A 56,727-nucleotide genomic window follows, 5' to 3' on the forward strand; every position below is an offset into this window, starting at 1 on the left:
GACCAGATCGGCACGGCCGACGTGGTCCGCCAGATCCTTGGTGAATCGGTGGGTGACGGTCACGGTGCAGCCGGCCAGCAGCAATTCCATCGCCATCGGACGGCCAACAATGTTGGACGCTCCGACGACCACGGCATTCATCCCGTAAAGGCAAGCACCGGTGCTTTCCAGCAGGGTCATGATGCCTTTCGGGGTGCACGGACGTAGCAGCGGGATGCGCTGGGCCAGGCGACCGACGTTATAAGGGTGGAAACCGTCGACGTCTTTATCCGGACGAATGCGCTCCAGCAATTTGGAGGCATCCAGGTGTTCAGGTAAAGGAAGCTGAAGCAGAACGCCGTCAATTGCCGGATCGTCGTTCAGGCGATCGATCAGATCGGTCAGTGCTTCTTGAGTGGTTTCGGAAGGCAGGTCGTAGGCTTGGGAAATGAAGCCGACCTCTTCACAGTCTTTACGCTTGTGCGAGACATAAACCTGAGAGGCAGGATCGCTGCCGACCAGGATCACCGCGAGGCCCGGCGTGCGCAGGCCTTGCTCGCGACGCTCGTTGACCCGTTTGGCGATCTGCTGGCGCAGGCTGGCGGCGATCGATTTGCCGTCGATTAGTTGTGCAGTCATTGCGCGTGATTAACCATCGAGAGGGGAAAAAAAGAGAACGCATTCTCGCATGTCATGCGGTGAGGGCAAAGGCGCTTGGTCTGCAAATTCCTCTAAGCCCTTTAATTAAATGAATTTTTTATAAAAAGGATTTGACGACCCTCGGGGCGCTCTATACTATTCGTCGCACTTGTCGGGCACAGCCTAGCACTGGATGAGAAGGTCGAGCGGAATTACGGTTCTGCGAGGCTGGAAAGCTCTTAGTTTGTAGTCCTCCAAGAGTACAGATTAATAAGCGCCCGTAGCTCAGCTGGATAGAGCATCCGCCTTCTAAGCGGATGGTCGCAGGTTCGAGTCCTGCCGGGTGCGCCATTAGGCAGCTTTGGCACAAGTAGCGCAATATGGTGGGCGTAGCTCAGTTGGTAGAGCACGGGATTGTGACTCCCGTTGTCGAGGGTTCGATCCCCTTCGTCCACCCCATATTTCGAAAGGCGCCAGATTAACAGTCTGGCGCCTTTGCTTTAACAGCTTCAAACGCGGATGTGGTGGAATTGGTAGACACACTGGATTTAGGTTCCAGCGCCGCAAGGTGTAAGAGTTCGAGTCTCTTCATCCGCACCAAATAAGCTTCACTCAGGCCGGCTGGCTTGATTGGGGCGCAGCAAGGGAGTTGTTTGGCTTCTTTGCAAGGCAATATGGTGGGCGTAGCTCAGTTGGTAGAGCACGGGATTGTGACTCCCGTTGTCGAGGGTTCGATCCCCTTCGTCCACCCCATATTTCGAGAGGCGCCAGATTTAACAGTCTGGCGCCTTTTTTGTTTTAGCGGTTCGAGTATCAAGCGGCTGCATGTTCTGGGTCGCAGGGGTGGGGTGTTTCATCGTATTTATGTTTCTCGATGATGCCGCGCCGCCCGCCGGCCTTGCTCGCAAGACCGGCTGTCAGGGAGATGATTGGCAACTTCTTCTATATATAGAAGGATGGGTGCAGGGCCCTGGCGTGACTGGCTGTATTTGCTAACAGGGCGAGGCACAACCGTTTGTCCCTCGCCTATAAATTGCCTGCTGCTTTTTTACCCGTTTTCAGTAGGGTGACTTCTTGAGTTTGACCCACTAGAATGCATGCCCTTGATTCTGGGGTCGGAAACGGCCGGCTAACGTCTGTGCAACGAGGAATATCCATGCAAGTTTCTGTTGAAAATACTTCTGCTCTTGAGCGCCGCATGAGCATCACCGTGCCGGCTGAGCGCATCGAGACTCAGGTCAACAAGCGTCTGCAGCAGACTGCCCAAAAGGCCAAGATTGCTGGCTTCCGTCCAGGCAAAGTGCCAATGAGCGAAATCAAGCGCCGTTTTGGTGCTGATGCGCGTCAGGAAGCTGTAGGCGATGTGATCCAGTCTTCGTTCTACGAAGCTGTTGTCGAGCAAAAGCTGAACCCGGCTGGCGCCCCTTCGATCGAGCCTAAATCGATGGAAGCCGGCAAAGATCTGGAATACGTTGCCATCTTCGAAGTGTTCCCTGAGTTCACCGTTGCCGGCTTTGAAGGTATCACCGTAGAGCGCCTGAGCGCTGACGTGGCTGATGCCGATCTGGACAAGATGCTGGACGTGCTGCGCAAGCAGAACACCCGTTTCGAAGTGGCCGATCGCGCTGCCCAGAACGAAGACCAACTGAACATCGATTTCGTTGGCAAGGTTGACGGCGAAGTGTTTGCTGGCGGTTCCGCCAAAGGTACTCAGCTGGTTCTGGGTTCCGGCCGCATGATCCCTGGTTTCGAAGACGGTCTGGTTGGCGCTAAAGCCGGCGAAGAGCGCGTTCTGAACCTGACCTTCCCAGAGGACTATCAGAACCTCGACCTGGCGGGCAAAACCGCTGAGTTCACCGTGACTGTGAACACTGTTTCCGAGCCAAAACTGCCAGAGCTGAACGAAGAATTCTTCGCTCAATTCGGCATCAAGGAAACCGGTCTGGAAGGCTTCCGCACCGAAGTTCGCAAGAACATGGAGCGCGAACTGCGTCAGGCGATCAAATCCAAGGTCAAGAATCAGGTAATGGACGGTCTGCTGGCCACCAACCCGATCGAAGTGCCTAAGGCTCTGCTGTCCAACGAAGTTGACCGTCTGCGTGTGCAGGCTGTTCAGCAGTTCGGCGGCAACATCAAGCCTGATCAACTGCCGGCCGAGCTGTTCGAAGAACAGGCCAAGCGCCGCGTTGTGCTGGGTCTGATCGTGGCGGAAGTGGTCAAGCAATTCGACCTCAAGCCTGACGAAGCCCGCGTTCGTGAAATGATTCAGGAAATGGCTTCGGCCTACCAGGAGCCTGAGCAGGTTGTGTCTTGGTACTACAAGAACGACCAGCAACTGAACGAAGTCCGTTCGGTTGTGCTGGAAGAACAAGTTGTGGATACTGTTCTGCAGAAAGCTAGCGTGACCGACAAATCGGTCTCTTACGAAGAAGCAGTCAAGCCGGTAGAAGCTCCACAAGCCGACTGATCGTTTTTGCGATAAGAAGTACACACCATAAGCCAGCCTTCGTGCTGGCTTATGCGTATTCAAGACATAACTATTTGGGAGTGACTGCAGAGCATGTTCCGTAATTCGTATATTCAGCAGAACTCTGATATCCAGGCCGCAGGCGGCCTGGTCCCGATGGTTGTCGAGCAGTCTGCTCGTGGCGAGCGCGCCTATGACATTTACTCGCGCCTTCTCAAGGAGCGAGTGATCTTTCTGGTTGGTCCGGTAGAGGACTACATGGCCAACCTGATCTGTGCGCAACTGCTGTTCCTTGAAGCGGAAAACCCGGACAAGGACATCCATCTCTATATCAACTCCCCGGGCGGTTCGGTGACAGCAGGCATGTCGATCTACGACACCATGCAGTTCATCAAACCCAACGTATCGACCACCTGTATCGGCCAGGCGTGCAGCATGGGCGCGTTTCTGCTGACCGCCGGTGCTGCCGGCAAGCGTTATTGCCTGCCGAATTCGCGCGTGATGATTCACCAGCCGCTGGGCGGTTTCCAGGGGCAGGCGTCGGATATCGAAATCCATGCCAAGGAAATTCTCTTCATTCGTGAGCGTCTCAACACGCTGATGGCCAAGCACAGCGGCCACACTCTTGAAGAAATTGAGCGCGACACCAACCGCGATAACTTCATGAGTGCAGAAGCTGCGCGTGAGTACGGGTTGATCGATGAAGTGATCGCCCAGCGCCCAGCTTAAAAATAAGCAGCTCAAAATAGGCTTGGTCGGCTGGTCTGATCATTAGCGGGCTTGAAAAAGCCCGCAATAGCCTTCATCTTGTGTTGCAAGCCTATCGGATTTGGATCGAACGAATGACTGACACCCGCAACGGCGAGGACAACGGCAAGCTGCTCTATTGCTCCTTCTGTGGCAAAAGCCAGCATGAAGTGCGCAAATTGATTGCCGGCCCCTCGGTCTTTATCTGCGACGAGTGCGTCGACCTGTGCAATGACATCATCCGAGAGGAGGTGCAGGAAGCCCAGGCCGAAAGCAGCGCGCATAAATTGCCTTCGCCTAAAGAAATCAGCGGCATCCTTGATCAGTACGTGATTGGTCAGGAGCGTGCGAAAAAGGTTCTGGCCGTAGCGGTGTACAACCACTACAAGCGTCTGAATCAGCGTGACAAAAAGAATGACGACGTCGAGCTCGGCAAGAGCAACATCTTGCTGATCGGCCCGACAGGCTCGGGTAAAACCCTGCTTGCCGAAACACTGGCCCGTTTGCTGAACGTTCCGTTCACCATCGCTGACGCAACCACCCTCACCGAGGCGGGTTACGTGGGTGAAGATGTCGAGAACATCATTCAGAAGCTGCTGCAGAAGTGCGATTACGACGTAGAAAAAGCCCAGATGGGCATTGTCTACATCGATGAGATCGACAAGATCTCGCGCAAGTCTGACAACCCGTCGATCACCCGGGACGTTTCCGGTGAAGGCGTGCAGCAGGCCCTGCTCAAGTTGATCGAAGGCACGGTCGCTTCCGTTCCGCCGCAAGGTGGTCGCAAGCATCCGCAGCAGGAATTCCTTCAGGTCGACACCCGTAACATTCTGTTCATCTGCGGTGGTGCGTTCTCCGGTCTGGAAAAGGTTATTCAAAACCGTTCGACCAAGGGCGGCATCGGTTTCAACGCGGAAGTTCGTAGCAAGGAAGAAGGCAAGAAAGTCGGTGAATCCCTGCGTGAAGTCGAGCCTGACGATCTGGTCAAGTTCGGTCTGATCCCGGAATTCGTCGGTCGTCTGCCGGTCCTTGCCACGCTGGACGAGCTTGATGAGGCTGCATTGATGCAGATTCTCACCGAGCCGAAAAATGCTCTGACCAAGCAGTATGCCAAGCTGTTCGAGATGGAAGGTGTGGACCTGGAATTCCGGGCCGACGCGCTGAAATCGGTCGCCAAACGTGCCCTGGAACGCAAGACCGGTGCCCGTGGACTGCGCTCGATTCTCGAAGGTGTATTGCTCGACACTATGTATGAAATCCCCTCGCAGTCCGAGGTGAGTAAAGTAGTGATCGACGAAAGCGTGATAGAAGGCAAGTCCAAGCCACTGTATATCTACGAAAACAGTGAGCCGGCTGCCAAGGCTGCGCCAGACGCTTAAGCGTCAGGCAGCTGGAATAAAGAAGGGGCCTTCGGGCCCCTTTTCTTTTAAAGAGTTTTTAACACCCTCATTGCGCTTGTTTTTTTTCAAAGCAGCCCCCATCTTGGTTTCAAGCTTACTTCCATCTGTTTACGGCCTTATGGCCGCCGTAGAGGCGAAATCATGAAGACAACCATCGAATTGCCTCTCCTGCCATTGCGTGATGTTGTGGTTTATCCGCACATGGTTATCCCGCTGTTCGTGGGGCGCGAGAAATCCATCGAAGCCCTCGAGGCTGCGATGACGGGCGACAAGCAGATCCTTCTGCTGGCGCAGAGAAACCCTGCTGACGACGATCCCGGTGAAGATGCACTTTATCGTGTAGGTACAATTGCGACCGTTCTGCAGCTGCTCAAGCTGCCTGACGGCACGGTCAAGGTTTTGGTCGAAGGCGAGCAGCGGGGCGCCGTGGAGCGCTTCAGCGAAGTGGACGGCCACTGTCGTGCCGAAGTCTCGCTGATCGACGAAGTCGACGCGCCAGAGCGCGAGTCGGAAGTATTTGTACGTAGCCTGCTGGCTCAGTTCGAACAATATGTGCAGCTGGGCAAGAAAGTCCCGGCTGAAGTCCTCTCGTCGCTCAATAGCATCGACGAGCCAGGTCGCCTGGTCGACACCATGGCCGCGCACATGGCCCTGAAGATCGAACAGAAACAGGAAATCCTCGAAATCATCGATTTGTCGGCCCGGGTCGAGCACGTCCTGGCGTTACTGGATGCCGAGATCGATCTGCTGCAAGTCGAAAAACGCATTCGCGGTCGCGTCAAGAAACAAATGGAGCGCAGCCAGCGCGAGTACTACCTGAATGAGCAGATGAAGGCCATTCAGAAAGAGCTCGGCGACAGCGACGAAGGCCACAACGAAATCGAAGAGCTGAAAAAGCGCATCGATGCCGCCGGCCTGCCGAAAGATGCCTTGGCCAAAGCCCAGGGTGAACTGAACAAGTTGAAACAAATGTCGCCAATGTCCGCGGAAGCGACCGTGGTGCGTTCGTACATCGACTGGCTTGTTCAGGTGCCGTGGAAGGCCCAGAGCAAAGTGCGCCTGGACCTTGCTCGCGCAGAAGACATTCTCGATGCAGACCACTATGGTCTCGAAGAAGTCAAAGAGCGGATCCTCGAATACCTCGCCGTGCAAAAGCGCGTGAAGAAAATTCGCGGTCCTGTGTTGTGCCTGGTCGGTCCTCCGGGGGTGGGTAAAACCTCTCTGGCGGAGTCGATCGCTCACGCCACCAACCGCAAATTCGTCCGTATGGCCCTTGGTGGCGTGCGTGACGAAGCGGAAATTCGTGGTCATCGCCGGACTTACATCGGTTCGATGCCAGGAAGATTGATTCAAAAAATGACAAAAGTGGGCGTCCGCAACCCGCTGTTCCTGCTCGATGAGATCGACAAAATGGGCAGCGACATGCGTGGCGATCCGGCGTCGGCGTTGCTGGAAGTGCTCGATCCTGAGCAGAACCACAACTTCAACGATCACTATCTGGAGGTCGACTACGACCTGTCCGATGTGATGTTCCTTTGCACCTCCAACTCCATGAACATTCCGCCGGCGCTGCTCGACCGGATGGAAGTGATTCGTCTGCCGGGCTACACCGAAGACGAGAAGATCAACATCGCCGTCAAATACCTTTCGCCAAAGCAGATTACGGCCAACGGCTTGAAGAAAGGCGAGCTGGAATTCGACGCTGAAGCGATCCGCGACATCATCCGCTACTACACCCGCGAAGCCGGTGTACGTGGGCTGGAGCGCCAGATTGCCAAGGTTTGCCGCAAGGCAGTCAAAGAGCATGCAATGGAAAAACGCTTCTCTGTGAAGGTCACTGCCGAGATGCTGGAACACTTCCTGGGCGTGCGCAAATTCCGCTACGGTCTGGCCGAATCGCAGGATCAGATCGGTCAAGTGACCGGGCTGGCATGGACTCAGGTGGGTGGCGAATTGCTGACCATCGAAGCAGCTGTCGTGCCGGGTAAAGGCCAGTTGATCAAGACCGGTTCACTGGGCGATGTGATGGTCGAGTCGATCACCGCCGCGCTGACCGTTGTCCGCAGCCGCGCGAAGAGCCTGGGGATCCCCCTGGACTTCCACGAGAAGCGCGACACGCACATCCACATGCCGGAAGGGGCGACTCCGAAAGACGGCCCTAGCGCCGGTGTAGGTATGTGCACGGCCCTGGTGTCGGCATTGACCGGGATCCCGGTGCGTGCGGATGTCGCCATGACAGGTGAAATCACCCTTCGTGGCCAAGTGTTGGCAATCGGCGGTCTGAAGGAAAAACTGCTGGCGGCTCACCGTGGTGGAATCAAGACCGTGATCATTCCTGAAGAGAACGTACGCGATCTGAAGGAAATTCCTGACAATATCAAGCAAGATCTGCAGATTAAACCGGTTAAATGGATTGACGAGGTCCTGCAAATTGCGCTGCAATACGCGCCGGAGCCGCTGCCTGATGTGGTTCCAGAGATAGTTGCAAAGGATGAAAAACGCGAGTCTGACTCTAAGGAAAGAATTAGCACGCATTAGTACGCATTTGCCTGAGTGGCTTGTTGACAGCTTTTTAGAGCCCTTGTTATAAAGCGGCTCTTAAGTGTCTGTAGGCCATTCAGCACACGTTTTTGCTTTCACCAAAAAACTTAGAATCATACTCAAATAGATATAAGGGGACTTAGAGTGAACAAGTCGGAACTGATTGATGCTATCGCTGCATCCGCTGATATCCCGAAAGCTGCTGCTGGCCGTGCGCTGGACGCTGTAATCGAATCCGTCACTGGCGCTCTCAAGGCTGGCGACTCTGTTGTTCTGGTTGGTTTCGGTACCTTCTCCGTTACCGATCGTCCAGCTCGCATTGGTCGTAACCCACAGACCGGTAAGACGCTGGAAATCGCTGCAGCCAAAAAACCAGGTTTCAAAGCCGGTAAAGCACTGAAAGAAGCTGTCAACTAAGTTCGCTTCAGGTTTTTGCCTATCCGGGTCGGGGTCATGCCTGACCTGGCAGCGGAGCGGTAGTCCAGTCGGCAATTTGCCGGTCCGAGACACCGAGGGTCGCAAGTTCGAACCCTTGGTCCGCTCCGCCAGTTACGAGAAGGCGCATCCTCGGATGCGCCTTTCTTCTATCCGGATTCTACCCACGCTCCACGGTTGCCTAATTTTGAAGTTCAACCGTTTCTGGGGGACGCATGCTGCAGAATATCAGGGACAATTCACAAGGCTGGATTGCCAAGACCATTATCGGGATCATCGTTGTACTGATGGCTTTCACCGGTATCGAGGCCATTTTCCAAGCTACGACCAACAGCCAGGATGCGGCCAAGGTCAATGGCGAAGAAATCAGCCAGAACGAGCTGAGCCAGGCGGTCGATATGCAACGCCGTCAGCTGATGCAACAGCTGGGCAAGGATTTCGACGCTTCCTTGCTCGACGAAAAAATGCTGCGCGAATCGGCCCTCAAAGGCCTGATCGATCGCAAACTGCTGCTGCAAGGCGCAGAAGAATCGAAATTCGCTTTCTCCGAAGCGGCTTTGGACCAAGTGATCCTGCAAACGCCTGAGTTCCAGGTGGATGGCAAGTTCAGTCCCGATCGTTTCGACCAGGTGATCCGTCAGCTCGGCTACAGCCGCATGCAATTTCGCCAGATGCTGGCTCAGGAAATGCTGATCGGTCAGCTGCGTGCTGGTTTGGCGGGTAGCGGTTTCGTCACCGACTCACAGGTTCTGGCGTTCGCCCGTCTGGAAAAACAGACCCGCGATTTCGCTTCCCTGAACGTCAAGGTTGACCCGGCAGCGGTGAAGCTGACCGACGATGAGGTCAAGGCTTACTACGACGAACACGCCAAGGAATTCATGACGCCGGATCAGGTGGTCATCGATTACCTGGAATTGAAGAAGTCTTCCTTCTTTGATCAGGTCGCCGTCAAGGACGAAGACCTGCAAGCGGCATATCAGAAAGAAATCGCGAACCTGTCCGAGCAACGCCGGGCTGCGCACATTCTGATCGAAGTGAACGACAAGGTGACCGAAGCGCAAGCCAAGGCCAAGATCGAAGAAGTTCAGGCGCGTCTGGCCAAAGGCGAGAAATTCGAGGCCCTGGCCAAGGAATTCTCCCAGGATCCAGGTTCGGCGAACAACGGCGGTGATCTGGGCTACGCAGGCCCTGGCGTTTACGATCCAGCATTCGAAACCGCGCTGTATGCGTTGGCCAAGGATCAGGTGTCGGCACCGGTTCGCACTGACTTCGGTTTCCACCTGATCAAACTGTTGGGCGTTGAAGCACCTGAAGTGCCGACGCTGGCCAGCCTGAAAGACAAGCTGACCCGCGAGCTGAAAACCCAGCAGGTCGAGCAGCGTTTCGTCGAGGCGACCAAGCAACTGGAAGACTCCTCGTTTGAATCTTCCGATCTGGCCCAGCCGGCGCAAGACCTCAAGCTGACCGTTCACACCTCCAAGCCGTTCGGCCGCGAGGGTGGCGAAGGTGTTACGGCCAACCGTGCCGTGGTCACCGCTGCGTTCAGCCCTGAAGTGCTGGATGAAGGTGCCAACAGCACCGCCATCGAACTGGACCCGGAAACCGTGATCGTGCTGCGCGCCAAGGAGCACCTGAAGCCTGCGCAACTGCCGCTTGAAAGCGTCAATGCCAGCATTCGTGCGCAATTGGCCAAGGAGCACGCCAGTGCTGCCGCCAAGACCAAGGCTGATGAGCTGATCGCCAGCCTGCGCGACGGCAAGACGCCACTGGACAAGGCGATTGACGGCCAGAGCTGGAAAGTCACCGCAGCAGCGACTCGCGCTCAGGAAGGGATTGACCCAACCGTGCTGCAAGCACTGTTCCGCATGCCTAAACCTGTCGCCAAGGACAAGCCGACCTTCAGCAGCGTGACCCTGGCCGATGGTAGCCTGGTGATCGTGCGCCTGAACGGCGTGAACGAAGCCGCCGCGCCGACCGAAGAAGAGAAGGCTCAGTACCGTCGCTTCCTCGCCTCGCGCATTGGCCAGCAGGACTTTGCGGCTTACCGCAAGCAGCTGGAAAGCGAGGCCGAGATCAAGCGTTTCTGATGCTTGATTGAGTTGCCCGCTACACAAAGACCCCGGCCGAAAGGCCGGGGTTTTTTATGGAAGAAGCAAAAGCATATTGGCGATCCGTCGGCTGCGTATGTACCGCCCGACTTTTTCCTGTAAATGACCGTCAGTAGATTTGTAAACGTTTTAAGACACTAATCGATGCTCCGCTAAGCATCGATCTGTTGCACAATACGCCCCGGATCGTTTTCCTCAGGATGTTCAATGTTTAAATCAATTCCCATGCGTGTTGCCGGGCTGGCGCTGATGCTGGCCACTGCTGCCGGCTGCTCGTCAAAGAAAGCCCCCATCTATGAGCATGAGAACTTCGATGACTCCGGGACGTTTTCGCGCAATTACCCGGTGACGGATGCGCAAACCTGCGAAGCCGCCCGTCGGGCGTTGCTCAGCCAGGGCTACATCATCACCAGCGCCGACCCGAAACTGGTCAGCGGGCACAAAAGCTTCCAGCAGACCGGCGAGACCCACATGGAGATCAGCTTCAGTGTGGTCTGTGCCGATGACGGCAGCGAAGGGCATCATGCGACCATGTTCGCCAACGCCCTGCAGGACCGCTATGCGCTGAAGAAAACCAATAACTCCGCCAGTGTAGGTGTAGGCGTGTTGGGTTCGGTATCGATGCCGATCGGCTCATCCGACGATTCGATGGTCAAGGTCGCCAGCGAAACCGTCTCGTCGGCCAAGTTCTACGAGCGATTTTTTGCGCTGGTCGAGTTGTTCCTGCCGCCGGAAGCAAAGAAGGCTGCGCACATCCCCGAGAAACCCAAGACCGACCTGGGCATGCCTGAGGCCAAGGCTGCTCCGGCGCCTTTGGCCCCAACGCCGGCTCCTGCGGCGGAATCCGCGCCAGCGCCTGCGGCTGAACCAGCTCCAGCTCCTGCTTCTGCTCCAGCACCTGCTGCCTCGGAACCCGTCGCACCGCCGCCTGAAACAGCGCCGATCACCCCGGTTGAAAACCCGGAACCGGCGCCGTCCTCGGAAACCGTTACGCCACCGCCGCAATCCAGCCTGCCGCCACCGAGCGAGCCTATTTCGGCCATGCCTGGCGCTAGTCAGTAATCGATCTACATTTCGGGACCGTGTCAGATGACACCGTTCCCGAAATGGCTTTTTGATTGATCCGCGTCAACCCGGGCTGTAGTCCTACAACCTCTATCGAAAAAATCCTGTGATAAATTCCTGACCGCCTGCTACGTTTTATAAGTAGCCGCTGAGCGGTGCGCCCGCGTCATTTTTCTTTCACGTGGGCACTTTATGCTCAAGGCGTTGGTCATTTATTCAGGCATTTTTTAAACGAGCGGCAGGGGGATTTCACAATGGACGATTATCAAGAAGAGCTGCTCGAGTATCAGGCGTTTGAACTGGACCCATTGGAGCCAGCGGAAGACGCTACAGAGCTGTAAACATCACGCGGATTGGCGATGACTGCGGCGAAACTCGCCGGGGGTCTGGCCGTTCCAGCGTTTGAAGGCCCGTTGAAACGCTTCGGCTGAGGCAAAGCCCAGCAAGTAGGCGATTTCACCGAATGCCAGTTCCGTGTCGCGGATGTAAGTCATGGCCAGGTCGCGGCGGGTGTCGTTGAGAATCGCGCGAAATTGCGTGCCTTCTTCGGCGAGTTTGCGACGCAAAGTCCAGGTAGGCAGCTTCAGGCGTGCCGCCACTTCTTCCAGGTCGGGTTCCCGGCCACCATTGAGCAACGGCCCCAGCAACTGAGTGATCCGTTCACGCAGGCTGCGGGTGCGTGTCAGTTGCTCCAGTTCCCGTTCACAGAGTTGCAGCAAGTGTCGCCACGTGCTCGGGCAGTGCTCCGGATTGCGCTGGGCGAGGCTGGCCAGGCTCAGGCGCAGTTGATTCTGTTCGGCGCCGAACTGAATCGGGCAATCGCCCAGCGCGGTATACGCCTCACGATAATCCGGTTCGGCAAACTCGATCTCGATACGCTCGGCGCGTAGCGGGGCAGGGCTCACGCTGGACAATTGGTGCAGCCAGCCAGCGATGATCGAATCCACCACGAAGCGGTTGTAGGCGTTGTAGGGGCTGATGGAATAGAACCGCAGCCACGCGCCCTGAGCGTCTTCATGAAAGCTCGATTGGCCACGATAGTTGGAGCCATACAAGGCTTCGAAGCGAATCAGGCACCGCGCCGCTTCTCGAACCGTCGGTGCCTGGGCGGCGGTGACCCCGGCCAGACCGGCCTGACTCAGACGACTGAGCTGGCCCATGCGCAAACCCAGCGCCGGGTCGTCGGTCAACTGAATGGCACCGTGGCCCAGGCGCATGTAGCGCGGGATCGACAGCCGGGCGCCTGCCTCGGCCAAACGCGCGGCATCGAGGCCGTATTGCTCAAGCAACGGTTGCGGGTCCACACCGTGGCTGCGCACGGCGTCGGCCAGGCTATGAACAAAGCCCACCGACAGATCCCCAAGGCGCATCGGCAGCGGTTTCATGGTTTACAACCAGAGGTTCAGTAAACGCGCGCCACGGGCATTGCCGTCGGCGAACTGCTGCCCGTTGTTACTGAGAAAACTTTGACCCGCGCTGCCCTTATCCCAGAACTGACCGCGCAGGAACACGCTCATGCCGGCAATGGCCTGGCTGCTGGGCGATTGGCCGGTCAGTGTCAGGCGATGCCAGGCCTGGCCTTCACTGAGTTCACCGGCCTTGAGGCTGACGGAGCCTGGCGTCGACAACCCCTTGTAACCCCGCCACGGTTTGTCCCAGGTGTCGCGGCCGACGACATAGGCGGGGACAGCCACCAGATGGGCGCCCTGGGCGTCGAGTTTGCGGTAGTTGTCCGGGTACCAGCTGTCGCTGCCGATGAGTACGCCCAGGCGTCCTGCCGGGGTGTCGACGACGTTGAGCGTGTGCTCGCCATTGGCTTCGATAACGTCTTTTTCAGCGAAGACCGGATGCATCTGGCGTTGCGGCTGGCCCAGCGGCAGCCCGTCGCGGCCGAACACCACGCTGCTGTTATACAACGCACCGTGGCCGACCTTCAGCGTGCCGTCGATGATGCTCGGCTCGGGCAACACAATCGTGCCGGCCACCAGGGTCACGTTGAACGCCTTCGCCAGCCCGCCGAACAGTGCCTGATAGTCCTTGGCCATGCCTTTGGCCTTCATCCGCAAGTGAGCGTCGTCGAGACGGCTTTCGCCCTTGGCGCTGATCAGCGCACGGACGAACTGCACGGGATTGCTCACCGCCAGCCAGTTCATCGCTTCCTTGAGGGTGGTCGCCTGGTACAGCTCATCTTTCTCGCCACTGACCATCAGCCAGGTGCCGATGTGTTCGGGCAGCACGACGATGGTCTTTTCATTGAGCAGGCCTTGGTCCTGAGCCTGCTGCAAATAGGCGGCGAGCTTACGGTGCAGGCGTTCGGGGCTTTGATAGTCGGTGGGGAATAGCTCGGGCTGAATGCCCAGCAGATTGCCGCGATCGGCAGGGGTGCCTTGATCAACCGCGAGGTGGATGCGCAGGTCCGACAGGTAATGACCCACCGGACGGTCCGCGGCCCACATGGCGTAGGTCGTCAGGGCGGCAATCAATGCCATGGAGAAAGTCAGGTACAGAAGTTTGCGCATGGGGAAACAGTCGACAGCCGTGTGCAGGGTTCGCGACTAGGGTAGGGCGCATGCCGGCGCTTGCCAAGGGGCGCTGCACATTTGGATCAATAAGTTGTCAGTTTCGGTCATTGAGTGACAAGGGCGCGACTCTTAGTCTGTCCTACATGACTGACGGGGGCCGAAGAGCTCCTGCATATTTTCCGTGATCGCTCGATGTGGAGTTACAAATGGCCGCCGCTCATTACCCGCACCTGTTGGCCCCGCTGGACCTGGGTTTCACCACGCTGCGCAACCGCACCCTGATGGGTTCGATGCACACCGGTCTGGAAGAGAAGCCCGGCGGTTTCGAACGCATGGCGGCGTACTTCGCCGAGCGTGCTCGCGGCGGTGTGGGCTTGATGGTCACCGGCGGCATTGGCCCGAACGATGAGGGCGGGGTGTATTCCGGCGCGGCCAAACTGACCACCGAAGAAGAAGCGCTCAAGCACCAGATCGTGACCCGTGCGGTGCACGAGGCGGACGGCAAGATATGCATGCAGATCCTCCACGCCGGCCGTTATGCCTACAGCCCGAAACAGGTCGCGCCGAGTGCCATTCAGGCGCCGATCAACCCGTTCAAGCCTAAAGAGCTGGACGAGGAAGGCATCGAGAAACAGATCAGCGACTTCGTCACCTGTTCGACCCTGGCGCAAAAAGCCGAGTACGACGGCGTCGAGATCATGGGTTCGGAAGGTTATTTCATTAACCAGTTCCTCGCGGCCCACACCAACCACCGCACTGACCGTTGGGGCGGCAGCTACGAAAACCGTATGCGCCTGCCGGTGGAAATCGTCCGCCGTGTACGTGAAGCGGTCGGCCCGAACTTCATCATTATCTTCCGCCTGTCGATGCTCGATCTGGTGGAAGGCGGCAGCAGCTGGGAAGAGATCGTGACCCTGGCCAAAGCCATCGAGCAGGCCGGTGCGACCATCATCAATACCGGCATCGGCTGGCACGAAGCGCGGATTCCGACCATCGCCACCAAGGTGCCGCGTGCAGCGTTCAGCAAGGTCACGGCCAAGCTGCGCGGTTCGGTGAACATTCCGCTGATCACCACCAACCGCATCAACACCCCGGAAGTGGCCGAGCAGATTCTGGCCGAAGGCGACGCCGACATGGTGTCCATGGCGCGGCCGTTCCTCGCCGACCCGGACTTCGTCAACAAGGCGGCCGCAGGCCGTGGCGATGAAATCAACACCTGCATCGGTTGCAACCAGGCGTGCCTGGACCACACCTTCGGCGGCAAGTTGACCAGCTGCCTGGTGAACCCGCGCGCTTGTCATGAAACCGAACTCAACTACCTGCCGGTGCAGCAGATCAAGAAAATCGCCGTGGTCGGAGCCGGTCCTGCGGGCCTGTCCGCTGCCACAGTGGCGGCGGAGCGTGGGCACTCGGTGACGCTGTTCGATTCGGCCAGTGAGATTGGCGGCCAGTTCAACATTGCCAAGCGTGTACCGGGCAAGGAAGAGTTTTTCGAAACCCTGCGCTATTTCAACCGCAAGTTGCAGACCACCAATGTCGAGGTGTGCCTGAACACCCGTGTCGATGTGGCGAAACTGGTGGAGGGCGGTTATGACGAAATCATCCTGGCCACCGGCATTGCCCCAAGAACCCCGGCGATTCCCGGCGTTGAGAACGCCAAGGTGCTGAGCTACCTCGACGTGATCCTGGAGCGTAAACCGGTGGGCAAGCGCGTCGCGGTGATTGGCGCAGGCGGTATCGGTTTCGACGTATCGGAATTCCTCGTTCACCAAGGCGTGGCCACCAGTCAGGACCGCGAGGCGTTCTGGAAAGAGTGGGGCATCGACACGCATCTGGAAGCGCGCGGCGGTGTCGCCGGCATCAAGGCTGAACCCCATGCACCGGCGCGGGAAGTGTTCCTGCTGCAACGCAAGAAATCCAAGGTCGGCGACGGTCTGGGCAAAACCACGGGCTGGATTCACCGGACCGGTCTGAAGAACAAGCAGGTGCAGATGCTCAACAGTGTCGAGTACCTGAAGATCGACGACGAAGGCCTGCACATCCGTATCGGCGAAACCGGTGAGCCGCAGGTGCTGCCGGTGGACAACATTGTGATCTGCGCCGGGCAGGATCCGCTGCGTGAATTGCAGGAGGGTTTGGTCGCAGCGGGGCAGAACGTGCATTTGATTGGTGGTGCGGACGTGGCAGCGGAGCTGGATGCCAAGCGCGCGATCAACCAGGGTTCGCGGTTGGCTGCCGAGTTGTAATCTGCAGGTTTAGCGTGCCAATGGCTTTCGTGGGCAAGCCTCGCTCCTACGGGAATCGTGTTTTTCTGTAGGAGCGAGGCTTGCCCGCGAAGGCATCCTCAAGGCTGCTAAGATGCCGGTTATTTACCGCAGAGCCGGCATCGATGCTTCTCCCTCCCAACGACTGGCTCCCCCAAGCCCCGCTCCAACCCCTTCACCTCGACTGGCTCACCGCAGCCGGAATCGAAGTCGCCATCCTGCGCCTCGACCAGATCGACCCACTGATCAGCGGCAACAAGTGGTTCAAACTCATCGAACACCTCAAAGCCACTGACCAAACTGGCGCCCAAGGCATCATCAGCCTCGGCGGTGCGCATTCCAATCATTTGCATGCACTGGCCGCCGCCGGCAAACGCTTCGGTTTCAAAACGGTCGGCCTGCTGCGCGGTCATCCGCAGGAAACGCCGACGATAAAGGACTTGCAAGCGTTCGGCATGCAGCTGCACTGGTTGGGTTATGGCGGTTATCGAGCACGGCACGAAGCGGGTTTCTGGCAGCCATGGCAGGCGCAATACCCCGATCTGCACCCGGTGCCCGAAGGTGGCGGTGGTTTGCGTGGGGCGCGTGGCTGCATGCAGTTGAAGGCGATGGTCCTTGAGCAACTGGGCAATTTGGGCTGGAGCGATTACGACGGTTGGTGGCTGGCCTGCGGAACTGGCACGACCCTGGCCGGCCTGGCGCTGGCCGAGGCGGGCGAACATCCGGTGTATGGCGCGCTCGCCGTGCCCGACGATCATGGTGTGGCACAGCAGGTTGAATCAATTGTCCGAGAGGCCGGTTTGCAGGAACCGGCTTATGAGCTGTTCGATGCCAGCCGTGGCGGCTTTGCCAAAGTCGATCCGCTGTTACTCGACTTCATCGACCAGACCGAGCAGGTCACGGGTATTTCGTTTGAACCGCTGTACACCGGCAAGGCATTGCTGATGCTCAAGCAGCACGTCGAGGCTGGAAAATTTGAAAAGGGCACGCGCCTGATCTTCATCCACACTGGCGGCTTGCAGGGCCGTCGGGGGTTCAGTTCAACACTATAAAAGACACCGAATGCTTTTGTGGCGAGGGAGCTTGCTCCCGCTCGACTGCGAAGCAGGCGTAAAACTGTTGAACGCGCTGTGCCAGACGGGATGCGGGCGCAGGTATTGGGGCCGCTTCGCAGCCCAGCGGGAGCAAGCTCCCTCGCCACAAGGTTGGTTACCGCTCACCCGCGCTTGGGCATCATCCGCAGCAGCGTGTTATCGCGCACCACATAATGGTGATAAATCCCCGCCGCCGCGTGCAGGCCGATCAGCCAGTAACCGATGGTGCCACCGAGCTCATGCCAGCCCTCGATTTGCTTGGCCAGTACTTTGTCCTCCGAGATCAGCAACGGCAAATCAAAGCCGTAAAACATCACCTGATGCCCCTTGGCACTGGTCACCAGCCAACCGAGGATCGGCATCGCGATCATGAATATGTACAACGCCCAGTGCATCAACCTGGCGAGCACCGTCTGCCACCGGGGCGAGGCCGGGAAGATTTGCGGCGCGGGGCCCAGGCTGCGGGCGAACAGCCGCAGCCAAACCAATACGAACACCGTCAAACCGAGCATGAAGTGCGATTCGGTGATCAGCGTCCGGCCACCGCTGCCTTTGGGGAAGAACCCGCGAAGCTCGATACAGGCGTAAACCAGCGCCAGCAGAACCAGCATCAACCAATGCAGCGTGATCGACACGGTGCTGTAGCGTGAGTCGGAGTTCTTCCACGGCATACGGTGTTCCTCACAGGTCGGCCACCGTTCTTGGTCGACGGTGTTCCTTAACTGTAAGCCTGATTCGACGGGTCTGCCTGATCCTGGTAAAGGTTCAACGTGCTGGTTCAGGCTACAGGCAGAAAAAAGCACCGCTATCCCTTGTAGGAGCGAGGCTTGCCCGCGAAGATGTCTGAACATTCAGCAGGGATCTCGGCTGGTAGGACGTCTTCGCGGGCAAGCCTCGGTCCTACAGGGAACGCGGTGCTTTTGGGTGGATCAGCTGCTTTGCGGCATCTCACCCTTGGCCAGGCGCTTGTTGATGTCAGCGATCACTTCCGGCAAGTCGGTGATGGTGTCGATCATGTAGTGCGGCCGCGAGCCTTCGAACATCCCGTGGATGCGTTTGCGTTCACTGTCGAGTTGGTCACTGCCGAGGGCGCGGAAGCCTTCGTAGTCCAGACCCAGCGCGTTGCCGGAGCAGATCAGCGCCACGGTCCACATGCCGGCGCGACGACCTTCGAGAATGCCCGGCACGGTGTCATCGATCTTCACGCAAGCCGCGACGTCGTCGATGCCCAGCGCAATCACGTTGGCCAGTGCCTGAGCTGGCCATGGGCGGCCGTTCGGCACTTCGTCGGTGGCGACCACGTGGTCGGCAACGTAGCCGTTGGTGGCGGCCAGTTCGACCACCTTGTCCATGACCTGTTTCGGGTAGCCGGAGCAGGAGCCGATCTTGATCCCTTGCTGACGCAGGTTGGCGATGGTGTCGAGTGCACCCGGAATCAGCGCCGAGTGCTCGGCGATTTTCTCGATCTGCAGCGGCATGAAGCGTTTGTAGATGGCGGTGACGTCATCGTCGGTCGGCGTGCGGCCGAACACGGCGCGATAACGCTCGGCGACTTCCGGCTGATCGCACAGGGTGCGGATGTGGTCCCACTTGCCCATGCCCATCGGCCCGCGGGCTTCTTCGATGGAAACCTGGACGTCGAATTCGGCGAAGGCTTCGACAAAAATCTGCGTCGGCGCGAAAGAGCCGAAGTCGACCACGGTGCCGGCCCAGTCGAGGATGGCGGCCTGGAGTTTGGTTGGGTTTGCGTAATTCATGTCTTAAATTCCTTTGTAGGAGCGAGGCTTGCCCGCGAAGAACGATAATTCGGTGTGCCTGAAGGACCGCGTCGTCTGCATTCGCGGGCAAGCCTCGCTCCTACAGGATCAGCGGTGTGTGCTCATTCAGATGTCGAGGACTTCCATCTCGCGCAGCACTTCGGCGACCGCCGCCACGGCCGCGTGCATCTCGGCCTGGTTGACGTGTCCGATGCAGCCGACGCGGAAGGTTTCGACCTGGGTCAATTTGCCGGGGTAGAGGATGAAACCCTTGGCCTTGACGCGTTCGTAGAATTCCTTGAACTGGTAGCGCGGGTCTTTCGGCGCGTGGAACGTGACGATGATCGGCGCCTGGATCTCAGCGGACAGGAAGCTGCGCAAGCCGAGTTTGGCCATGTCATCGAGCAGCACCTGGCAATTGTTGGCGTAGCGCTGATGCCGCGCCGGCAAACCGCCTTCTTCGTTGTATTGCAGCAGGGCTTCGTGCAGCGCGGCGACCACGTGGGTCGGCGGTGTGAAGCGCCATTGGCCGGTCTTGGCCATGTAGGTGTGCTGGTCGTACAAATCCATCGCCAGGGAGTGAGAGTTGCCGGCTGCGTTGGCCAGCGCGTCTTTGCGAGCGAAGACAAAACCCATGCCCGGCACGCCTTCCAGGCATTTGCCCGAGGCGGCGATCAGCGCATCGAAGGGCACCTGTTGTGCGTCGACCGGCAAGGCGCCGAAGGAGCTCATGGCATCGATGATCAGGCGTTTGCCGTGTTGCGCGATGACGTGGGCGATTTCCGGCAGCGGGTTGAGGATGCCGGTGCTGGTTTCGCAGTGAATCAGCGCGACGTGGGTGATGCTGGCGTCGGCGTGCAGCAGACGGTCGACGTCGGCGGCGGTGGTCGGTTCGTCTTCGGCGGTTTCGAAGGTGCTGAACGGGCGACCAAGTACTTCGCAGATTTTTGCCAGGCGTTTGCCGTAGGCGCCGTTGATCAGCACCAGCACTTTGCCGTCGCGGGGCACCAGGGTGCCGATTGCCGCCTCGACGGCAAAGGTGCCGCTGCCTTGCAGGGGCACGCAGTGGTGGCTGTTGCCGCCGTTGATGATTGCCAGCAATTGTTCGCACAGGCTGGCGGTCAGTTGATTGAAGCGATCATCCCATGAACCCCAGTCGACCATCATCGCCTGACGGGTGCGGGCCGATGTGGTCAGTGGGCCGGGGGTGAGCAGGATTGGCTCGGCAGTGCTCATTCTTGTGTCCTCGCAAAAGCTCTCTGTGGGATGAAGCTACGGGACATAAATTGCAATTTCGGGTGCTATCAATCAAATTGTTTGTTGTTATGCCAGCCATCAGTGAGAGTTATCCATGAACCTGTTCCAGCTTCGAGCGTTCGACGCCGTGGCCCGCGAAGGCAGCTTCACCCGCGCGGCCGAGCGGCTGTTCATCAGCCAACCGGCGGTCACCGGACACATCAAGGCTCTGGAAGAGCATTACCAGATCACCTTGTTGCGCCGCACTGCGCGACGCGTGGAGCTGACGGAAGAGGGCACCAAACTGGCGGCGATCACTCGGGCGATGTTCGGCCTGGCCGAAGAAGCGCAAGTGCTGCTGGAGGCGAATCGGCAGTTGCTGACCGGGCGCCTTGAGGTGGCGGCGGACGGGCCGCACATGGTGATGCCGATGCTGGCCAGCCTGCGCGCGCGGTACCCGGGGATCACCGTGAACCTGCGCTTGGGCAATGCTCAGGAAACCTTGTCGGCGTTGTTGTCCGAGCACGCCGACGTGGCGGTGTTGACTGAAGTCGAGCCGCGCAAAGGCCTGCATCTGCAAGCGTTGAGCGAATCACGGATTTGCGCGCTGGTGCCTGACAGTCATCCCTGGGCCAAGGCGTCCAAGGGCGTGAAGCTCAAGGAGCTGGATCAGGTGATCATGGTGTTGCGCGAGCCGAGCTCGATTACCCGACGGACATTCGATGAGGCTTGCGCGATGGCGTCGGTCAATCCTCGGGTGCTGTTAGAGCTGGACAGCCGCGAGGCGGTGACCGAGGCCGTTGCGGCCGAGTTGGGGGTTGGCGTGGTGTCGTCGGTGGAGGTCAGTCACGACCCGCGGGTGGCGGCGGTGCCGATTCTTGGCGAGGGTCTGGTTAACCGGCACATGATCGGGTGCATGGAACGGCGGCGGGATTTGCGTTTGATTCGGGCGTTTTTTGAGTTGGCGCCTACCCGATAGACCGAGGCGCGGCCTTCGCGGGCAAGCCACGCTCCCACAGGGTTTTATGCTGGCCGCAGATCTTGTATACGACGCATAACCTGTGGGAGCGTGGCTTGCCCGCGAAGCGGCCAGACCTGCCTACACCAGACTCTCGCGCACCATCTCCAGAAACGTCGCCACCACCCGCCGCGAACTCTGCTCGCGCAAGCACACCAGCGTCTCTGTCAGGCGCCGTGTGCAATCGGTGATCGGCAACGCACACACCCGCGAATCCGCGCCAAACTCGGCGGCCGACACCACGCCAACCCCTATCCCCACGACCACCGCCTCACGCGCGGCTTCCCGACCTTCCACCTGGATCGCCGGGCGGATGGAAAACCCGGCCTGGGCCATTTCCTCTTCCAGTGTCTGGCGCGTCACCGAACCGATTTCCCGCAGTACCAGTGGTGTGTCGTGCAAATCCGCCAGGCAAATCGATTCGCGATCTGCCCACGGATGATTGCGTGAGACGAAAGCCACCATCGGGTCATTGCGCAGCGGCAGCGAGATCAGCCGCTCGTCACTCACCTCCCGACCCAGCAACGCCAGGTCGGCCTGATAGTTGAACAGGCGAAACAGCGATTCGTCGGTGTTGCCGGTTTCGATTTTCACGCTGATGCCGGGGTAGCGCTCACAGAACCGCGCAATCTGCGGCAACACATGCACCGGCGCATCCACGGCGAGAATCAGGGTGCCGGTTTGCAAGGCCCTGGAGTCGTGCAAGAGCTCCTGCGCCTCGGCCTCGATGACGAACAGCCGTTGGGTAATGGTCAACAAGCGCTCGCCCAGATCAGTGAGGCGCACCGAGCGTTTGTTGCGGTGGAACAGCAGCACACCGAAGCGCTCTTCGAGCTTGCGCACTTGGTCGGAGATCGCCGGTTGCGTGAGAAAAAGCCGCTCGGCGGCTTTGGTAAAGCTTCCGTGGACGGCCACGGCGTGGAAGGCTTTGAGCTGGGCGTGGGAAACCGACATCGAAACCTCCAGTAACAAGCTGAGCTTATATTGGAAATACGATAAATCGATTTCACTTATTAATCAGTAATTGTTTTTATCGACCTCAGCCCCGGTGACTGGTCAGTCGAACAGCATCGGCGGCCATGAGCCTGTGCGTGCAATTGCAGGCCTCATCTGACCGGTATCGCCAAAGGGAAGCCGCGGTATCGAAGTGCTCAACAATAAAAAAACAGGCGTTATTTCTCAATTTCTGCCGGCACACTCACACCCTGAGGTCAGAACCACAATGAACAAGCACATCGGCACTATCAAGCGTTGGCGCGTGCAGATCTTCGCGATCACCTGGCTCGCTTACGCCGCTTTCTACTTCACCCGCAAAGCTTTTTCCGTGGCAAAACTGGGGATCGCCGAAGACCCCACCTTCATGCTCGACAAAATGGCCATGGCCAACCTCGACGCCATCTACCTGACGGCTTACGCCATCGGGCAATTCACCTGGGGCATCCTGGCCGATCGCTTTGGCCCAAGGGTCGTAGTGTTTGGCGGGTTGCTGATTTCAGCGGCAGCAGCCTTGGTGATGGGCAGTTTTGCGACGTTACCAATCTTCGCCACCTGCATGTTGATTCAAGGGTTTGCTCAGTCCACCGGCTGGTCCGGGCTGTGCAAGAACCTCGGTAGCTTCTTTCCCTCTGAACAGCGCGGGCGGGTGCTGGGGTTGTGGAGTTCCTGCTACGCCTTTGGCGGGTTGGTGGCTTCGCCGTTTGCAGGCTGGTGGGCGTATACGCTGATCGGCACCTGGCATGCGGCGTTCTTTTCCAGTGCGGCGGTGGTTGGGCTGGTCGCCGTGCTGTTTTTTATTTTTCAACGCAACAAACCGGAAGACGTTGGCTTGCCGGCGGTGGAACCGGAGCCGCAACTGACGGCGCAAGAGGCCGACGCGCAAAGCAAGATCAGCATGCTGGAACCGTTAAAAGAAATTCTGCGCAACCGCACCGTGCTGGTTCTGGGCCTCGCGTACTTTCTGCTGAAACCGGCGCGCTACGCGATTCTGCTCTGGGGGCCGGTGATCGTCTTCGAGCAGATGCCCTCGGTGGGCAAGGTCGGCGCGGCGATCATTCCCACCGCGTTCGAACTGGCCGGGCTGCTGGGGCCGATCCTGCTCGGGCTGGCCTCAGACAAACTGTTCGGCGCCCGACGCATGCCGGCGTGTGTGCTCAGCCTGTTGGCGCTGACCGTGACCTTGACCTTGTTCATGGGCGCCCTGCATACCGGCAGCGTGATGCTGGTGGTGGCGCTGCTGTTCGTCATGGGCCTGACCCTGTACGGACCGGACTCGATGATCAGCGGCGCGGCCGCGATCGATTTCGGCACCGCCAAGGCGGGTGCCACAGCGGCCGGTTTCGTCAACGGTTGCGGCTCCGTCGGGGCGATTCTCGGCGGATTGCTGCCGGGCTACTTCGACTCGGTCACCGTGTTCATCGTCTTCGCCGGCTGCGCGTTGTTCTCCGCCCTGGTGCTGATCCCCCATTGGAACAGCCGTCCGGCTGGCCTGCTGATCAAAAGCGCTTTCGTGCCTAACCAGGCAATGACCGTAAAACCCCTGCGTACCTGAGGAAAAACCGATGAGACCTTTCTGGCTGGAACAGGCGCTGGAGGCTGAGTCCTGCGTGCCGTGTGAACCTTTGGCTCGTAATACCCGGGCTGACGTGTGCATCGTCGGCGGTGGCTACACCGGGTTGTGGACCGCGATCATGCTCAAGGAGCAGAACCCCGAGCTGGATGTGCTGCTGATCGAAGCGGACATCTGCGGAGCCGGCGCCAGCGGGCGAAACGGTGGCTGTGCGCTGTCGTGGTCGGCCAAGTATTTCACCCTGGAAAGGTTGTTCGGCGTCGAGGAGGCGGTGCGGCTGGTCAAGGAATCCGAGCGCAGCATTTATGCGATCGGCACCTTCTGCGAACAGTACGGCGTGGACGCCGATTACCGCCTCGATGGCACGCTCTACACCGCCACCAACCGCGCGCAATGCGGCTCGACCGATGCGGTGATCGCGGCGCTGGAGCGCAACGGCACCAACTCCTTCACGCAAAGGCCGGTCGCTGACGTGCAACGGATGGCCGGCTCCAGCAAGCACCTGGAAGGCTGGTTCTCGCCGGCCGCCGCGAGTGTGCAGCCGGGCAAACTGGTGCGCGGTTTGCGTCGGGTTGCCTTGCAACTGGGCGTGAGGATTCATGAGAACACGGCGATGACCGGCCTGGAGGAGGGCCGGGCGGCGAGGATTCAAACCCCCAACGCCACCATCCACGCTGACCGGGTGGTGTTGGCCATGAACGCCTGGATGGCCCGCGCGTTCCCGCAATTCGAGCGCAGTGTGGCGATCGTTTCCAGCGACATGCTGATCACCGAGCCCCGGCCCGATCTGCTCAACGAAATCGGTTTGACCAGCGGCGTCACGGTGCTCGATTCGCGGATTTTCGTGCACTACTACCACAACACCCCGGACGGTCGGATCATGCTTGGTAAAGGTGGCAATACCTTTGCCTACGGCGGGCGAATGTTGCCGGTGTTCGATCAACCGTCACCCTATGCCGGTTTGTTGAAACATAGCCTGAGCGAGTTCTTCCCGGCGTTTGCCGAGGTCAAGGTCGATGCCACCTGGAATGGCCCCTCGGACCGCTCGGTGACCGGTTTGCCGTTCTTCGGCCAGATGAGTGCCAGCGGTAACGTGTTTTACGGTTTCGGTTATTCCGGCAGCGGCGTCGGCCCGTGCCATATGGGCGGGCAGATCCTCGCCTCGATGGTTCAGGGGCTGGACAATGCCTGGACTCGCTCGCCCTTGGTCAATGGCCCGTTGGGTTTCTTTCCGCCGGAACCGATTCGTTACCTCGGCTCATTGTTGGTGCGCAACGCCATCCGCCGCAAGGAGCGCGCCGAGGATCACGGACGCCGGCCACGGCATCTGGATGTGCGACTGGCCAAATTCGCGGCGGCTGCGGGCAAGGCTGACAAGGGCTGATCAATCCTGACGGTTGACCAGCCAATCGAGCAGAAGTCGGCCGTCACTGCGGGGCTGGCGAGCGAGTCGAGGCGCGGGCGGGTTGCTCGCCGCGACGCAAAGCACCGGGCGATCCGGGTCGCTGTCGAGAAAACTGATCAGCACCTCGGTGCCCGCGAGCGGCAGCCTCGACGGATCGATCCGACCGTCCGCCGCGGCGAGCGCCACGGGTAGCCACAGGCCGGTGGATTGATCGTCATCGGCCGGCGCTGTGGGCCACAACCGAACCTCAATCCGCCCCTGTGCATCCAGCACCGCCGGTTGACCGGCAGGGCCCAACACTCGCGCCGGTTGATAGCCCGGAATGCTCGGCCTGGCCTGTGTCAACGCGGGGCGGAACACCGTTGACCACGGGATGGCGCTGAATCGGTTGCTGTAACGCCGGGTTGTGTTGAATGTGCCCTCGGCGAGAATCGACGGCTGTTGGCCCTGATGCCGGATTTCGGTGAGCAGCCACTGATCGTTGAAGTTCGCGATGGGATGTTCCGATACTTGCACGATGCAGCCACTGCGCAATTCACTGTGGTTACTTTGCCCCTGTATCTGCCGATGTTGGCAGCGCAGACGTTCGAGTAAGCGACGACTCGATTGCTCACGCTCGAGCTGTTGCGGCGCAGGCGCCACGGTCATTGGGGGCGAGGCATGACGCTGGAACAACTCACTGATCACCGGCGCGTTGGTGCCTTGAGGTGATTCGTCGTAAAACGGCATCAACAGCGGTTCCTGGGGAAAGCTCAGGCTGTCATCCGCCAGCACCAGCACATGGCCGTCGCGCTGATGTTCGAAGTGATAGTGGATGCCTTCCTCTTCGCAGAGCCGTTGCAGGAAGGCCAGGTCGGTCTCGTCAAACTGAATGCAAAACGGTCGCACTGGATAACGCCCGTTCGGTAGTTCAAGACGGTAGCTGTGTTCGGGAATTGCGTTGTCGACGAGCAACTGGTGCAAGATGTCGGGCACGCCGAGTTGATGAAACACCCGACGGCAAGGGCGATGGTCCAGTTGTTGAAGCCAGGGCACCAGCACCAGTTCGTAGCCGACCCGGTGCGGGCCACGGTATTCGCGACTGGCGGTGTGCAAGATGCCGTGAATGCCGGTTTCATCGCCCAGGCTCAGGAACGCCGGTTGCTGCAGCAACTGCGTAAGGTTCATGGCCGGTGCCAGGCCGATCACTTCGATCTCGAAACGATAGGGCTGGTTGAGACGTTCACGGCCACTGAACCGCAACACCTGCAGACTCAATCCACTGTCCAGGAGGGTCAGGGTGTAGGGACTTTCCTTGTCGTTGTGCATCGAACGCGCTTCTGCCATGGAATATGGGCGCAGAGGGTACGAAACCACGGCCCCTTATAGTCACCGCAAATCGACTTTTCAGAATCGCCCTACAAGCACTGGTGAATATGTCGATTGGTCACGCCGGTGGGCCAGGTGGAATTTTTGGTCGATTGCCAACTTTAGGCCGTATAAACTTGGCGCCATGCGTCGGCCAATAGATGTCTCGGCGCCACAGATCAAGAGAGTGAGTAATGGGCGCACAGTGGAAGGTTAAACACAAAGAAGCGGCATCTAACGCCAAGGGCAAGATCTTCGGCAAACTGGTGAAAGAAATCACCATAGCTGCCCGCAACGGTGCCGATACTGCCACCAACGCACACCTGCGCCTGGTGGTCGAGCAGGCCAAGAAAGCCTCGATGCCCAAGGAAACCCTGGATCGCGCGATCAAGAAAGGCGCGGGCCTGTTGGGCGAAACCGTGCAGTACCATCGCGTGACCTACGAAGGTTTCGCCCCGCATCAGGTACCACTGATCGTTGAGTGCGTGACCGACAACATCAACCGCACCGTCGCGGAAATCCGCGTGGCCTTCCGCAAGGGCCAATTGGGCGCGTCCGGTTCGGTGGCGTGGGATTTCAACCATGTGGGCATGATCGAAGCGTCCCCGGACAGCCCTGACGCAGATCCGGAAATGGCCGCGATCGAAGCTGGAGCCCAGGATTTCGAGCCAGGTGAAGAAGAGGGCACCACCCTGTTCCTGACCGAACCTGGTGACCTGGACGCCGTTCAGAAAGCGCTGCCTGAGCAAGGTTTTACCGTGTTGGCGGCCAAGCTGGGTTATCAGCCGAAAAACCCGGTGAGCGGTTTGAGCGACGAGCAGATGGCTGAAGTCGAGGCGTTCCTGGAAGGCCTCGATAACCATGATGATGTGCAGGATATGTTTGTTGGTTTGGCGGGTTAACCCGAACCGGTTGTGATTCTATTTGTGGCGAGGGAGCTTGCTCCCGGTCGGTTGCGCAGCAGCCGTCGCTTTTGGGACGGCTCCGCCGTCCAGCGGGAGCAAGCTCCCTCGCCACAGGTTTTGTATTTGCCTTTAGCTCAGTGGGAGGCAGCTAACTCCAGTCCTATCTCCCTGAACCCCGGCCGCGCCAACACCTGCGCCTGACAGCAACGCCGTTGCAATTCCTCCAGCTGAACACGCCCGTCATCACTCAGCCCCGAGTCGATCCGCGCCAGCAATTCCCCCAGCAACACCCCAAATGCCCGCACTTCAATGCGTTGCAGCGCACGGCTTTCAAGGCTGTCGGATGTCGCATGGAACGACGCCGCGCCAAAGTCCCCCAGCAGACAATCCCCGTGCTCGTTCCACAAGATATTGTGGCCATAGAGATCGCCGTGGGTGATGCCTTGGCGGTGCAAATGCTCCGCCACCGAGGCGATGCCACGGGCTATGCGCAGCGCTACCTCAGCACTGAAACGGGTGTCATCGGCATAGACGTCACGGGTGCAGGACGCCAGGCTCGGCAGCCCTGCGAGATTGCGATAACTCGGATCAATCAGTTGCATCACCAGCCCGGCCTGCTCTTCAGGATGCCCGACGATGCGGCCTTCGACCCGGATCAGATTGGGGTGAATGCCGGCGGTGATGCAGGCGTTCATTTCGTGCAGCGGTGAACCATCGCTGGTCATTTCGCCTTTGTAGAGTTTGACCGCGACTTGCGTGGCCGGTTGGCCCGGTCGTCCCCACGTGGCCCGATGAATCACCCCCGAAGCGCCTTCGCCCAATTGTTGCTCCAGGCGCAGCCCGGACCACGGGATGCTCGTCGTGGCATTGAGGGCCGCCGCATCGGCTTCGGTTTCCAGCGGGTTCCCGGCGTAGGCCAGCCAGGTCAGGCTCGGCAGGGTCAGCAGCCACTCGGGCAGTTCGGTCAGCTGATTGGCAGCGATGCGGATCAGTTCGAGTTGATGGCAGTGGCTCAGGCTTTCGGGCAGGCGTTGCAAGCGGTTGCCGGCAAGCATGAGTTTTTGCAGCTGTGGGCGTTCACCCAACTCGGCGGGCAGTTCACGCAGGCGGTTATCGGTCAGGATCAGCCAGCGCAACAGCGGCGGCAGTGCCGCAGCAGGGACCGTTTCGATGGCGTTGGCCTTGAAGCCGACCATCGTCAGCGCGGCGCATTGGCCGAGGCACGCGGGCAGTTCGGTGAACTGGTTGTCCGAGCAAAACAGCACGCGCAAACGGGTCAGGCGGTGCAGGTCATCCGGCAGGCGGCTCAAGGCGTTGCCGCTGAGGTTGAGCACTTCCAGCGAGTCCGCCAGGTCGAAGATTTCGCGCGGAAATTCGGTCAGGCCGCAAGCCAGGTCCAGACGGGTGATGCCTGTCAGTTGACCGGCGCGCAGTTGGGCGAGGGTATCCATGGGCGGGTTCGCTTTTGATCGAGGGAGGGCGCGGGGGCCTGGAAATGGGCGACATGATAGCGGCAAAGGCAGGTTGCCTGTGAGGCCGCCTTCGCGAGCAAGCCCGCTCCCACATGAGTCCGAGTCCACCCAGGCAACTCGGTCACCAGTGGGAGCGGGCTCGCTCGCGAAGAGGCCGAAACTGCGACACAAAAACTACGGCTCCCTGACCTCCATCAACTGCCCCAACCGACTCCGCGTACGCGCAAAGTCAATCGCATCGCCCCCCAGGCTTTCACGCAACGACTGCTCACCGACCAACGTCAGGTGCTTGTCCTGATCGTACAAAACGTCAATCAGATTGATGAAACGCTGTTGCGCCGCCATCGAGCACGCTGCCAGGTTGGGCAACTGGTCGATGGTCCAGTCATCGAAACGCCGGCACAGCTCCAGGTAATCCATGACTGCCGTGGGGTGTTCGCACAGGTCGTCAAAGGTAAAACCGATGCTGCGGTCTTCGCAGCGTCGCGCTTGAAGATGCCGTGCGCCGACCGGCAGTTGCAGGGCCGGTGCGCCACGTTCCGGCAGTTTCAACGCCTGACGTTGCTCCACGGTGCCCGGCCAGACGTACCGTCCCTGGGTAAACACCTGATGCGCGTGTGTTTTCATCTGACTGCGGTAGTCATGGGGCCCGCCGACTTCCATGACCTGCATGCGCGCGTGGATCAAGTCGATCACCGGTTTGAACCGGGCGTGGTAGAGCGGGTTGGGCAACAAACCTTCCGGCGGATAATTGGAGGTCACCAGCAGCAGGATACCCCGTTGGAACAAAGCCTTGAACAGGCGCGTGATGAGCATCGCATCGCCGATGTCGTGGACGTGGAACTCGTCGAAACACAACACGCGGCAGTCGTTCAGCAACTCATCAAGGGTGACGGCCAGCGCATCGGGCTGATCACGGTGAGTGAACATGCCCTGGTGCAGCCGGGCAAAGAACTGATGAAAGTGCAGGCGCTGTTTTTCCGTGATCGGGATGGCCTGGAAAAACCCGTCGAGCAACCAGCTCTTGCCGCGACCGACCGCACCATGCAAGTAAAGGCCAGGGAGTGTTTTCGCCGATGCACCGAGCAGTGCCGTGGCGTGCTGCGCCATGCAGTCGATCACGCGCTGTTGGCTGTGGCTGAGGGTGTAGCCCTGGGCGTGAGCCTTGTGGCGGAAGTAGTCGTGGATCACTCGACCGGACGCACTGGCTGGCGCAGCCGACACCTTGCCGAACAAACGGCGAAGCGAGGGCCAGCGCGGTGCGAGTCGCGAACGGTTGGGCGGTCGAACAGCCACTGTGAGGTCACCCCGTAATCGTCAGGCAGGCTGCCCGAGCTGCGGCGGCGTAGTGTAACCAAAGGCTGAATTTGCCTGCCAGTGCTGTCGACCGATGACCCGATATCTCAACAGGATTCTTCGGGTTGTAGAGCTTTTTTAAGCCGTTATATCGGTGTTATTCCGCCAAATCCCGGTAGAAAACGCCTGTAGCAGAGGTGCATTGACGATCAGCGGCTGGCGAAATTCGGGTCCATTGCTACCCTGATGTCTAGTAGCCACCCCACACAAGGAAATGGGACCGTGAAAGGAATTAGGGTCGTGGCAATTATAGGTCTGGCGCTCAGCGCGCAAGTGTTTGCCGCCGAACTTCAGGTCGACGTGCGCATCGACGTGCAGCGTGGTTGCCAGGTGATTGGGCAGCAACACCGAGCAGGAATCGAGCAACTGGGCGTGCTCGACTTCGGCAGCACCGCGCGACTGGATGACCCGGCCGGACCGCTGGGCGCGGCGCTGATGAATGAGCGACTGCCACGGCTCGAATGCAACCCCGACACCCCTTATCAATTACGCGTCGACGGCGGCCTGCACGGTGGTGTCGGTGACGTGCGCTACATGGCCGGTTCCGCCGGCAGCAAACCCATCCCTTATCGGCTCTACCAGGACCCGGCGCGACTGATCCCGCTGGCGGTGAATGTCCCGGTGAGTGGTCGTGTACCGGATTCCGGTTCAGTGGATTTGCCCTTGTATGCCCGTATCGAACGGCTCGCGGAGATTCCCCGTGTCAGCCGCTATTCAGACGTGGTGAAAGTGACGGTCACCTGGTAACGAGGAGTGGGTTGGCGCCATGACAAACAGGCACTGGAGGGTGATCGCCACGAGCTTGCTGGTTCTGCTGGCCGAAGACGCGCAAGCCGCGGTCAGCGGGCAGATTCATGCGCGGCTGACCATTACCTCCGGATGTGAAGTCACCAATGGTGCCGAACCTGGCAGTGCGCCCAGCGATTTCGGCACGCTTGATTTTGGCCAGCAAGGCCCGACCTGGAATCGTCCGATCAACGCCAGCCTGGGCGATGACGGTAACGGCAGGCTGAACGTGGTCTGCAATCCGTCGGTCACCGGGTTCACCGTCACCATCGATGGCGGCGCCCATGGCGACGGTACGACTCGTCGCCTGAGCAACGGCAGCGAGACCATCCCTTATCAGTTGTTCCTCGATGCGTCCGGAAACCAGCGTTACAGCATCGGCCAGCAACACAATTTCGCTGTCACCAGCGGGGCCCGGATACCGATTCCGGTATTTGGCTCGGTGGTGGCGAATGCCCGAGCGCTACCGGCCGGTGTCTATACCGACACCCTGACGGTAACGCTGGATTGGTAACCCCGTAGAGGACGGACACCATGCACATGCTCGTATCAAGGATAGGTTTGTCATTGCTCGGCCTGACGCTGGTGTCCAGTGCCCATGCCGCGACCACGGTCACCGGCCAGATCACCTCCAGCCTGATCCTGACCAACAGTTGTCAGGTCAACGGTGCCGGTGGTTCCAGCGGCCTGAACTTCGGTGCTTTGAATTTCGGCACCGAAAACAGCCTGTTCACCACCGCCAATGCGCAAGTGCTGGGCGGCGGTGGCGGGGCGTTGTCGATCCTCTGTTCCAGCGGCACCACGCCGGCGGTGAAGGTCCGGGCGGGTGCCAATGACGGCCTGTCTGCCGGCGGAACCCGGGCGCTGGCAGATGGCAGTGGCAACTACGTGCCGTATGACCTGTACACCGACTCCGGGCATTCTCAGATTCTGGCCATCGACGGGGTGATCAATCTCGCGACCAGCACCGGTGTGGCGCAGACCGTGAACCTCTACGGTAAAGCCGTGGGCAAGGCCGGGCTACCGGCCGGTACTTACACCGACACCGTTGCCGTCGAACTGACGTTCTAGCGCGATGACCCAAAAGCACGGCTATGCGGCGCTGATCCTGCTGTGTGCTGGGAGCGTGCCGTTGCCGCTGGCGGCGGTGACCAGCCAGAGTTTTCAGGTCAGCGCTACGATCACCGCCGGGTGCCTGGTGGTGGGCGGCGTATCGAATTACGGCAGCCTCGACTTCGGCAGTCAGTCAGCCCTGGCCACCGACACGGTGCAGGTGGCGTTGAGCGCTGGTGTGCGTTTGCAATGCACGCCGGGGGTGACGATGAGCATGAGTGTCGATGGTGGCCAGTACAACAACAGCGGGCGGCATATGCAGCTCACCACCGGCAGTAACCGTGTGGCGTATCAGCTGTTTCGCGATGCGGCGTTCAGCCAGAGCCTGGGGATTGGCCAGAGTGTTGCCGTGGCCTACAGCGATGCCAATAACATCAGCCTGCCGATTTATGGACGGGTGCAATTACCGGGCAATCAGCCTGGGGGGACGTACAGCGATGTGTTGCAGGTGCAGCTGTCGTGGTAACGCGTCGTTTTGAATAAGGAGCAGGCCTATGAGTTCACCTTCGCAGCGGCATTCAGTCATGCGTTGTGCGGTATTGGTGATGGTGTTGCTGGGGACGGTCGAGGTGCAAGCCGCCAGTTCGGTGCTGATCTGGCCGATCGACCCGGTGCTGGAGGCTGATCAACAGGCCAGTGCCTTGTGGCTGGAAAACCGCGGCAATGAGACCGCCAACCTGCAGATCCGGGTATTCGCCTGGAGCCAGAGCGGCTTCAACGATCAGTATCAGAATCAGCGCGATGTGATTGGCAGCCCACCGGTGGCGAAGATTGAACCGGGTCAGAAACAACTGGTGCGCCTGACCCGCACCCGGGAGATTCCACCGGGGCAGGAACTGGCTTACCGCATCATCATCGATGAAATTCCCTCGGCTAAAACCCCGGCTTCCGAAAACGGCAAGACCGCTGCGGCGATTCGTTTTCAGATGCGTTATTCCGTCCCGTTGTTCGCCTATGGCGCCGGGCTGTGGAGCAAGGAAGACACCACCCGCCAACGCGATCCCAAAGGCGTCGGCTTGCCCGATCTGAGCTGGCGTACGGTGGCGGTGGACGGTCGGCCCTATGTCGAAGTGCGCAATCAGGGCGCAGTGCATGCTCGGCTGACCGATGTGGCACTCAAGCAAGGCGGCCAGACCCAACCCCTGGTGGAAGGCCTGCTGGGTTACGTGCTGCCCGGCGCAATCATGCGCTGGCCGGCACCGGGACCGATGGCCGCCAATCCGGCGTTGCAGGTGCGGATCAATGGCGCGCCGCAGGTTCAAAGCATCACGCCCGCTCGTTGATCACATCCCTGTAGCAGCTGGCGAAGCCCGCGTTCGGCTGCGAAGCAGTCGCAAAACGGTCTCCGCGATTTACCTGAATAACCCCGGTGCCTGATCAAGCGACTGCTGCGCAGCCGAACGCAGCCTTCGGCAGCTGCTACAGGTCGTGTGTGCTGTGACAAGGAGGGATCTGTCTATAGACGGACCTAATGCGCGAATGAGCCAACGCCTGGCTCGCAGTTTCCAGCGGCCGTTGTGGGCATTGAGCTGCGCGTGCTGGTTGGTGTTCAACTCTCAGGCCCGGGCCGGTGATCTGCCGCCCCCGCCCAGCGGCATGGAGGCTGTGGCGGATGCACAGTTGTTTCTGGAATTGGTGGTCAATCAGATGAATACCGGACGAATCGTGGCGGTGGAGCAGCGGGGCGCAAGCTTCTTTCTACCGGCCAGTGCGTTGCGCGACAGCGGCATCAAATTGCCTGAAAACACCGACACCGAAGTCGACCTCGACAGCCTGCCGGGCCTGCACAGCGAGTACGACAGTGGTGCTCAACGGCTGCTGCTGGAGGTTCCGCCGGACTGGCTGCCGGAGCAGTTCGTCGGCAACCGCCAAGCCTATCCGCGAACGCCAGCGCTGAGCAGTTTCGGGGCCTTGCTCAACTACGACCTGTACCTCAACGACACCGATGACGCCGGCACCTACCTTGCGGCGTGGAACGAAGTAAGGCTGTTCGACAGCTGGGGCACGCTGTCCAACACCGGGCAATACCGCCGCACCTTGTCGGGGAATGCGGTCAGCACACTGAACAACGGTTACCTGCGCTACGACACCACCTGGCGTTACTCCGACGACGAGCGATTGCTCACTTATGAGGCCGGCGACCTGGTCAGCGGCGCCTTGCCCTGGAGCAGTTCGGTGCGCCTGGGCGGCGTGCAGGTCTCCCGCGACTTCGGCGTGCGCCCGGACCTGGTGACCTATCCGTTGCCGCAGTTTGCCGGGGAAGCGGCAGTGCCGTCCTCGGTGGACCTGTTCATCAATGGCTACAAATCCAGTAGCGCCGAACTGCAGCCCGGGCCTTACACACTGACCAATATCCCGTTCATCAACGGCGCCGGCGAAGCGGTCGTGGTGACGACGGATGCACTGGGCCGACAGGTCTCGACCACGGTGCCGTTCTACGTCACCAGCAGCTTGCTGCAAAAAGGCTTGAGTGATTATTCCGTGGCGGCGGGCACCTTGCGCCGGGACTACGGGATCCGCGATTTCAGCTACGGCCCCGGTGTTGCGTCCGGCAGCCTGCGTTACGGCTTGAGCGATAACCTCACCCTGGAAAGCCATGCCGAGGCATCGGATTCCCTGAGTCTCGGTGGCGTGGGCGGTAACCTGCGGCTGGGCAATTTCGGGGTGCTCAATACCGCGCTCAGCCAAAGCCGTTTCGAGGGCGAAAGCGGTCAGCAATTGAGCCTCGGTTATCAGTACAGCAGCCAGCGCTACAGCTTCTCCTGGCAGCGTCTGCAACGTCGCGACCACTACGCCGACCTGACCGTGATCGACAGCCCTTACACCACCCTGAGCACACGCAGCGAACAAGCGACCCTGAGCCTCAACCTCGACACCTGGGGCAGCCTCGGTGTCGGTTATTTCGACGTGCGTGCGGCGGATGATTCGCGCACCCGGCTGCTCAACATGACCTGGAGCAAACCCTTGTGGCGCAACAGTAGTTTCTACCTGTCGGCCAACCGCGAAATCGGTGACAGCAACTGGGCGGTGCAGGCGCAACTGGTGATCCCCTTCGATCTGCGCGGTAGCCTGGCCATCAGCAGCGAGCGCAGCAAGACCGGGCAAAACCAGCAGCGGGTCAACTACAGCCGTGCGGTGCCCACCGAAGGCGGGGTGGGTTTCAACCTCGGTTACGCCCAGGGCGACGGCCCGGATTATCGTCAGGCCGACCTGACCTGGCGCCTGCAATCGGTGCAGTTGCAGGCGGGTGTCTACGGCAACAGCGACGCTGAAACCCGTTGGGCCGATGCCAGCGGTTCGCTGGTCTGGATGGACCGTCAGGTGTTTGCGGCCAACCGGATCGACGATGCGTTCGTGGTGGTCAGCACCGAGGGTTTCGCCGACATTCCCGTGCGCTACGAAAACCAGCAGGTCGGCCAGACGGATCGCAACGGCCACTTGCTGGTGCCGTGGAGCAGCGCCTATTACCGTGGCAAATACGAGATCGATCCGCTGAATTTGCCGGCCAACGTGCGCAGCCCCAATGTCGAGCAGCGGATCGCGGTACGCCGGGGCAGCGGTTATCTGCTGGAGTTTCCACTCACCAAGGTTATTGCCGCGAGCATCGTGCTGGTGGATGCGCAGCAACAGGAGTTGCCCTTGGGCAGCAACGTTGTGCACGAGCAGAGCGGCGTACAAACCGTGGTCGGTTGGGACGGTCTGGTGTACCTGGAAAACCTTCAGAAGCAAAACAGCTTGCAGGTGACCCTGGCGGATGGAAAGACCTGTCAGGTGCATTTCGCCGTGGACTTGAATCAGGATCAGATTCCGTTGATCGGTCCGTTGGTGTGCCAATGAAATGGCTGGTGTTTTTGGCACTGTGGCTGCCGGGTGGCGCCTGGGCGCTGTGCTCTGTGGTCAGCACCACAGCGGCGGGGTTCGGTTCCCAGAGTTCGATTGCGGTGCGCACCACGGCTCAAACCAGTTCCACCCCCAATGCGGGGTTGAGTTGCAGCGGTTCACTGCTGTCTTTGCTGACCAATAATGACCACTTCTACGCAACAGTCTCATCGACTCAATCCGGCTTGCTCGGGCCGACCGGGGACGTCATCGGCTACACGTTGTACGCCGACAACAGCACCAGCTATCCGATCAACCGGGCCGTGGCATTCGATTTCGCCCGCAATGGCATCATCGACGCCCTCGGCCTGCTGGGCAGTGTGATACCGAAAACCGCGCCCGTTTATTTGCGCACGACCATCGGCAGCAACGTGGCAGCGGGCGTCTACAGCGAAACCCTGAGTATTTTCTGGAACTGGAATTATTGCGCGGGCGTCGGTGCCGGCAGCATCTGCCTGGGGCGCGACATCGGCAGTGGCACTGCGACGTTAACCGTTAACATGACCGTGGCCAACGACTGCACCATCACCGCGCCGAACATCAGTTTCGGCAGTGCGCCGGTGGTCAGCGCCTTCACCGCCGTCACCGGCCAGACCATCAACCTGGCCTGCACCAAGGGCAGCGCGTACACCGTGGGGCTGGACGACGGCCAGCATGCGGCCGGTATCGGCGGGCGTCGACAGATGATCTCCGGGGCCAATTACCTGGCCTACGACATCTTCAAGAGCGCCGGCACCACCCGCTGGGGCAATGTCGGCAGTGCGCGCCGGGCCAGTTCCGATGCGGAGGTCAACCCAGGCAATGGCTTGGGCACGGGCAGCCAGGTGTTTAACTACAACGCAAAAATCTACACGGACCAGATCACACCGCCGGCCGGGACCTATCTGGACAACGTGATCCTTGATGTCGGGTTCTAACCAAGCACTCCCACCTGTAGCAGCTGCCGAGCAGCGCGAGGCAGCGTTCGGCTGCGAAGCAGTCGTAAACCCGGGTTACGCGGTTTTCCTGAAAGAACCGGTTGCCTGATTTTACGACTGCTTTGCAGCCGAACGCTGCCTCGCGCTGCTCGGCAGCTGCTACAGGGGTAGCATTCCAGTCGAACAGTAGTGTCAGTGACTACCGCTCAATGCTGCGATTCCACCGCGCATTCCACGCCGGGCGCTGTTCGTTGACCTGATCCCAATCAATCGCAATCGCGGTGGTCAGGTACTGCTTCATCGCCTCGACCTGGCCGCGGGTCTTGTCGGTGGTCGGCGTGTTCGGGTTGGACGGGATCTGGTCGCCATCTTCCAGCGCCGCGGCCTGGGCTTCAGGGGTCAGCAAAAACGCAGCGAGTTTCTGCGCCAGTTCCGGTTGGGTGTTGTTGGCGATGGCGCACTCAGCCACGTTGAGCACCACGGAGCCTTCCTTGGGCTGCGCATATTCCACCGGCATGCCCTTGAGTTTCAGCGCGGTGACCTGGGTCGGGGTCAGCGGGAACAGCGCCGCTTCGTCGGTCTGGAGCATTTCGGAAATCTTCGCCGAACTTGGAATGTACTCCAGCACGTTGCGCCCGACGGTATTCGGCCAAGCCTTGAAGCCCGGTTCGACGTCGGTTTCGCTGCCGCCCTGAATCCGGTTGAACATCAGGAAACCGTGCAGGCCGAAGGTCGAGGAGGCCATCGACTGGAACACCAGTTTGTCCTTGAAGCGCGGGTCGGCCATGTCCATCCACGAGGTCGGCGCAGCCCAGCCTTTCTCCTTGAACAGGCGCGTGTTGTACGCCAGCCCGGTCACGCCGAGGCTGACCGCCACTGCTTGATCCTTGATGCGACCCTTGGCCGGAATCTGCGCCAGCGGTGCGCTGTCTTCGAGCTTGTCGCACAAGCCCATGGCGATGGCGCGGTACATGATGCCGTCGTCGAGGAACATCACGTGCATCTGCGGGTTGCCTTTGCTGGCCTGGACCTTGGCCAGGATATCGGCGGAAGTCCCCGGCACGATCACCACTTTGACGTTGTTCGCCTTCTCGAACACCGGCAGCACCTTGTCGGCATAGAGCCGCTCCATGGTCCCGCCGTTCATGCCGAGATAAAGCGTGGGTTCGGCCTGGGCCTGGGTGACTGTGAACAGGGCAGTCAGACAGGAGAAACCGAGCAGTGCAGTGCGTTTGACGTTATTCATTGGCGCGACCTTCCTCTATCAAGCAACGGAGATGGAGTGAAACCGGGTGATGGAAAACGCATCCAGTGGCGTCTTGGAGGCGCCGCTGCAGATGATCTCGGTGAGCGCCAGGCCCACCGCCGGGCCGATCTGGAAACCCGCGCCGGCAAAGCCGAAAGCGTGCAACAGACCGGGCCGGGTGCTGCTATGCCCGATCACCGGTTGGCGATCAGGCAGATAACCTTCGGTGCCGCTCCAGGTACGAATCGCCTGGGCACCTTCAAGAAACGGGTAGAGCTCGACGGCCTGGCGCAAGATCTCGATCACGGCGTGCTGGCCGGGGCGGGCGCGCGCGTCATCGAGGGCAAAACCCTGGCCGCCGCCGAGCACGCAATTGCCGCGCGCCACCTGGCGGGCGTAGATGCCGCCACCCTCGACGCCGGTGCTGGCATTCATCACCAGCGGCAATGGCTCGGTGACCAGCATCGCCGGGTGGCCGGCGTGCATGGGCACCGCTTCGCCAAACTGTGCGGCCAGGTGTCCGGCCCAGGCCCCGGCGCAGTTCAGCAACCAGCGCGCGTGCAATTCGAGGCCGGTTTGAGTGCTGACACGAAAGCGCTGACCGTCGTGTTCCACCGCCGTTACCGCACATTGTTCGTGGACCTGCGCGCCATGCCGACGAGCCGTTTGCGCGAAGGCGGGGGACACCAGGCGCGGGTTGGCATGGCCGTCGTCCGGGCAAAACGATGCGCCCACTGCGACGTCGCCGACCCACGGAAAACGCGCGCGCAATTCGCGTCGGTCGAGCACCTGCAAATCGAGACCGAAGCCCTGGCTACTGACGGCATAGTGCTGCAAGGCATGCAGATCGCTGAGGCTGCGGGCCAGTTTCAAGTGACCGCTGCGCTGGTATTCGCCGTCGATGCCGATCAGTTGCGGCAACTGTCCCCATAGCTCGTGGGCCCGTTGCGACAATGGCAACTGCGACAGCGGACGGCCCTGTCGTCGCACGCCGCCGTAGTTCACGCCGCTGGAATGCGAGCCGCAAAAGTCGCGCTCCAGCAGCGCGACACGACGGCCGGCCTTGCTCAGAAACAGTGCGGCCGAGGCCCCGACAATGCCGCCGCCAATGATCACCGCATCGACTTCGATCATGGCTCGACCTCCAGGCCAAACGGCAGCGGTTTGATCGGCGCCTGCGCCCGTAATCGACCGATTTCCGACACCGGGCGCCGGCTTTCGCAGGCAATGATTTCCGCTGCTGCGGCGCCGCACATCCGCCCCTGACAGCGGCCCATGCCAATGCGGCAATGCGCCTTGACCCGATTGATTTCCCAGTGACCTTCGCGCACCACCTGGCGGATCTCGCCGGCGCGCACTTCTTCGCAGCGGCAGACGACCACCTCATCGGCGGTTTCGTTGGCCCAGTGCTCGGGAAAGGCGAAGGCGCGCTCCAGTCCGTGGCGGAACTCGCCGATGCGTTGCAGGGAGCGTTCAAGGTTGTCGGGACGTTGCGGTGGAATCAGGTAGCCGATGTCTTCGAGCAATGCCAGGGCTGCCCGTTCACCCGCCATTTCAGCGGCATCGGCGCCCATGATGCCGGCGCCATCACCGGCCAGATAAACCTCGGCGACGCTGCTGCGACCGGTGTGGTCGCGTTGCGGCAACCATGCGCGGTTGAGTGGGTTCCAGGCGAATGCGCAGCCAAGCAAATCGGCGAGTTGGGTTTCGCTGCGCAGGCCATGGGCGAAGGCGACGGCGTCACAATCGATCTGCTGTTCACCTTTGGCGTTGGACCCGTCCAGCGAGTGCACGCGTTGTTCGCCATTGATGCGTTTCAGGGTTGCGCCCTGATGCACCGGGATGCCGTGGGCGGTCAGCCAGCTGCGGTAATAGATGCCTTTGGCCAGCGTCGATGGTTGCGACAGCAGGCCGGGCAGGGCGCGGGCCTGAGCGCTGAAAGGGGAGCTGTCGAGCACGGCCACCACCTTCGCGCCGGCCTTGGCGTATTGATACGCCACCAGGTACAGCAACGGGCCGCTGCCGGCGAACACCACGCGTTCACCGATGGCGCAGCCCTGGAATTTGAGCGCGATCTGCGCGGCGCCGAGGCTGTAGACACCCGGCAACGTCCAACCCGACACCGGCAGGATCCGGTCAGTGGCCCCCGTGGCGACGATCACGCGGGAGAATTCCAGTCGTGCGGCACGGCCTTCATGCAAAGTGTCCAGTGCACCGTCTTCGGCGTTCCAGACCAGCGTCTCGGGGCGGTAGTCGAGGTGTTCGCGCAGCGCGTCGATCGTCTGATGCAACGCACTGGCCTTACTCGCCTCGAAGCCATACAGCTTGACCGCCGAGCGCTTGAAATTCTCCGGCTGGCGCCGATAAATCTGCCCGCCACCGCGCGCCGCTTCGTCCAACAGAACCGGACGAACCCCATGCGCCACCAACGTCTGCGCCGCCCGAATCCCCGCCGGCCCGGCACCGACAATGACCACAGGCTTCATACCCATCCCCCTGTGGGAGCGAGCCTGCTCGCGATGACTGCGGCCCATTCAACATGGGTGGTGACTGACAGACCGCTATCGCGAGCAGGCTCGCTCCCACAGGGGGTCTCGGTTTTGCGGGTAGAAAAGGTGTTCATACGGAGCGCCCCGGTTCGCGGCTGATGTGTTGGCCGGCTTCAAGCAGTGTTGAACAGGCGCGCACGCGGCGGCCATCGCCCAGGCGCACCCAGCAGTCCTGGCAGGCGCCCATCAGACAGAATCCGGCGCGGGGTTCGGCGCTGAAGTCGCTGCCGCGCAGGTGTTCGCTGCAGGTCAGCACGGCGGTCAGCAGCGTGTCGCCGAGCAGGCCGGTCGCCGGTTTCCCGTCGAGGGTAAATTCCACAGCCGGGCGGTCGCCTTCGGCCAGTCGTTTCAACAGTGCCATGGCGCCCTCATTGTTTACCCACCAGCACCCGATCCAGGCCATACACCCGATCGAGCAGAATCATCGTCAGCGCAGTCAGCCCGATCACCAGTGCCGACACCGCCGCCATCATCGGATCGATGGATTCGGTGGCGTACACATACATGCGCACCGGCAGGGTTTGCGTGGCCGGCGAGGTGACGAAAATCGACAGCGTGACCTCGTCAAAACTGTTGATGAACGCCAGCAGCCAACCGCCGGCGACCCCCGGCAGAATCATCGGCAAGGTGATTTCCCGGAACAGCGTGAAACGCCCGGCACCGAGTGATTGCGCCGCGTGTTCGGCGCTGCGATCCAGGCCAATGGCCGAGGCCAACACCAACCGCAACACATACGGCGTAATCACCAGCACATGGGCGAAGATCAGCCAGGCGAAGCTACCGTTGACGCCCATCAGCGCAAACAGACGCAACAGCGCCACACCCAGCACCAGGTGCGGAATGATGATCGGTGACAAAAACAAACCGTTGAGAAAATCCCGGCCCGGAAACTCGAAACGCGTGATCGCCAGCGCCGCCGGCACCGCAATTAACGTCGCGATACTGGCCGCGCAAAATGCCAGAATCAGACTGTTGTAGAACGCATCGACAAAGTCGGCGCGCTCGAACACCGCGCGGAACCAGCGCAGGGAAAACTCCGTGGTGGGCAGGCTCAGGGTGTTTTCCGGGGTGAAGGCCACGAGGCACACCACCACCAGCGGCGCGAGCATGAACAGCACCACCAGGGCATGGAACAGCAGGGCAAAAGGACCGTTCTTGGACATGACGAGTTATCCCAATGACTTCTTGTAGCGGCCTTCGATCATCCGGTTCCACGACAGCATGATCAGCAGGTTCAGCAGCAGCAGCGCCACGGCGATGGCCGCGCCCATCGGCCAGTTGAGCTCCGACAGGTATTGGTCGTAGATCAGCGTCGCGACCATCTTCAGGCGACGCCCGCCGAGCAGGCCGGGAATGGCAAAGGAACTGGCGGCGAGGCCGAACACGATCAAGGTGCCCGACAACACGCCCGGCATGATCTGCGGCAACACCACCTGGCGCATTACCGTGAAGTGGCTGGCGCCCAGCGACAGCGCGGCCTGCTCGGCGGCGGGGTCGAGTTTCTGCAGCGAGGTCCAAACCGGAATAATCATGAACGGCAGCATCACGTGGACCAGCGCAATCACCACTGCGAACGGCGTGTACAGCAACTTCATCGGCGAGCCGCCGAAGGCTTGCAGGGTCTGGTTGACTAGCCCGTCGGCACCGAGCAGCAGGCTCCAGCCGAAGGCGCGCACCACCACTGATATCAGCAGCGGCGTGAGGATCAGAATCAGGAAAATCGAGCGCCAAGGCGCGCCCATGCGGCTGAGGATGTAGGCCTCTGGCACACCGATCACCACGCAGAGCAGGGTGGTCAAGGCGCTGATCCACATTGTGCGCAGGAAGATTTCGTAGAAGTACGGATCGCCCAGCAAGCTGCTGTAGTGATCAAAAGTGAAAGCGTCGCCATTGATCCCCGAGCTGTAGTCAAAGACGTTGAACGACAGCACCAGGGTCAGCAGCAGCGGGATGATCAGCAGCCCGAGGTACAACGCCAGGGCCGGTGCCGACAGCCAGTAACCCTGGCGCCCTTGGCGAATGGCGGCAAGCGTACTCATGCCGGCACCTCGTCGACACTCAGCACCCGCAGCAACGTTGCGTCCCAATCGAGGCCGACCGCTGTGCCTTCGGTCAGCGGTGCCGAACCGTCGTTGCGGCGCACCACGCTGAGTTCGCCCAAGGTCGTCGAGACGCCGTACAACCATTGGCTGCCGAGGAAGAAACGGCTGACAATCTTGCCTTGCAGGCGACCCTGGCCCTGGTCGCGCAAATCGATTTTTTCCGGGCGCAGGCTCAGGGTCAGGTCACCGTCTCTTTGCACCTGGACCACGCCGGCGGCATCACGCTCGCCGGGCAGCAAATTGGCTTTGCCGACGAAGCCGGAAATGAACTCGGTGCGCGGGTGTTCGTAAAGGGTGTAGGGCGCATCGATCTGGGTGATGCGCCCGGCCTGCATCACCACCACGCGGTCGCTGATCGACAGCGCTTCGGATTGATCGTGGGTCACCATCAACGTGGTGATCCCGACTTCGCGCTGGATGCGGCGGATCTCGAATTGCATCTCTTCGCGCAAGTTGGCGTCGAGGTTGGACAGCGGCTCATCGAGCAGCAGCACCGGCGGCTCGATCACCAGGGCCCGGGCCAGTGCAACACGCTGGCGTTGGCCGCCGGAGAGTTCCCGAGGGTAACGCTCGGCGTGCTGATTGAGGCGCACCAGTTTCAGCACGCGATCGACCCGCTGTTGCAACTCGGCAGCGGGCACTTTGCGCATCCGCAAGCCAAAGGCGACGTTGTCTTTGACGGTCATGTGCGGGAACAGCGCGTAACTCTGGAACACCACGCCCAAACCACGGCTGGCGGGTTTGGCGTGGGTGATGTCGCGACCGTCGAGCAGGATGCGCCCGCTGCTGACTTCGACGAAGCCGGCGATCATTTGCAGGGTGGTGGTTTTGCCGCAGCCGGAGGGGCCGAGCAGGGACACGAATTCGCCTTTCTCGACCGAGAGGTCGGTGGCGACGACGGCGTCGATCTCGCCGTAACGTTTGCCGAGTCCTTCAAGTTGCACAAAAGCCATAACTGCGCTCCACCTGAGATTGTTATGCGTCGCCCGAAGGCGCGCTTTTTTGTATGGGCAGATACGAAAGGTGTTGCTGGGTGCGTTGGCGCTCGACTTCAGTCGGCTGCCGCTGTTGTTCGAATCGCCCCTGTCTGGACGCAGAGTAGGACGAAGCCTAGGATGGGCTCAATGGCCTATTTCACTGAAGCGATGACTATTTTCAGTTTCATTCAGTGAGTAAATTTATTGTCGAGAAATCACATGCCTGATTCCATTGAGCGGAATGAAAACAAAAATGAAGTCGGTGTCGGGGCTGTGTCCAGACTGTTTGCGGTATTGCGCAGCCTGGGTGACACCGTCGAGGGCGGGGAGCGAGTGACGCAACTGGCGCAGCGCATCGGGCTGTCGCAACCGACCACCCACCGCTTGTTGCGCAGTTTGATGGACGAAGGCATGGTCGAGCAGGATGCACGCAGTAAACGCTATCGCCTGAGCCTGGAGTTTTTCGCGTTGGCGGCGCGGGCCGGCAACACCGGAAACCTGCGCGAACTGGTGCGGCCGTCGTTGTTGCGGCTGTCGGCTTCGTTGGGGGATTCGTTGTTTTTGCTGGCGCGCAGCGGCTTTGATGCGATCTGTCTGGACCGCAGCGAAGGGCCGTTTCCGATTCGCACCTTTACCGGCGATATCGGTGGGCGGGTGGCGCTGGGTGTGGGGCAGGGCAGCCTGGCGATTCTGGCGTTTCTGCCGGAGGAGGAGCGCGATACGGTGATCCATTACAACTTGCCGCGGCTCAAGGATTTTCACCTGTACGACGAGGTGTTCCTGCGTTCGGAAGTCGAGAATGTGCGCACGCTGGGTTACGCCGGGCGCAACACTGGCGTGCTGCAAGGCATGGCCGGGGTGGCAGTGCCGATTCTGGATCGCGAGGGGCGGGCCGTGGCGGCGTTGAGCGTAGCCACGGTGAGTGATCGCCTGGGGCCGGACCGTTTGCCGACGGTGGTGGAGATGCTCAAGCGCGAAGCGGCGTTGATCGGGCCGCGGATCAATCCGTTTGATCCGTTGTTGCGCAGGCCTTCGCAAGTGTTCGGGCAGGGCTGAACACATCCCTCACATCATCGCTCCCACAGGGGGATCGGTGGTGTGGTCAGAACTGGGTGGTCTGCTTGAGCATCTGCGCCGCCGGTGTATCGCTCGGGCTGACCATCGCATAGTTGTAACCGGCGCCGGACCAATACTCGGCCTGTAATTCACCATCGCTGCGACTGCCCCGAGGCAGCAGGTTGTTTTTCGGCCCGGGTGGTCGCACGTAGAAGCTGATCTTGTGCCCGCCCTGATCCTCGTAAACCACCATCGCCGCCGGCCCTTGCTCGGTGCTGAGCAAGCGGCCGCTGACCGGTTTGAAGCCTGAGCCCGACAGGTCCGGCAGGCGATTGGCGTGAGAGAAATAGCGGTCGAGCCAACCCTGCATGTCGCCGTCGTCGCTGACCTTGTAGTCGGCCGGCAGGATGCCTTGCTGGGCGATCAAACGGTAAGCCTGCATCGCATCGGTCATCGGCGGTGGCGCGCTGACCAGCGTCATTTCCCGCGCCTGCCAGCCGCTCAATCCGCCCACGCTGACGGCGATCAACAGCACCGCAGCGCTGGCCAGATGACGGCGGGACTGGCGTCTGATTCGTTGGCGGATCAACGCCGGGTCGAGGTCCGGGTTGGCCGTGTAGTGCAACGCGCCGCTCATGGCCGCGCGCAGTTGTTGGGCGTCCTGCTGCCAGTCGCGCACTTGCGCGGCGGTTTCCGGATTGCTCGCCAGGTAGGTTTCCATCAGGCGTCGGTCGGCGTCGTTGAGTTGATGATCGACGTAGGCGTGCAGGTCGCGTTCGCTCGGGGGCATGCTGATCATTTGAGTATCCGCAGAGAAGGGCTGGTGATTTCGCCGTCGCTGAGTTGGCGCAGGGCCTGACGGGCGCGGGACAGGCGGGACATCACGGTGCCGGTCGGGACGTCGAGAATCTCGGCGACCTCTTTATAACTCAAACCTTCCACCGACACCCAGAGCAGCAGCGCGCGCTGTTCAGTGGTGAGCTGGTCGAAGGCTTGCAGGGTGGATTGGGCAATCACGGTGCGTTCTACCGACGGCTCGGCATCGTCACGGCCGGTAAAGAATTCGAGCATCCGCGCGTAACGCCGGGTGCGCCGATGAGCGTCGAGAAATTGCCGGTAAAGAATAGAAAACAGCCAGGCGCGCAAATCGCCCTCGGCACGTTTGTCGCCCCAACTCGACAGGGCGCGCTCCAGGCTCGACTGCACCAGATCGTCTGCGCTGCTGGGATTGCGTGTCAACGACACGGCAAACCGGCGCAGTCTGGGAATGATTTCTCTGAGTTGTTCGTCGATATCGTTCATGAAGTTCTGACTAGTCACTACGCTGTGGTGAGTGTCAGGGAGACGCCCGCCATTGGAGGTTATTCCACGCCTGAAAAAATAAATACCGGGCGATGGAATAAAGCGGTGTGGCGTACGTCTGCTTGGTTCTTCTCACTTGTGGCCGATGGCCCTGGAGTCATTCATGGTAGATCGCTCATCACCGCCCACCCGGCCACCCTTGAGTGCCGCGAGCCGGGCATTTCGCCTGGCCGGCATTGCTGTGGTCGTCGCTGTTTTGGCCGGGGCTTTTGCCTACGTCAACGGCACACTCGACCCACAGCGCTTGACGCCGAAAAAGCTGATCAATGTGCTGGAAACCAACAACGGCGTGCACCCGGGGTTTCGCCGTAACCACTCCAAAGGGGTGTGCGTGATCGGGCATTTCGAGAGCAGTGGCGAGGCACGCAGCTATTCCAGCGCCCAGGTCTTCAGCGAGCCGCAGACCCCGGTGGTCGGGCGTTTCGCATTGCCTGCGGGCAATCCCTACGCGCCTGACAACAGCGTGCCGATCCGCAGCATGGCGTTGCGTTTCACCCAGGCTAACGGTCAGCAATGGCGCACCGGGATGAACAGCATGCCGGTGTTCCCGGTGGGCACGCCTGAAGCGTTTTATCAATTGCAGCAAGCGCAATCGCCGGACCCGGCCACCGGCAAGCCGAACCCCGCGGCGGTTCCGGCCTTCTTTGGCGCTCACCCGGAAGCCGCGCCGTTCCTGGCCTGGATCAAGACTGCCAAGCCGTCAGCCAGTTATGCGACGGAGACCTACAACAGTGTCAACGCGTTTTACCTGGTGAACGCGGCCGGTCAGCGCCAAGCGGTGCGTTGGAGCATGACGCCGATTGCTCAGGATGCGGCGGGTGCCACGGCGCCTGAAGGGGCTGACTTCCTGGAAAAAGACCTGGTTCAACGTTTGTCCGCCGGGCCGCTGCGTTGGCAGTTGAACATCACCCTGGCGAACGCCGGTGATCCGGTCAACGACGCCAGCAAGGCCTGGCCTGACGGCCGCAAAGTGGTGAACGCCGGCACCTTGGTGCTGGAACGCACGCAACCGCAACTCGACGGCGAATGCCGTGACATCAACTACGACCCCCTCGTATTACCGGCCGGTATCGAAGGTTCCGACGACCCATTGCTCGCCGCGCGCTCGGCGGGGTACGCCAGTTCCTACCTGCGCCGCACCAGTGAAGTCAAACAGTTGCCTGCCGCCAACGCTAAACAGGAGGCTCATCAATGAGCGCTCAACCTAACCATTTCGCACCGTTGGCGCGGCTGCTGCATTGGCTGATGGCGCTGATGATCATTGCCATGCTGTTTATCGGCGCGGGCATGGTGGCCTCGGTGTCCGAGCGGCATGAATGGCTGATCCATCTGCACAAACCCTTGGGCATCGCGATTCTGTTGCTGGTGATTGTGCGGCTGGTGGTGCGTTTTTCCACGCAGCAACCCCCGTTGCCGGCGGACTTGCCCGGTTGGCAGGTGATAGCGGCAAAGGCTTCGCATGTTTTGCTGTACGCGTTGATGCTGATTTTGCCGCTGCTGGGCTGGGCGATGATCTCGGCGGCGGGGGACCCGGTGATGCTCAGCAATTCGATTCAGTTGCCGTCGATCCTGCCGGCCAATGCACAGATGTTTGCGTTTCTGCGCAAGGCTCATGGGTATCTGGCGTATCTGCTGTTTCTAACCGTGCTGTTGCATCTGGCAGCAGCGTTGTTTCACGGTTGGGTGCGACGTGATGAGGTGCTGGATAGCATGTTGCGCGGGAAGGATCGCTGATGACCTGTAGCAGCTGGCGCAGCCTGCGTTCGGCTGCGAAGCGGTCGTAATTCGGACACCTCGGTTGATATGAAAGACCGCGGTGTTTGGTTTTACGACTGCTTCGCAGCCGGACGCAGCCTTCGGCAGCTGCTACATGGACCGCGTTGTCAGCGAAGGGTATCGATCATATCGGCAACGGTCGTCAGCACGTCCTTGCCTAATTGCTTGGAGCGCTTGCCCGACCAACCAGTCAGCGCGTTAGGCGCGTCGTTGTTGTCCTTGAAGGGCATTTCCAGGGTCAGCGACAGGCAGTCGAACTTCTGACCGACACTGTTGCAAGCCAGCGTCATGTTGGCCTTGCCCGGTTCGTCGCGGGTGTAGCCGTGCTTGGTCTGGAAGTCCTTGGTCAGGTGTTTCAGGTGATCGCGGAAATGGGTTTCGAGTTTTTCGATCCGCGGCGTGTAGCCCGGGTTGCCTTCGCAGCCGGCGGTGAACACGTAGGGGATTTCTTCATCGCCATGGATGTCGAGGAACAAGTCGACGCCGTGCTTTTCCATTTGTTGCTGAACGAACAGCACTTCCGGGCTGATTTCCTGGCTGGCGCTCTGCCAGGCGCGGTTCAGGTCCTGGCCCATGGCGTTGGTGCGCAGGTGACCGTGGAAGGCTCCGTCCGGGTTCATGTTCGGCACCAGGTACAGGTCGGCGCTGGCCAGCAGTTTGTTCAGGACCGGGTCGTCGTGCTTTTCCAGACGTTCGATCACGCCTTCCATGAACCACTCGGCCATGTGTTCGCCGGGGTGTTGCTGGGCAATCATCCAGACCTTGCGCTGACCTTCGGCGCCGGTGCCTTTACGCAATAACTGGATGTCACGACCTTCCGCGCTTTTGCCGGTCGCCAGCAGCTCGGCGCCGGCCTTGGTCTGCGCCTGTTCGATCAGCCAGTCATGACGGCCACGGCTGTAGGGTTCGAAATAGGCAAACCAGGCGTGGGTGGCCGTGGCTTCGAGGCTGAAACGCAGGCAGTCGCCTTCGAAGATGGTCGGCACGCGGAACCAGTTGACGTGGTCGTAGGACGCCACGGCCTGATAACCGTCCCAGGCCTTGTTATACGAGGACTTGCTGGCATTGTTCAGTCGAAACCAGTGCTCTTGACCGACGTGCAGACCGCTGGCCTTGAAATGGAACCACTGGAAATGTTGGCTGCGGGTGTCGGGTTTGATGGCGAGCAGGGCTTGAAGTGGATTGCTGATGTCCAGCACTTCAATGTTGCCGCTGTCGAAATTGGCGCTGATGTCGAAAGAAGATTTAGCCACGGTCATAGTCGATTCCTGAATATGATTTTTATGGCTGCTACTTTACACGCTGGGAGGGGAAAAACCGGGGGAAATTGCGGGGTAAAAGGGGGGCGTCTTCCTTGACGCAGACGCAGCTTAGAGACTGTGCTAGTGATTCTCAAGTGCTATTTTTCTTTAGTTTGGGCCAATGATGCCGGGCTTCTCTTGCCAATGGATACTCTTTTGATATCATCCGCTCCAATCGAATTCGCAACACCTGAAGACTTCATTAGCCTGAAGCCAAAGCCAGAATAACTGGCAAAAAAAAGACCCGGCAAAAAGCCGGGTCAAAAACCGTGATTAGCCTGATGAGGAGATAGTCCAGGAGACCGACCTAAGGTCTCTTGGTCCATCGACTGATCTCGCGATCAGCTGAATGCAATAATAATCATTCTCGTTTGCAAGTCAAATGATTTTATCTGCGCGATTGGAAAATTCTTTCCCGTCTTCCTCAGCAGAGCGTCCGACTCAAACGCTCTGATGCCCTTGTAAAGAGCGATCAATCATCGCCTTGGCCATGTCGATCATATGCACCGTCGAAAAGGCCAGATCGCGCCTTGCGCCGTTCAGGTTGCTGGCCGACTCGTAGGCCGTCGCCGCGGCACACCGCAACAGATCCGACGCATGCACCAGCGCCTCTTCACCGCTGACGGCAGGGTTCACATCAAAAAATCGCTCCTCGACCACCGCTTCTGACACAGTTGGTTTCAAGTAATAGTCCAAGGCTTTTTGCGCGGCGGCGTTGCCTTTGGGCGAGGTGAGGGTGGTGTCCATTTGCATATCCGACAGGTCATTGCTGGGTAACGTCATGGCGATGGCAAGCTCCGTGATAGATTCAGATCCGTGAAACAATCCTAGTACGAACTGTATTTGTGACGAGAATTTAAATACTACAATTTGTGTTTTGTTGCTCGGAGTCCGCGACGTATCGTGCCGCCCATGGATAAATGGATTGAGTTGGTCAAAGCCAAGATGAGTGAACTCAAAGTCACTCAGGAAGTACTCGCCGATCGCCTCGGGATGTCCCAGGGTGGCGTGGGTCATTGGCTGAATAAACGCCGTCAGCCGAGCATCGAAGACATGAATCGTGTCTTGCGCGCGCTCGGGATGGATTTTCTGGAAGTGGCAATGGTGATCCGGGAGCCCGTGGTGCTGCAGGACGACGAGATGTCCCTGACGCACAAGTACAACCCGTACTTCCGTTACCCGGTCAGTGACTGGCGCCTGCCTGCCGAGGTGCGTGACGGTGAGCTCTCGGTCTACGGCAAGCCGCGATTCGAACTGACCGATTACCACGCTCAGGGCGCGGCCTTCTGGCTCGAAGTGGTCGGCGACGCTATGACCGCGCCGAGCGGAATCAGCATTGCCGAGGGCATGATGATCCTGGTGGACCCGGCCATTGTGCCGGAACCCGGAAAACTGGTGATCGCGCAATGGGCGGACAGCGTCGAAGCGATCTTTCGCAAGCTGATCGAGGAGGGCGGGCAGCGTTACCTGGTCCCGCTCAATCCGACGTATCCGAAAGCCCTGTTCACCGAAGAGTGTCGAATCCTCGGTGTAGTGGTTCAGGCAACGGCTAAATTCTAGTCAGATCGGTCCTCGTAATGCGTAGGACCGATCTTCATTTCACGCTTCTTCCAGTTCGACCAACGCACTGCCTTCGCTGACCATATCGCCTTCCTGGCAATACAGCGCCTTGATCACCCCGGCGTGAGGCGCGCGAATGCTGTGCTCCATCTTCATTGCTTCCAGCACCACCAGTTGCGCCCCGGCTTCGACCGTTTGCCCTGCCTCGACCAGTACGCGCACGATACTGCCGTTCATGGGCGCGGTGAGCCCACCTTGATGGCTGTGGCTGGCTTCGACGGCACTGATCGGGTCGTAGGCCTCGATGCGGCGCAATTCACCTTCCCATTGCAGATACACCACCTCGCCACGACGGATTGCCCGGTGCTGGCGACGCACGCCGTCGTGTTCGGTCAGCAACTGCTCACCCTTGAGCTGTGCGGTGTGGGTGTCAACGTTACCCAGCGTCAGCGCCCGGTCCTGTCCTTCGCAACTCAAGTGAAGGGTGATTTCTCTCGGCAGTCCCGCCCGGAAACCATTGCCCACAGCCCAAGGCGAACTCAGGTCATCAGCCCGCGGAGTACCCGGCTGGCTCTGCGCAAACGCCTGGGCGGCGGCTTGCCAAAACTCATCACTGAGGTCCGCAGGCTCTGGCAACAATTGCTCCTGATAACGCGGAATAAACCCGGTATCCAGTTGCGCCGCAGCGAATGCCGGGTGAGCGATGATCCGGCGCAGGAAGTTGATGTTGGTCTTCAGCCCGCCGATCGCAAACTCATCGAGCATGCTCAACAATCGCAGTCGCGCCTGTTCACGGTCCTCGCCCCAGGCAATCAACTTGCCGAGCATCGGGTCGTAGAACGGCGAAATCTCATCGCCTTCTTCGACGCCGCTGTCGACCCGACGTCCCGGGCCTTCGGCTGATTCGCGATACAGCGCCAGGCGCCCGGTGGCCGGCAGGAAATCATGGCTTGGGTCTTCGGCATACAGCCGCACTTCAATCGCATGGCCGATCAACGGAACCTGTTCTTGAGTCATCGGCAACGCTTCACCGCGCGCCACACGAATCTGCCACGCCACCAGATCGAGGCCAGTGATCGCTTCGGTCACCGGGTGCTCGACCTGCAGACGCGTGTTCATCTCCATGAAGAAAAACTCGCCGCGCGAATCCAGCAAAAACTCCACGGTGCCGGCGCCGACATAGCCGATGGCCTGCGCCGAACGCACGGCGGCTTCGCCCATGGCGCGACGCAGTTCCGGGCTCAAGCCGGGAGCGGGCGCTTCTTCGACGACTTTCTGATGGCGACGCTGAATCGAGCAGTCACGTTCATTGAGGTACAGGCAGTTACCGTGCTGATCGGCGAACACCTGGATCTCCACATGACGCGGCTTGAGCAGGTATTTCTCCACCAGCATCCGCGAATCGCCAAACGAGGATTTTGCCTCGCGTTGCGCCGAGGCCAGGGCTTCGGCCAACTGACTGACGTCCTCGACCACTTTCATGCCTTTACCACCGCCGCCCGCCGTGGCCTTGAGCAGCACCGGATAACCGATGCGTTCGCAGGCGTCGCGGAAGGTGTCGAAGTCCTGGGCTTCGCCGTGATAGCCAGGCACGAGGGGCACGCCAGCGGTTTCCATCAAGGCTTTCGCGGCGGACTTGCTGCCCATCGCGTCAATGGCCGAGGCGGGCGGGCCGAGGAAGATCAGGCCGGCGTCTTCAATGGCACGGGCGAACCCGGCGTTCTCGGACAAAAAGCCATAACCGGGATGAATCGCCTGAGCGCCGCTGGCCTTGGCCGCCGCGATCAGTTTATCGATTTGCAGGTAACTGTCAGCGGCTTTGCTGCCGCCGAGGTCGACGCGGATATCCGCTTCGCGGCTGTGTCGGGCTTCACGGTCAGTGGCGCTGTGCACGGCCACGGTGGTCAGGCCCAGGGCTTTGGCGGTACGCATGACCCGGCAGGCGATTTCGCCACGGTTGGCCACCAGCAGGGTGGTGAGAACAGGTGCGCTCATCAACGCGGCTCCTTGGTGGTGGTCGGGGCTTGCCAGCTCGGCGGACGCTTCTGCAGAAAGGCGCGCAGGCCCTCCTGGCCTTCGGGGCTGACGCGGATGCGGGCGATGGCATTCTCGGTGTAACGACGTAGCGCCGGGGTCAGCGCGCCGTTGCCGACTTCGCGCAGCAAATCCTTGCTGACGCGCATGGCGGCCGGGCTGTTGAGCAGCAGGTTGTCGATCCACTTTTCCACGTTCTGTTCCAGCTCAGCGACCGGATAGCTCTCCGATAACAGGCCTATCTCCCGCGCCCGTTGGCCGCCGAAACGCTCGGCGGTCAGCGCATAGCGACGTGCCGCGTGTTCGCCAATGGCTTGCACCACGAATGGGCTGATGACCGCCGGCGCCAGGCCGATGCGTACTTCCGACAGGCAAAACTGCGCGTCATCGGCGCCAATCGCCATGTCGCAGCAACTGATCAGGCCCAGCGCGCCGCCATAAGCCGCGCCCTGAACCACGGCCAGGGTCGGGATTTTCAGTTTGGCGAGGTTGTACATCAACTCCGCCAGTTCCCGGGCGTCGTCGAGGTTGGTGTGGTAATCGAGCTCGGCCGATTGCTGCATCCAGGCCAGGTCGGCACCGGCGCTGAAATGCTTGCCGCGGCCGCGCACCAGCAGAAACCGCAGGCTGGCATCGGTCGACACCTTGTCCAGGGCGAGGATCAGTTCGCGGATCATCTCGGCGTTGAACGCGTTGTTCTTTTCTTCACGGCTGAGCCACAGGGTCGCGAAACCTCGTGGGTCGGTCAGCAGTTCGAGGGTGTTGAAGTCGCTCATGATTTTCTCCCGATCACATCCGGAACACGCCGAAGCGGCTCGGTTCGATTGGCGCGTTCAGCGACGCAGACAAGGCCAGGGCCAACACGTCGCGGGTTTGCGCCGGGTCGATGACACCGTCGTCCCACAGCCGTGCGCTGGAGTAGTAAGGGTGGCCCTGTTCTTCGTATTGATCGAGGATCGGCTGCTTGATCTCGGCTTCCTGCTCGGCGCTGAAACCCTGGCCACTGCGCTCGGCTTGCTCGCGTTTGACCTGGACCAACACGCCTGCCGCCTGTTCGGCGCCCATCACGCCGATGCGCGCGTTCGGCCACATCCACAGGAAGCGCGGATCGTAAGCGCGGCCGCACATGCCGTAGTTACCGGCGCCAAAACTGCCGCCAATGATCACCGTGAATTTAGGCACCTTGGCGCACGCCACCGCGGTCACCAGTTTTGCGCCGTGCTTGGCGATGCCGCCGGCCTCGTATTTCTGGCCGACCATGAAACCGGTGATGTTTTGCAGGAACAGCAACGGAATGCCGCGCTGGCAGGCGAGTTCGATGAAGTGCGCGCCTTTCTGCGCGGCTTCGGCGAACAGGATGCCGTTGTTGGCAAGGATCGCGATCGGGTAACCGTGCAGATGCGCGAAGCCGCACACCAGCGTGGTCCCGAACAGCGCTTTGAATTCGTCGAACACCGACCCGTCGACCAGCCGCGAGATCACTTCGCGCACATCGAACGGTTGCTTGGCGTCGGCCGAGACCACGCCGTACAACTCGTCGCTGGCGTAGAGCGGGGCGATCGGCGTGCGAAGTTGCAGTTCGCCGAGTTTGCGCCAGTTGAGGTTGGCAACGCTGCGTCGCGCAATGGCCAGGGCATGTTCGTCGCTCTCGGCGTAGTGGTCGGCGACACCGGAAATCTTGCAGTGCACATCGGCCCCGCCGAGGTCTTCGGCGCTGACCACTTCACCCGTCGCCGCTTTTACCAACGGCGGACCAGCAAGGAAAATGGTGGCCTGCTGGCGCACCATGATCGCTTCGTCAGCCATCGCTGGCACGTAAGCGCCACCGGCGGTGCAGGAGCCCATGACCACCGCGATTTGCGGAATGCCCATGGCGCTCATGTTGGCCTGGTTAAAGAAGATCCGCCCAAAATGCTCACGGTCCGGAAACACTTCATCCTGACGCGGCAGGTTGGCGCCGCCGGAGTCCACCAGATAGATGCACGGCAAGCGGTTTTGCTGAGCGATAGTCTGCGCGCGCAGGTGTTTTTTCACGGTCAGCGGGTAATACGAGCCACCTTTCACGGTTGCGTCGTTGGCGACGATCATGCACTCGACGCCTTCCACGCGGCCGATCCCGGCAATTACGCCAGCCGCCGGAACGTCTTCGCCGTACACCGCGTAGGCCGCCAGTTGGCTGATCTCGAGAAACGGCGAGCCCGGATCGAGCAGGCGATTGATCCGCTCACGCGGCAGCAATTTGCCCCGCGATGTATGACGCTCTTGCGCCTTCGGGCCGCCACCTTGCTGCACTTGGGCGAGCAGGGTGTGCAGGGCGTCGACCTGTTTGAGCATCGCCGCGCTGTTGGCCGCGAACTCCGCCGAACGGGGGTTGAGCTGGGTATGCAGGATAGCCATGGACAGCTCCGTTTAGCGGGTTTCGTTGAACAGTTCGCGACCGATCAGCATGCGACGAATCTCACTGGTGCCGGCGCCGATTTCGTACAGCTTGGCGTCACGCAGCAGACGACCCGCCGGGAATTCGTTGATGTAGCCGTTGCCGCCAAGAATCTGGATCGCGTCGAGGGCCATTTGCGTGGCGCGTTCGGCGCTGTAGAGGATCACGCCGGCGGCGTCCTTGCGGGTGGTTTCGCCACGCTCGCAGGCCTGGGCCACCGCATACAAGTAGGCGCGGCTGGCGTTGAGTTGGGTGTACATGTCGGCGACTTTGCCCTGGATCAGCTGGAACTCGCCGATGCTTTGGCCGAATTGCTTGCGGTCATGGATGTACGGAACGATCAGGTCCATGCAGGCTTGCATGATGCCGGTCGGGCCGCCGGACAGCACGACGCGTTCGTAGTCGAGTCCGCTCATCAGCACTTTCACGCCGCCGTTGAGCATGCCGAGGATGTTTTCTTCCGGTACCTCGACGTCATCGAAGAACAGCTCGCAGGTGTTGGAGCCGCGCATGCCGAGCTTGTCGAATTTGTTGCTGCGGCTGAAGCCTTTCCAGTCACGTTCGACGATGAATGCGGTGATGCCGTGGGGACCTTTTTCCAGGTCGGTCTTGGCGTAGATCACGTAGGTGTTGGCGTCCGGACCGTTGGTGATCCAGGTTTTGCTGCCGTTGAGAACGTAGTGATCGCCACGTTTATCGGCGCGAAGTTTCATCGACACCACGTCGGAACCGGCATTCGGTTCGCTCATGGCCAGGGCGCCGATGTGTTCGCCGCTGATCAGCTTGGGCAAGTACTTGGTTTTCTGTTCGTGATTGCCGTTGCGGTTGATCTGGTTGACGCAGAGGTTGGAATGCGCGCCGTAGGACAGGGCGACCGACGCCGAGCCGCGGCTGATTTCTTCCATGATCACTACGTGCGCCAGATAGCCCAGGCCAGCACCGCCGTATTCTTCCGGCACGGTAACGCCGAGCAGGCCCATGTCGCCGAATTTGCGCCACAGGTCGGCCGGGAACAGATTGTCGATGTCGATCTGAGCGGCGCGCGGGGCGATCTCTTTGGCGACGAAGGACTGAACCTGATCGCGCAACATATCGATGGTTTCACCGAGGGCAAAGTTCAGGGATGGGTAGCTCATGGGTCACCTTTTGGCTTTTTTGTAGGGTGGGGAGGGCAGTGTTTCGGCTCTCACCTTTACGTTAACGTAAGCCTGTGACGAATGGCTGTCAATCACCCTTTACGTTAACGTCAACTTGAGCGACAGTAGGGCCAGTTCATAGAAGGCGAGCCAACCCTGTGGAGGCCGCCCAA

The 56,727-nt window shown here is 60.3% G+C and carries 49 protein-coding genes and 4 tRNA genes (1 of these 53 running past the window's edge); 28 read left to right on the forward strand and 25 right to left on the reverse strand.

The window, feature by feature from the left end; all coding sequences use genetic code 11:
* On the reverse strand, positions 1–618 hold the 5' portion of the coding sequence (folD, locus tag ACA060_RS10200) for a bifunctional methylenetetrahydrofolate dehydrogenase/methenyltetrahydrofolate cyclohydrolase FolD (RefSeq protein WP_109629273.1). Its footprint begins 237 nt before the window's first position; only the first 618 of its 855 coding nucleotides appear in the window; it begins with the start codon at positions 616–618; its stop codon lies off the left edge, out of view.
* Between the two features lie 274 nt (positions 619–892).
* On the opposite strand from folD, the gene ACA060_RS10205 reads away from it, so the two are divergent.
* The 11 genes from ACA060_RS10205 to ACA060_RS10255 all read left to right on the forward strand — a co-directional run bounded on the left by ACA060_RS10205 (position 893) and on the right by ACA060_RS10255 (position 11,378).
* Positions 893–969: transfer RNA gene (locus ACA060_RS10205), tRNA-Arg, on the forward strand.
* Positions 970–1,001: 32 nt separating this feature from the next.
* Positions 1,002–1,077, forward strand: a tRNA-His gene (locus tag ACA060_RS10210).
* Positions 1,078–1,133: 56 nt separating this feature from the next.
* Positions 1,134–1,218, forward strand: a tRNA-Leu gene (locus tag ACA060_RS10215).
* Positions 1,219–1,295: 77 nt separating this feature from the next.
* Positions 1,296–1,371: transfer RNA gene (locus tag ACA060_RS10220), tRNA-His, on the forward strand.
* A 403-nt stretch (positions 1,372–1,774) separates the two neighbouring features.
* Entirely contained in the window at positions 1,775–3,085 is a 1,311-nt protein-coding gene (gene tig, locus ACA060_RS10225) for a trigger factor (protein ID WP_403104726.1), read from the forward strand.
* A gap of 93 nt (positions 3,086–3,178) precedes the next feature.
* The gene (gene clpP, locus ACA060_RS10230; RefSeq protein ID WP_095167796.1) at positions 3,179–3,814 is read left to right on the forward strand and encodes an ATP-dependent Clp endopeptidase proteolytic subunit ClpP; all 636 of its coding nucleotides are present in this window, start codon (positions 3,179–3,181) and stop codon (positions 3,812–3,814) included.
* 113 nt (positions 3,815–3,927) lie between these two features.
* Positions 3,928–5,211, forward strand: a complete 1,284-nt coding sequence (gene clpX, locus ACA060_RS10235) for an ATP-dependent Clp protease ATP-binding subunit ClpX (protein ID WP_007946893.1) — start codon at positions 3,928–3,930, stop codon at positions 5,209–5,211.
* Between the two features lie 162 nt (positions 5,212–5,373).
* Positions 5,374–7,770, forward strand: coding sequence for an endopeptidase La (gene lon, locus ACA060_RS10240; protein WP_007946894.1), 2,397 nt, complete (start codon positions 5,374–5,376; stop codon positions 7,768–7,770).
* Between the two features lie 147 nt (positions 7,771–7,917).
* Positions 7,918–8,190 carry an HU family DNA-binding protein gene (locus ACA060_RS10245; protein ID WP_002552737.1) on the forward strand — a complete coding sequence of 91 codons (273 nt, stop codon included), beginning with the start codon at positions 7,918–7,920 and terminating at the stop codon, positions 8,188–8,190.
* 233 nt (positions 8,191–8,423) lie between these two features.
* Entirely contained in the window at positions 8,424–10,295 is a 1,872-nt protein-coding gene (locus tag ACA060_RS10250; protein ID WP_497317001.1) for a SurA N-terminal domain-containing protein, read from the forward strand.
* 228 nt (positions 10,296–10,523) lie between these two features.
* Complete coding sequence (locus tag ACA060_RS10255; RefSeq protein ID WP_497317003.1) at positions 10,524–11,378, forward strand: DUF2242 domain-containing protein; 855 nt, start codon at positions 10,524–10,526, stop codon at positions 11,376–11,378.
* Between the two features lie 347 nt (positions 11,379–11,725).
* Here ACA060_RS10255 and ACA060_RS10260 read toward each other — a convergent pair whose 3' ends face one another.
* On the reverse strand, positions 11,726–12,766 hold the full coding sequence (locus ACA060_RS10260; protein ID WP_497317004.1) for an AraC family transcriptional regulator: 1,041 nt from the start codon (positions 12,764–12,766) through the stop codon (positions 11,726–11,728).
* 3 nt (positions 12,767–12,769) lie between these two features.
* Positions 12,770–13,900 carry a carbon-nitrogen hydrolase family protein gene (locus ACA060_RS10265; protein ID WP_497317006.1) on the reverse strand — a complete coding sequence of 377 codons (1,131 nt, stop codon included), beginning with the start codon at positions 13,898–13,900 and terminating at the stop codon, positions 12,770–12,772.
* A 209-nt stretch (positions 13,901–14,109) separates the two neighbouring features.
* Here ACA060_RS10265 and ACA060_RS10270 point away from each other — a divergent pair, with 209 nt between their 5' ends.
* The gene (locus ACA060_RS10270) at positions 14,110–16,149 is read left to right on the forward strand and encodes an oxidoreductase (protein ID WP_497317008.1); all 2,040 of its coding nucleotides are present in this window, start codon (positions 14,110–14,112) and stop codon (positions 16,147–16,149) included.
* A gap of 143 nt (positions 16,150–16,292) precedes the next feature.
* The gene (locus ACA060_RS10275; RefSeq protein ID WP_497317010.1) at positions 16,293–17,219 is read left to right on the forward strand and encodes a 1-aminocyclopropane-1-carboxylate deaminase/D-cysteine desulfhydrase; all 927 of its coding nucleotides are present in this window, start codon (positions 16,293–16,295) and stop codon (positions 17,217–17,219) included.
* Between the two features lie 164 nt (positions 17,220–17,383).
* Here the strand turns inward: ACA060_RS10275 and ACA060_RS10280 are convergent, their stop codons facing one another.
* From ACA060_RS10280 to ACA060_RS10290, 3 genes are all read right to left on the reverse strand, one after another.
* Positions 17,384–17,932 (reverse strand): cytochrome b, encoded by a 549-nt coding sequence (locus ACA060_RS10280; protein ID WP_109629289.1) that lies wholly within the window; start codon positions 17,930–17,932, stop codon positions 17,384–17,386.
* A 258-nt stretch (positions 17,933–18,190) separates the two neighbouring features.
* On the reverse strand, positions 18,191–19,018 hold the full coding sequence (gene phnX / locus ACA060_RS10285; protein ID WP_438659495.1) for a phosphonoacetaldehyde hydrolase: 828 nt from the start codon (positions 19,016–19,018) through the stop codon (positions 18,191–18,193).
* A 126-nt stretch (positions 19,019–19,144) separates the two neighbouring features.
* On the reverse strand, positions 19,145–20,254 hold the full coding sequence (locus ACA060_RS10290; RefSeq protein WP_497317012.1) for a 2-aminoethylphosphonate--pyruvate transaminase: 1,110 nt from the start codon (positions 20,252–20,254) through the stop codon (positions 19,145–19,147).
* 115 nt (positions 20,255–20,369) lie between these two features.
* On the opposite strand from ACA060_RS10290, the gene ACA060_RS10295 reads away from it, so the two are divergent.
* Positions 20,370–21,233 (forward strand): LysR substrate-binding domain-containing protein, encoded by an 864-nt coding sequence (locus ACA060_RS10295; RefSeq protein WP_497317014.1) that lies wholly within the window; start codon positions 20,370–20,372, stop codon positions 21,231–21,233.
* 120 nt (positions 21,234–21,353) lie between these two features.
* On the opposite strand, the gene ACA060_RS10300 is transcribed toward ACA060_RS10295, so the two are convergent.
* Positions 21,354–22,226 (reverse strand): LysR family transcriptional regulator, encoded by an 873-nt coding sequence (locus tag ACA060_RS10300; RefSeq protein WP_109629296.1) that lies wholly within the window; start codon positions 22,224–22,226, stop codon positions 21,354–21,356.
* Positions 22,227–22,494: 268 nt separating this feature from the next.
* On the opposite strand from ACA060_RS10300, the gene ACA060_RS10305 reads away from it, so the two are divergent.
* Together ACA060_RS10305 and ACA060_RS10310 are read left to right on the forward strand one after the other, a co-directional pair.
* Positions 22,495–23,820, forward strand: coding sequence for an MFS transporter (locus tag ACA060_RS10305; protein ID WP_109629298.1), 1,326 nt, complete (start codon positions 22,495–22,497; stop codon positions 23,818–23,820).
* Positions 23,821–23,830: 10 nt separating this feature from the next.
* Positions 23,831–25,222 (forward strand): FAD-dependent oxidoreductase, encoded by a 1,392-nt coding sequence (locus ACA060_RS10310; RefSeq protein WP_497317016.1) that lies wholly within the window; start codon positions 23,831–23,833, stop codon positions 25,220–25,222.
* Here ACA060_RS10310 and ACA060_RS10315 read toward each other — a convergent pair whose 3' ends face one another.
* Positions 25,223–26,551, reverse strand: coding sequence for a type VI secretion system Vgr family protein (locus tag ACA060_RS10315; RefSeq protein ID WP_497317018.1), 1,329 nt, complete (start codon positions 26,549–26,551; stop codon positions 25,223–25,225). It abuts the gene before it with no gap.
* 233 nt (positions 26,552–26,784) lie between these two features.
* On the opposite strand from ACA060_RS10315, the gene ACA060_RS10320 reads away from it, so the two are divergent.
* Positions 26,785–27,492 carry a YebC/PmpR family DNA-binding transcriptional regulator gene (locus tag ACA060_RS10320; RefSeq protein ID WP_109629301.1) on the forward strand — a complete coding sequence of 236 codons (708 nt, stop codon included), beginning with the start codon at positions 26,785–26,787 and terminating at the stop codon, positions 27,490–27,492.
* Between the two features lie 137 nt (positions 27,493–27,629).
* Here the strand turns inward: ACA060_RS10320 and ACA060_RS10325 are convergent, their stop codons facing one another.
* Positions 27,630–28,946 (reverse strand): leucine-rich repeat-containing protein kinase family protein, encoded by a 1,317-nt coding sequence (locus ACA060_RS10325; RefSeq protein WP_497317020.1) that lies wholly within the window; start codon positions 28,944–28,946, stop codon positions 27,630–27,632.
* A gap of 195 nt (positions 28,947–29,141) precedes the next feature.
* Positions 29,142–30,263, reverse strand: a complete 1,122-nt coding sequence (gene zapE, locus ACA060_RS10330; RefSeq protein WP_497317022.1) for a cell division protein ZapE — start codon at positions 30,261–30,263, stop codon at positions 29,142–29,144.
* Between the two features lie 246 nt (positions 30,264–30,509).
* On the opposite strand from zapE, the gene ACA060_RS10335 reads away from it, so the two are divergent.
* The 7 genes from ACA060_RS10335 (at position 30,510) to ACA060_RS10365 (ending at position 37,018) form a co-directional block, all read left to right on the forward strand.
* Positions 30,510–31,070 carry a Csu type fimbrial protein gene (locus ACA060_RS10335; RefSeq protein WP_497317024.1) on the forward strand — a complete coding sequence of 187 codons (561 nt, stop codon included), beginning with the start codon at positions 30,510–30,512 and terminating at the stop codon, positions 31,068–31,070.
* A gap of 19 nt (positions 31,071–31,089) precedes the next feature.
* Positions 31,090–31,623 (forward strand): Csu type fimbrial protein, encoded by a 534-nt coding sequence (locus ACA060_RS10340; protein WP_497317026.1) that lies wholly within the window; start codon positions 31,090–31,092, stop codon positions 31,621–31,623.
* Positions 31,624–31,643: 20 nt separating this feature from the next.
* A complete protein-coding gene (locus ACA060_RS10345; protein ID WP_109629307.1) occupies positions 31,644–32,180 on the forward strand; it encodes a Csu type fimbrial protein in 537 nt (178 codons plus the stop codon).
* 4 nt (positions 32,181–32,184) lie between these two features.
* Positions 32,185–32,688 (forward strand): Csu type fimbrial protein, encoded by a 504-nt coding sequence (locus tag ACA060_RS10350; RefSeq protein WP_497317028.1) that lies wholly within the window; start codon positions 32,185–32,187, stop codon positions 32,686–32,688.
* Between the two features lie 28 nt (positions 32,689–32,716).
* Entirely contained in the window at positions 32,717–33,505 is a 789-nt protein-coding gene (locus ACA060_RS10355; RefSeq protein ID WP_497317030.1) for a fimbrial biogenesis chaperone, read from the forward strand.
* Positions 33,506–33,701: 196 nt separating this feature from the next.
* Positions 33,702–36,059, forward strand: a complete 2,358-nt coding sequence (locus tag ACA060_RS10360) for a fimbria/pilus outer membrane usher protein (RefSeq protein WP_497317032.1) — start codon at positions 33,702–33,704, stop codon at positions 36,057–36,059.
* A complete protein-coding gene (locus ACA060_RS10365; RefSeq protein ID WP_497317034.1) occupies positions 36,056–37,018 on the forward strand; it encodes a Csu type fimbrial protein in 963 nt (320 codons plus the stop codon). The genes ACA060_RS10360 and ACA060_RS10365 overlap by 4 nt, the downstream gene beginning before the upstream one ends.
* A gap of 199 nt (positions 37,019–37,217) precedes the next feature.
* On the opposite strand, the gene ACA060_RS10370 is transcribed toward ACA060_RS10365, so the two are convergent.
* The 7 genes from ACA060_RS10370 to ACA060_RS10400 form a co-directional block, all read right to left on the reverse strand.
* The gene (locus ACA060_RS10370) at positions 37,218–38,264 is read right to left on the reverse strand and encodes an ABC transporter substrate-binding protein (protein ID WP_497317036.1); all 1,047 of its coding nucleotides are present in this window, start codon (positions 38,262–38,264) and stop codon (positions 37,218–37,220) included.
* Between the two features lie 18 nt (positions 38,265–38,282).
* On the reverse strand, positions 38,283–39,398 hold the full coding sequence (locus ACA060_RS10375) for an NAD(P)/FAD-dependent oxidoreductase (protein ID WP_497317038.1): 1,116 nt from the start codon (positions 39,396–39,398) through the stop codon (positions 38,283–38,285).
* Entirely contained in the window at positions 39,395–40,750 is a 1,356-nt protein-coding gene (locus tag ACA060_RS10380; protein ID WP_497317040.1) for an FAD/NAD(P)-dependent oxidoreductase, read from the reverse strand. Before ACA060_RS10380 ends, ACA060_RS10375 begins: the two co-directional genes overlap by 4 nt.
* 133 nt (positions 40,751–40,883) lie before the next feature.
* Complete coding sequence (locus ACA060_RS10385; RefSeq protein ID WP_497317042.1) at positions 40,884–41,174, reverse strand: (2Fe-2S)-binding protein; 291 nt, start codon at positions 41,172–41,174, stop codon at positions 40,884–40,886.
* A 7-nt stretch (positions 41,175–41,181) separates the two neighbouring features.
* Positions 41,182–41,976, reverse strand: coding sequence for an ABC transporter permease (locus tag ACA060_RS10390; protein ID WP_077749753.1), 795 nt, complete (start codon positions 41,974–41,976; stop codon positions 41,182–41,184).
* A gap of 6 nt (positions 41,977–41,982) precedes the next feature.
* A complete protein-coding gene (locus tag ACA060_RS10395; protein ID WP_109629324.1) occupies positions 41,983–42,852 on the reverse strand; it encodes an ABC transporter permease in 870 nt (289 codons plus the stop codon).
* Complete coding sequence (locus ACA060_RS10400) at positions 42,849–43,868, reverse strand: ABC transporter ATP-binding protein (RefSeq protein WP_497317043.1); 1,020 nt, start codon at positions 43,866–43,868, stop codon at positions 42,849–42,851. Before ACA060_RS10400 ends, ACA060_RS10395 begins: the two co-directional genes overlap by 4 nt.
* Positions 43,869–44,111: 243 nt before the next feature.
* Between ACA060_RS10400 and ACA060_RS10405 the strand changes: the two genes are divergently transcribed.
* On the forward strand, positions 44,112–44,948 hold the full coding sequence (locus ACA060_RS10405; RefSeq protein WP_109629330.1) for an IclR family transcriptional regulator: 837 nt from the start codon (positions 44,112–44,114) through the stop codon (positions 44,946–44,948).
* Positions 44,949–44,994: 46 nt separating this feature from the next.
* Here ACA060_RS10405 and ACA060_RS10410 read toward each other — a convergent pair whose 3' ends face one another.
* Positions 44,995–45,747 (reverse strand): anti-sigma factor family protein, encoded by a 753-nt coding sequence (locus ACA060_RS10410; RefSeq protein WP_497317045.1) that lies wholly within the window; start codon positions 45,745–45,747, stop codon positions 44,995–44,997.
* A complete protein-coding gene (locus ACA060_RS10415) occupies positions 45,744–46,250 on the reverse strand; it encodes an RNA polymerase sigma factor (RefSeq protein WP_109629333.1) in 507 nt (168 codons plus the stop codon). Before ACA060_RS10415 ends, ACA060_RS10410 begins: the two co-directional genes overlap by 4 nt.
* A 163-nt stretch (positions 46,251–46,413) precedes the next feature.
* Here ACA060_RS10415 and ACA060_RS10420 point away from each other — a divergent pair, with 163 nt between their 5' ends.
* Both ACA060_RS10420 and ACA060_RS10425 read left to right on the forward strand, forming a co-directional pair.
* On the forward strand, positions 46,414–47,505 hold the full coding sequence (locus tag ACA060_RS10420) for a catalase family peroxidase (RefSeq protein WP_109629335.1): 1,092 nt from the start codon (positions 46,414–46,416) through the stop codon (positions 47,503–47,505).
* A complete protein-coding gene (locus ACA060_RS10425; protein ID WP_497317047.1) occupies positions 47,502–48,044 on the forward strand; it encodes a cytochrome b in 543 nt (180 codons plus the stop codon). The genes ACA060_RS10420 and ACA060_RS10425 overlap by 4 nt, the downstream gene beginning before the upstream one ends.
* Positions 48,045–48,193: 149 nt before the next feature.
* Here ACA060_RS10425 and ACA060_RS10430 read toward each other — a convergent pair whose 3' ends face one another.
* Together ACA060_RS10430 and ACA060_RS10435 are read right to left on the reverse strand one after the other, a co-directional pair.
* On the reverse strand, positions 48,194–49,345 hold the full coding sequence (locus ACA060_RS10430) for a M14 family metallopeptidase (RefSeq protein ID WP_497317049.1): 1,152 nt from the start codon (positions 49,343–49,345) through the stop codon (positions 48,194–48,196).
* Positions 49,346–49,828: 483 nt separating this feature from the next.
* Positions 49,829–50,170 carry a DUF6124 family protein gene (locus ACA060_RS10435; protein ID WP_109629340.1) on the reverse strand — a complete coding sequence of 114 codons (342 nt, stop codon included), beginning with the start codon at positions 50,168–50,170 and terminating at the stop codon, positions 49,829–49,831.
* A 129-nt stretch (positions 50,171–50,299) separates the two neighbouring features.
* Here ACA060_RS10435 and ACA060_RS10440 point away from each other — a divergent pair, with 129 nt between their 5' ends.
* Positions 50,300–50,947: a LexA family protein gene (locus tag ACA060_RS10440; protein WP_109629342.1), complete on the forward strand. Its 648-nt coding sequence runs from the start codon at positions 50,300–50,302 to the stop codon at positions 50,945–50,947.
* 39 nt (positions 50,948–50,986) lie between these two features.
* Here ACA060_RS10440 and ACA060_RS10445 read toward each other — a convergent pair whose 3' ends face one another.
* From ACA060_RS10445 to ACA060_RS10460, 4 genes are read right to left on the reverse strand one after another with little or no spacing between them, the layout of a single operon-like run.
* A complete protein-coding gene (locus tag ACA060_RS10445) occupies positions 50,987–52,942 on the reverse strand; it encodes an acetyl/propionyl/methylcrotonyl-CoA carboxylase subunit alpha (protein ID WP_497317051.1) in 1,956 nt (651 codons plus the stop codon).
* Positions 52,942–53,757, reverse strand: coding sequence for a gamma-carboxygeranoyl-CoA hydratase (locus ACA060_RS10450; protein ID WP_497317053.1), 816 nt, complete (start codon positions 53,755–53,757; stop codon positions 52,942–52,944). The genes ACA060_RS10445 and ACA060_RS10450 overlap by 1 nt, the downstream gene beginning before the upstream one ends.
* Before the next feature lie 13 nt (positions 53,758–53,770).
* Positions 53,771–55,378, reverse strand: a complete 1,608-nt coding sequence (locus ACA060_RS10455; protein ID WP_109629348.1) for a carboxyl transferase domain-containing protein — start codon at positions 55,376–55,378, stop codon at positions 53,771–53,773.
* A 12-nt stretch (positions 55,379–55,390) separates the two neighbouring features.
* On the reverse strand, positions 55,391–56,554 hold the full coding sequence (locus ACA060_RS10460; RefSeq protein WP_109629350.1) for an isovaleryl-CoA dehydrogenase: 1,164 nt from the start codon (positions 56,552–56,554) through the stop codon (positions 55,391–55,393).
* Between the last annotated feature and the right edge of the window lie 173 nt (positions 56,555–56,727).

The organism is Pseudomonas sp. LBUM1671 (assembly GCF_059695685.1).

Bases quoted from the DNA above. Each gene is read 5' to 3' on its own strand.
- tig (WP_403104726.1), top strand. From the start codon at position 1,775: ATGCAAGTTTCTGTTGAAAATACTTCTGCTCTTGAGCGCCGCATGAGC.
- clpP (WP_095167796.1), top strand. From the start codon at position 3,179: ATGTTCCGTAATTCGTATATTCAGCAGAACTCTGATATCCAGGCCGCA.
- clpX (WP_007946893.1), top strand. From the start codon at position 3,928: ATGACTGACACCCGCAACGGCGAGGACAACGGCAAGCTGCTCTATTGC.
- lon (WP_007946894.1), top strand. From the start codon at position 5,374: ATGAAGACAACCATCGAATTGCCTCTCCTGCCATTGCGTGATGTTGTG.
- ACA060_RS10250 (WP_497317001.1), top strand. From the start codon at position 8,424: ATGCTGCAGAATATCAGGGACAATTCACAAGGCTGGATTGCCAAGACC.
- ACA060_RS10255 (WP_497317003.1), top strand. From the start codon at position 10,524: ATGTTTAAATCAATTCCCATGCGTGTTGCCGGGCTGGCGCTGATGCTG.
- ACA060_RS10260 (WP_497317004.1), bottom strand. From the start codon at position 12,766: ATGAAACCGCTGCCGATGCGCCTTGGGGATCTGTCGGTGGGCTTTGTT.
- ACA060_RS10265 (WP_497317006.1), bottom strand. From the start codon at position 13,900: ATGCGCAAACTTCTGTACCTGACTTTCTCCATGGCATTGATTGCCGCC.
- ACA060_RS10270 (WP_497317008.1), top strand. From the start codon at position 14,110: ATGGCCGCCGCTCATTACCCGCACCTGTTGGCCCCGCTGGACCTGGGT.
- ACA060_RS10275 (WP_497317010.1), top strand. From the start codon at position 16,293: ATGCTTCTCCCTCCCAACGACTGGCTCCCCCAAGCCCCGCTCCAACCC.
- ACA060_RS10280 (WP_109629289.1), bottom strand. From the start codon at position 17,932: ATGCCGTGGAAGAACTCCGACTCACGCTACAGCACCGTGTCGATCACG.
- phnX (WP_438659495.1), bottom strand. From the start codon at position 19,018: ATGAATTACGCAAACCCAACCAAACTCCAGGCCGCCATCCTCGACTGG.
- ACA060_RS10290 (WP_497317012.1), bottom strand. From the start codon at position 20,254: ATGAGCACTGCCGAGCCAATCCTGCTCACCCCCGGCCCACTGACCACA.
- ACA060_RS10295 (WP_497317014.1), top strand. From the start codon at position 20,370: ATGAACCTGTTCCAGCTTCGAGCGTTCGACGCCGTGGCCCGCGAAGGC.
- ACA060_RS10300 (WP_109629296.1), bottom strand. From the start codon at position 22,226: ATGTCGGTTTCCCACGCCCAGCTCAAAGCCTTCCACGCCGTGGCCGTC.
- ACA060_RS10305 (WP_109629298.1), top strand. From the start codon at position 22,495: ATGAACAAGCACATCGGCACTATCAAGCGTTGGCGCGTGCAGATCTTC.
- ACA060_RS10310 (WP_497317016.1), top strand. From the start codon at position 23,831: ATGAGACCTTTCTGGCTGGAACAGGCGCTGGAGGCTGAGTCCTGCGTG.
- ACA060_RS10315 (WP_497317018.1), bottom strand. From the start codon at position 26,551: ATGCACAACGACAAGGAAAGTCCCTACACCCTGACCCTCCTGGACAGT.
- ACA060_RS10320 (WP_109629301.1), top strand. From the start codon at position 26,785: ATGGGCGCACAGTGGAAGGTTAAACACAAAGAAGCGGCATCTAACGCC.
- ACA060_RS10325 (WP_497317020.1), bottom strand. From the start codon at position 28,946: ATGGATACCCTCGCCCAACTGCGCGCCGGTCAACTGACAGGCATCACC.
- ACA060_RS10335 (WP_497317024.1), top strand. From the start codon at position 30,510: ATGTCTAGTAGCCACCCCACACAAGGAAATGGGACCGTGAAAGGAATT.
- ACA060_RS10340 (WP_497317026.1), top strand. From the start codon at position 31,090: ATGACAAACAGGCACTGGAGGGTGATCGCCACGAGCTTGCTGGTTCTG.
- ACA060_RS10345 (WP_109629307.1), top strand. From the start codon at position 31,644: ATGCACATGCTCGTATCAAGGATAGGTTTGTCATTGCTCGGCCTGACG.
- ACA060_RS10350 (WP_497317028.1), top strand. From the start codon at position 32,185: ATGACCCAAAAGCACGGCTATGCGGCGCTGATCCTGCTGTGTGCTGGG.
- ACA060_RS10355 (WP_497317030.1), top strand. From the start codon at position 32,717: ATGAGTTCACCTTCGCAGCGGCATTCAGTCATGCGTTGTGCGGTATTG.
- ACA060_RS10360 (WP_497317032.1), top strand. From the start codon at position 33,702: ATGAGCCAACGCCTGGCTCGCAGTTTCCAGCGGCCGTTGTGGGCATTG.
- ACA060_RS10365 (WP_497317034.1), top strand. From the start codon at position 36,056: ATGAAATGGCTGGTGTTTTTGGCACTGTGGCTGCCGGGTGGCGCCTGG.
- ACA060_RS10370 (WP_497317036.1), bottom strand. From the start codon at position 38,264: ATGAATAACGTCAAACGCACTGCACTGCTCGGTTTCTCCTGTCTGACT.
- ACA060_RS10375 (WP_497317038.1), bottom strand. From the start codon at position 39,398: ATGATCGAAGTCGATGCGGTGATCATTGGCGGCGGCATTGTCGGGGCC.
- ACA060_RS10380 (WP_497317040.1), bottom strand. From the start codon at position 40,750: ATGAAGCCTGTGGTCATTGTCGGTGCCGGGCCGGCGGGGATTCGGGCG.
- ACA060_RS10385 (WP_497317042.1), bottom strand. From the start codon at position 41,174: ATGGCACTGTTGAAACGACTGGCCGAAGGCGACCGCCCGGCTGTGGAA.
- ACA060_RS10390 (WP_077749753.1), bottom strand. From the start codon at position 41,976: ATGTCCAAGAACGGTCCTTTTGCCCTGCTGTTCCATGCCCTGGTGGTG.
- ACA060_RS10395 (WP_109629324.1), bottom strand. From the start codon at position 42,852: ATGAGTACGCTTGCCGCCATTCGCCAAGGGCGCCAGGGTTACTGGCTG.
- ACA060_RS10400 (WP_497317043.1), bottom strand. From the start codon at position 43,868: ATGGCTTTTGTGCAACTTGAAGGACTCGGCAAACGTTACGGCGAGATC.
- ACA060_RS10405 (WP_109629330.1), top strand. From the start codon at position 44,112: ATGCCTGATTCCATTGAGCGGAATGAAAACAAAAATGAAGTCGGTGTC.
- ACA060_RS10410 (WP_497317045.1), bottom strand. From the start codon at position 45,747: ATGATCAGCATGCCCCCGAGCGAACGCGACCTGCACGCCTACGTCGAT.
- ACA060_RS10415 (WP_109629333.1), bottom strand. From the start codon at position 46,250: ATGAACGATATCGACGAACAACTCAGAGAAATCATTCCCAGACTGCGC.
- ACA060_RS10420 (WP_109629335.1), top strand. From the start codon at position 46,414: ATGGTAGATCGCTCATCACCGCCCACCCGGCCACCCTTGAGTGCCGCG.
- ACA060_RS10425 (WP_497317047.1), top strand. From the start codon at position 47,502: ATGAGCGCTCAACCTAACCATTTCGCACCGTTGGCGCGGCTGCTGCAT.
- ACA060_RS10430 (WP_497317049.1), bottom strand. From the start codon at position 49,345: ATGACCGTGGCTAAATCTTCTTTCGACATCAGCGCCAATTTCGACAGC.
- ACA060_RS10435 (WP_109629340.1), bottom strand. From the start codon at position 50,170: ATGACGTTACCCAGCAATGACCTGTCGGATATGCAAATGGACACCACC.
- ACA060_RS10440 (WP_109629342.1), top strand. From the start codon at position 50,300: ATGGATAAATGGATTGAGTTGGTCAAAGCCAAGATGAGTGAACTCAAA.
- ACA060_RS10445 (WP_497317051.1), bottom strand. From the start codon at position 52,942: ATGAGCGCACCTGTTCTCACCACCCTGCTGGTGGCCAACCGTGGCGAA.
- ACA060_RS10450 (WP_497317053.1), bottom strand. From the start codon at position 53,757: ATGAGCGACTTCAACACCCTCGAACTGCTGACCGACCCACGAGGTTTC.
- ACA060_RS10455 (WP_109629348.1), bottom strand. From the start codon at position 55,378: ATGGCTATCCTGCATACCCAGCTCAACCCCCGTTCGGCGGAGTTCGCG.
- ACA060_RS10460 (WP_109629350.1), bottom strand. From the start codon at position 56,554: ATGAGCTACCCATCCCTGAACTTTGCCCTCGGTGAAACCATCGATATG.